The following is a 50,435-nucleotide window of genomic DNA, read 5'->3' as shown; positions in this document are numbered from 1 at the left end:
AATAGATGCTCCCTTTTAAACAGACGGCATATAACAAACGCATGAATTCACTCGCAAGCTCGCTGGGACAATTATTCGCTGGCTGCGGCTCATTCTTCGCCAAGTATAGCCAGCGAGTAATTGCCCGTTATGCGAAACGTTATGTTGTCATGATATATCGAGTAGCCTTTAAGGTTTGGAGTCTGGCACACCTTTAAATGCACAAGAATTGTTTTTAGCAAACGATATAGGAATTCAAAACCCAGAGAAAGTAAGGATTGCGTATGTGGATGAGGTTCCGTTCCCATACGAAAATTTTGCCCTGAAAATACTAGGTGAAGCACTCGGATTCATTGGTGAGGGTATCATCAACAACGCCCAAGTGTTCGGTTACTCAATTTATGTTCGTAATGGTTATGAACTGAATAGGCCAAAGCTTGCTCATGAATTGGTACATGTACTTCAAATTGAACGAACTAGTCTCGACCACGTAATCACTCAGCACTTTTCGGATTTAGCAGAATATGGATACGACAAAGCACCTTTAGAGGTCGAAGCGTTTAAAGCGAATAATGAATATGCTAGTGACTGGTAACCATGGGCGGTAGTAGAAAAACATAACAATCACACTAAACCGCTAGCAGGCTAACTGGGACAGTAACACCTAGACTCAGTCGCTTCGCTCCAATTTTAGCCTACCTGTTGTTGCTCGCTAATTGTGTGTAGTGAGCAACAAATTCAAAGCTGAAGAGGTCATTCATCTTGCAACCACCTAAGCAGAATCTTATGGCTGGTGTGTAAAGATTGAACAGATAGGAGTTACGCTATTACCTGACGAATAGTGCGAACCACTAAACTTTTTCTTTCAGGGTCAAGATTAGGTTTCTGTTTTAGCTATGTAACATAACCAAAAGAGCAATTCAGGTGCATTACTGGCAATGTTTGCTGGTGGCATGTGTATTTTAATTAGACTTAAATTAGGCAAAAACAAACAAGTACTGCCAAAAAATTAATAATCTTTTAAACTCTGTCTTTATAGGTTTTAAAGCCGGCCATAGTAGAGCGTTATTTATGCTTCAATAAACTAAGGGGGGTTGATATTTTGCATCATCATTTACAAATTTGCGCAAATTACACAGTCTTAAATGCTTGGGTGATTTGTAAGTCGCATAATGGACGAGGATAACAACATTTGGACTTGGTTTTAGTTTTTATAATAAATGGCTTACTCGTTGCGGCAGCAGTCGTAGTTCATTATTGGTGCCTCTTTAAAATATTCAAATCACTACCACTGTTTGATATTGCTCATAGCTTGAAGATTGTATTGGGTGTGTTCGGAGCCCTGATTGCTCATATTATTGAAATATGGATTTTTGCATTAGCATATTATCTTATGGTGCACGGAGTTAGCTGGGGTAGCCTTGAAGGGAGTTTCAATGGCAGCCTAATGGACTGTGCCTATTTTTCATTTACGGTGTATACAACAGTGGGGTTTGGTGACATCGAGCCCTTAGGTTATGTTAGATACCTTACAGGAATAGAGTCTTTGACTGGCTTAGTCCTTATTACCTGGACCGCTTCGTTCCTTTACCTAGAAATGCAGAAAAATTGGGAAAAATTTTAGCGCAAAGTGATGAGCTGCGCTTTGAGAGGTATGGCGATGATGACCAGAGTGTTGAAGTCATCACCTTTTTTAAATTGAGCGTTTACTTAATTAGCTTTCCAAAACATCAAGCTATGATTGATAGCATGACTACTGGGATCAAAACACGATAAGAGTAAGTATCACTAGAATAAGTGCCAACACCACAAAGTTAAAAATCTTCACGGCTAGTGAGTTTACCTAGCCGTAAAGTTCAATTAGTTAATGGTGATTTACTCTGCAGCTTTTAAGCTCTCAAACCTTAAGCCTTTGGCTGTGTGCTCTGTGAATCCTTCCCAATAACTATGTTCTGCTTTTGGTTGTGCTTGCTTGTCCATGGCCCAAATTCCGTCGTTAGAGTTAGGTACAAGTTCAAGGTAAGCTTGCATATTGTCATCATCTTTCAGGTATTTTGCTAACCATGCGCTAACAAAGTGCTGTGCTATGTTATTCATGCGTACATTGTCCCAAACGGCATCTATGTAATGTTCGCTTACATTAAAGCCTAGTCTCTCATCAAAGCGGTAAGACTCTTCAGGGGCAGGCATGACTGCACCAGCATTATGGTTAGCATGGTCAAAGGTGAGTAACGAACGATCTGTATTGCTCATACCTTGCCATATGGCTCTTACGCCATTTTCGTAACCTGATACGCTATCTTGTGACCCGGCCACTAATAACATAGGCACAGTGGCTGTTTTCAATGTGTCATTACTGAACATGTAATAGTTCATGCCCCAAGGTGCAAAAGCTATGATGGTTTTCAATCTTGGGTCAGCTTTTGGCTTAAGACCTGCTTGATGACGTTTAAGGGTACCAAATGGCGGGCTTTGTGGGCTATTGACCGCTATTTCTGTGACCCCAGCTCCAGCATTAACTACGGCCCCATACCCACCCATTGAATAGCCAATTAAAGCGGTGTTGTTGGCATCGACTAAGCCATATAAAAATGAGCCTTTATCTTGTGACATTTCATCAACTTGTGACAATACAAATAGTTGATCAACGGGGCGGTTTACTAGGGTTGAAGCAAAAGCGGCTTGAGTACGGTAAGTTGAATCAGTATGGTCGATAGATACCACTACATAGCCTTTAGATGCGATATTTTCAGCTAAGTGACTCAGTAAGTAACGATTTCCTGGGTAGCCATGAGAGATTAACACTAAAGGGTAGGCGCTTGGGGTTGATGCTGGTTTAGCATCTCGTATAGCTTTACCCGATAATTCAACCTGAGTTTTACCATCGCGAATGAAGGCATTTAAGATGTTGTCTCCCTTACTGCCTTTTTGGGCGGGGTACCAAACTTCTATAGTTAAGGGGCGGTCGTACTTAGGTAACTCTGCCGGTTGAGCTTGCGTGGTATCAATACTTAACATGTCAACTTGCCCAGGGTTCACGACTTTTAGCGTACGTACCCCGATATCAAATTCTCCATAAGCTGCTAATTTTGGAGCATCAGGACGTTGAGTATCAATGGGGTTTGCGGCAGATACTAAGCTTATATTACTACAATATAAAACTGCAGATAGCCCTACTAATAATGCCTTGAAGTTTATACTGCGCGTGATTAACTTAAATTTCATAATTTTCCTACTAAAAATTGGCTTTCATCTAATTACAGCATCTTTACTTGAATTTATATTAGACACTTTATAGATAACTAAAAACACTCAAAAACGACAGTGAGTTAAACTCTTAAGACAAAAAAGCATAAACCCCAAAAGTTTCAGTTTTCAGAGTATGAACAACTTTCTTTTCTATGGCTTTTTGAGTAGGCTTTTTCACTTTGTTTTAGACTCAAGCAGGCGCTTTATTTTGCAAACTCTTTGTGCACTTCGTTCTGGTCATTTAGCTGGTATTTCGGAGCTAGCTTTATCTGAATATTTAACCGATTTTCCCATGGAGATATTATCCTTAGCAGATAGTTTAGAGGTGTTAGATTTATCAAATAATCGATTAACCAGTTTGCCTGATGAAATAAAGCAACTAACAAAACTCAGAATACTATTTGCTTCTAATAATCCATTTGAAACCTTGCCGGAAAGTCTAGGTAAGTGCCCTAATCTAGAGATAGTGGGTTTTAAAGCTAATAAGATAAAGCATGTACCTGAAGCGTCGCTTCCTCAAAAGTTGCGTTGGTTAATTTTGACTGATAACAAAATTACCAGATTGCCTCAGTCTTTGGGTGAGCGGTGTCTGCTACAAAAATTAATGTTAGCTGGCAATCAATTAGCTGAATTGCCAAACAACCTTTCACAGCTTACCAATCTTGAGTTGGTGCGTATATCTGCCAATAAGCTTACGCAGTGCCCAGAGCAATTATTAGGTTTGCCAAAACTCGCTTGGATAGCTTTTTCTGGCAACCCTTTTAGTCAAGTACAGCATCACACACACTCTGTACCTCAGGTAGCTTTCTCAAGTATTGATGTAAAAAATGTACTGGGCCAAGGTGCATCTGGGGTGATTTCAAAAGCAACGTGGCGAGAGCCTCAATTGGAGCTTATTCAAGATATCGCCGTTAAAGTCTTTAAAGGTGAGTTAACTAGCGATGGCTACCCCGAAGACGAAATGCAAGCGTGTTTAAAAGCAGGGGCTCACCCCAATTTAGTTCAGCCAGTTGCACAGGTCACAGAAGACGATTTTAAAGCTTTAGTGATGGCGCTTATTCCTAAGCACTTCCGCAATTTAGGGTTACCACCTAGCTTTGAGTCTTGCACCCGAGATACCTTCGTAGAAGGCGAGAGTTTATCTATTGCTCACATCAGTAAAATAGTGGAACAAATGGAGTCGGTATTCGCGCACCTGCATAGTAAACAAGTTTGTCATGGTGATTTATACGCCCACAATACCTTGGTTGATGATGACGGAAATATGATCTTTGGTGATTTTGGTGCCGCGTCTATGTATCACATGTTAAACGAAAAACAGCAGGCTCAAATCATACAAATAGAACGCAGGGCATTAGGGTGTTTTATTGAAGACCTATTAAGTGTATGTGCTGATGAAGATATAGAAACCAAAGAATATCAAGTCTTAGTCAAGCAATAACAGGTTTGCATTTTAAAAGAATAATTGAAAACTAGACCATATTTTATAATTATAGACAATTGTTTTAAATATATGTCAATTTAATAAAACATAGCTAAAAATAACAATAATAAGGACAGAATGTTATGACATTTAGAAAAGACATTAATGGTCTTAGAGCTATTGCGGTAATCGCGGTTGTGTTGTTCCACTTTAATCCAAGTTGGGTGCAAGGTGGTTTTGCTGGAGTGGATGTATTTTTCGTTATTTCAGGTTTTTTAATGACTGGAATAATATTTAAAGGGCTAGAAAATAATAGCTTTTCCATTTTAAATTTTTATATCGCTAGGGCTAATAGAATTGTCCCTGCGTTAACATTTGTTTGCGCTGTATTACTTATATTGGGATGGTTTTACATCCCTCCTACAGATTATGAGCTTTTAGGTAAACACGTTGCTAGCAGTCTTGGCTTTATATCCAATGTAGTTTATTGGAGAGAAGCTGGATATTTCGATGCGGCATCACATGAAAAATGGTTGTTACATACCTGGTCTCTATCCGTTGAATGGCAATTCTACATAATCTACCCCTTGATATTAGTTCTTTTGAGTAAATTAATGCCATTAAGACTTATGAAAGTGTTACTGGCTATTGGTACAGTGTTGGCGTTTATTTTTGCAGTTATTGCTACGTATAGGTGGAGTAACTCAGCTTATTATTTATTACCGACTAGGATGTGGGAAATGATGGTTGGCTGTATCGCATTTATCTATCCACTGAACCTAAGCCGATTACAAAAAAGACTATTGGAGTGGTTAGGACTTGCTTTAATTTTAAGCTCTTATTTTTTTGTGTCGGAATTAAACCATTGGCCTGGCTATTTAGCTGCACTGCCCGTTGTTGGAGCCTTTTTTATTATTCAAGCGCAACGAAATGATAGCTTTTTGACGAGTAACTTCATTTTTCAAAAAATAGGTGCATGGTCATACTCTATTTACCTTTGGCATTGGCCTATTGTTGTCTTTTTATATTACCTAACACTTGGAGGCTGGTTCATTTATGGGGGGGTAGTATTGTCTATCTTGCTAGGTTTTCTCAGCCATAAATATATAGAAAATATAAAGTTTAAGAGAGATTTTAGTACTTTGTTGAGCTACGTAAAATGTAAACCTGTTTATATGGCCTTGGTAATAGGTTCAATGGGTGCTGTCGTTTTCTATAATCATGGTTTTCAAAGTCACTACCCTTTAAAAGTATTACAAATAAACAATGAATTAATCTCAAAAAATCCACATGGGTGTCTAGCAGACCAAGTGACTAGGAATCCTTTTGCCCCATGTTTTGTTGGAAACAAGGATAATATAAAGGCAATTGTTGTTGGTGATAGTCACGCCGATGCTCTTATCGGCGCTATAACCGCCTCTATGGATTTGAATAAAGAAGGATTGTTAGCATTAACTAAAGGTGGATGTATATTTATCTTAGGGGCTCATCAGAGGGGAGAGGGGGATGATTGTCTAAACGAAAATATTAAAAGAATGGAGCTGTTAAATCAAAACTATAATGATGTTCCGGTTTTTTTAGCGAGTAGAACATCATGGTATGTATATCAAAAACTAGGAGCAAACTTAAAACAGTATCAAGGGCCTAGAATATATTTTACTAAACCGCACTCTCAACCAAGTGCTGAGTTTTATGATGAATTTAAAGTCTACGTTACTAAGACTGTAAAAGAGCTAATGTTGAACCACCCCGTTTATTTAATTCAACCAACCCCTGAAATTGGGAAGCACATTCCTAAAGAATTAAGTAAAAACATTCTATTTAATATAGAAGGTAGTGACTTATCATTTGATCTCGATAAATATCATCAGAGAAATGACAATCTAAGAAAATTATTCAATGAAGTAGCTCAAGAAAATAACATAACGGTTTTAGATCCTATTCCTTATTTATGTGACCATTCTCGTTGTATAGCAGAGCTTGACGGGTTGCCAATTTATTATGATGATCACCATATAAGTGAATATGGAAATAAGTTGATAGCGCCTTTGTTTGAGTTTCTTGATTGAACGAAAAACAGCAGGCTCAAATCATACAAATAGAACGCAGGGCATTAGGGTGTTTTATTGAAGACCTATTAAGTGTATGTGCTGATGAAGATAAAAGTAGCCAGCAATATACTGAGCTGGCGAATAGAATGGTGAAGTAACTGGGTAGCTTATTGTGTCTCTAAAAAGTTCTGCTCTTTAATCGCAGCTGCCATTATGTCAATGCCCCGCTGCGATAAGTGTGCGGTATCCCAAACTAGGGGGGTTAAGCCGTCGTTTAGCCGACATAAGTCTTCTTTACAGAATGCTGCGTGCTTGTCGAATACTTTAACGCCTTTTATTTCGCTTAATAACTCGTTGGTTGTACGCGCCTTTTGGTCATTTCCTGCTAGTTTATACACATCTTTAACAACAGATGCTTCAGAAGCAAGGTCTACCACAGTGTTATCTAATGCGAAGCCTGCGTTAACTAAATACAGAGGAACATCACCATAAACTTTATTGTCAATGTCATTGAGAAGTGACTCTATACCGGCATCATCCCCATAAGCAGAGGCAAAGATTATTCCTTTTAAGGCGTGGTTTTTAAGAACAAATTGTTCAATGATTTCATCTAGCATCTCAAAGCATTGTTTGTTTGCTCCAGTTTTACGGCTGTAGGTCGCTGGAACACAGGCACTTTGTAATAACATTGCGAAGTTTGTTTCAGGATAAGCCAACTTTACTGCGTGCAGGAAGTCTCTACCGTGACTATCTCCCAAAATTAGAAAACCACTGTCTTGTAATTTAAATTGAAGGCAGTCTATGGCGCTCTCGACAGTTTGCTTGTTGCCATCTAAGGAGCATAAAAAAGAGGTTTGATAGCTTTCACCGTTATTAGTAAATGCAGGAGTTAAACGAAATTTATAGTGGAGTTCGGCGGTATCTCTATTAACCGTTAATTGTTTAATGTTTTCCACATATTCTAATTTCTGAGCCGAGTCATCTTCAATTTTTGAAAATAATCCTAATGCAGTGATAATCACAACCATATAAAGGGGTTTACATGTTAGGCACTGGCGTACATTTGTGAATTGTCGTCTAAATTTATAACTTTCGATTAAGTGGTAACTTAAGAACCCAAGAAATATTGATAGTGCTATCCCAAAGTAAACTGCGGCTCCGTTCAGGGCGAAATAAGACAGTGCCACAACAATAGGCCAGTGCCACAGGTATATGGAATATGACCATTTTCCTATTTTTTGAAACAACAGGTTACCGGTTAATAAACTATTACTTCTGTTGGCTTGAATAATGACAGCAGTGCCAAGCACAGACATATATATTAAATAGTCAGGCCAATAAGCTAATCCAAATAAGGGGATAAAGGCAGCGATGATTAAGATCAAACCAAGGTACTCTAAAGCTTGTTTGGATTTCTGGCTAATACGCAAGGGGTAGAAGTATACAAGCCCGCCGATTAGCATCTCCCAAGCTCTAGTGGGTAATAAGTAGTAGCTGGCGTTTGGCCATTTATAATTGGCCATAATCGAACCTAATACACTCAGTACAGTCGCCATTAAAAATAAAATTTTAAGGCGCGGCAAGGTAGTAATTTTACTGGTAATGAGTAGAAAAGCCGGAAATAAAATATAAAACTGCCATTCAACTGACAGCGACCAGGTATGTAATAGCCACTTACTTTGTGACAAGGCTTCAAAATACCCAGACTCTTGCCAATAAAGTATATTTGATACAAATGTTAGGCTGCCGGCGACATGTTTACCTAAGGCTAGGTACTCAGTAGGCGTTAGAAAAATAGCACCTAAAATCAACAGACTTAAACACAAAGCCGCTAAAGCAGGAATGATGCGATTTGCTCTGGCAACGTAAAAATGCAAAATAGAAAAGTTGTTTTGCTTGATCCCTTTAACGATTATCCCAGTCATTAAAAAACCAGAAATAACAAAAAATACATCCACTCCTGCGTAACCACCCGGTACCAGTGAAGGGATAAAATGGAAAATTACTACGGCTAAAACGGCGATAGCTCGTAAACCATTTATATCTTTTCTAAAATGCAATGCTACTGCTCCATTTATTGGCATGTGAAATTAAAATTTGCAGGGTGTGTTTCCTTTACGAACTCTAGGTTGTGGTTAAACTTGATTTCTTCTGTTTGAGTATTTTAGACGGTAACAATGGCGACTATCACTAAATTATTTAAGCCGACTTTTGACTGCTTCAATAATTCGGTTTTCAGTTGCTTTGGCTTCTAAGGTTGAGCGTTTGCTATAGTGCTCGCCAATTTTAAACACTGTTAAACTTAAGGCCGCGCCAACTTCGAAGGCGATGATAAATCTGGGGATGCCACCTTCTACAATAATTTTAGAATCGCCCAATGTTGACATTACCACTATCGAATAATACAAGCTGTTTAGGTAGGTTGAAACAAGATCTTGCGCATACCCAAAAAATCCACTGAGAGTGTTTAATTCATAACTTGCTTCAACCTTTATTTCACGTAAACCTGAAATCATCTGCTCTTTCGAATCGATAATTCCAATAAAAAAATAACTTCCCGCGCATAAGATAGCTAAGGTTATAAAAAGATACCGTAACTCTTTAATTGAAGTGTCGCTGTGACTTACCCGTTTAATGACATCAAGCAACAACTTACCTAAGTAAGCAAACAGAAGAAATACCAGTAAAATTAGTAAAAGGATTGCTAAAGCGCTATCTCTGGAATAAGGCAGTGCTAAGCCAACAAAGAAAACGCAAAGGGTGAAGAACAGGTTTTTAGAATAAATTTTGGTTAAATCGTCCATAAATCTCTAGCAATTAAGTATCTTGTAAAGGCCAGTGTAGGCATAAGGTAAGCCATCTTTCCTAATACGTTATTTTTAGCACACTCTTTAACCGCTTGTATAGCCTAAAGAATTTAGAAAAATGAATGTTATTTACATAGCGTCTTAAAATACAAATCTAACAACCCTTGGCTATCAACATCAGTACATACTTGTTGTTTAGGCTTATTATGCCAGTCATCAACTGGAAACACTTTTTCAGCGGTTTTGCAAAGTGTCATACCTATGGCTGGGCCTTCGCATATTACTCGTATTGGCCCTTGTTTTACCTTAAATAACTCAGGGGCTAACAAGTAAGCTACTGCGGAAGAGTCGTGTACATAAAACCCATCTAACCCCGCGCTTTCTTTGTGAAAGTCACTGTAAAAGCGGCTGATTTGATAGATAAATTCACCGTAAGTAGCTGACTCATCTCTAAGCTTTTCTATGTAAGCATTACTCATAATACTTTGTTGAGTAACATCTAACCCCACCACTGTTACCGGCCATTTTGCGGTAAACACAATGTCAGCAGCATGTGGGTCGCCTATAATGTTGGCCTCTGCATAAGGGCTAACATTACCTGTATGGCCGTTATGGCCAAAAGCGCCGCCCATAACCACCACTTCTTTTACTAAGGTCGCAATGTCTGGGGCTTTTTGCAGAGCCAAGGCGAGATTGGTTAAGCGCCCTACTGCGATTAAGGTAATTTCGTGAGGGTATTTGCGTACGGTTTCAATGATGAAGTCATGGGCTGAGCGAGCATCGGCAGCAATGGGGAGGGGATCGGGTAGTTCGATATCTCCTAGGCCATTTTGCCCATGTACAAATGTAGTGGGTTCTCCAGCGGCTATGTTTAAAGGGGTGTTAGCGCCTGTACATACGGTTGCTGACATATTAAAGCGCTGCTTTAGGTACAAGGCATTGCGTGTCGCGTTTTCTATGGTGGCGTTGCCAAATACCGTGGTGATCCCTAGTAGCTCAATTTTACTGCTCGCCTCTGCAAACAGAATTGCCATGGCATCGTCTATGCCCGGGTCAGTATCAAAAATAACTTTTGTATTCATACGCTTGTCTCTTGGTTTGCTTCAATGGCTTGCGCCTTTTTCTCAAGTAATAAACAGGTCGAAATCAAAATCGCCACAAGCACAAAGCCTATGACTGTCATTAACATCGCGCTGCTGACGCCAAAGTTCGATACTACTAGTGCAGATAAGGCCGGCGCTAACGTACTGCCTACCGTCGCCGAGCATAGTAAAAAGGTGACTAAAATAGGCGGCGCATTTTTTATTTGTTGTGAGCCCACCGAGATCCCCAACTTGAAAATACACGAGGTCATAAAGCCTAAGCCTAGTGTTATGGTTAAAAACCAGTGGGGATCATCTGTTGTATAAAGCAATGTAGATAACACTATGGCGACGACAATCACGCCTAGTAATAAGGGGCGTGTGGGTACCTTCATCACCAGTAGCGTAACCGTAAGTAGCCCAAATATAGAAGGCCCCCAATAGTTACCCACCGCCGCTGCGGCTTGGTTGGCATCAAGATTAAGGGCTTGCTGTAAGTAATTAGGTGCCCAAGTTAAAAAGGTGGTTTGAGTGGTTAAATAGCAGCATAGAGCGGCGGCTACAATAAATACTCTTGGTGTCCAAATACTTAGATTTGGCTCGGCTTTGGGTACTTGTTCTTGGTTGATATGTGAAGGGTGACTATCAGGAAATGTCAAAGTGAAGCAAGCCAATAAAATAAGCAGGGCAATGGCACCTACTGCTGCATAGCTGAGTGTCCACAACTGATTAGTTGATAATAGCACAACGGCCAATGAAGGGAATATAAACCCCGCCAAACTAAAAGAGCAATCTGTTGCTAAAAACGCTGAAGCACGCTTTTGCTCGTTGTATAAATTGGCAATGAGTACAGCACCACCTGCAAGGCCAACACCGCAACCTATACCCAGTGTAAATAAGTAAACAGAAACCAACCACTGTAACCGGATATCTAAGGCCACCATCACAATCAGTAGCGTGATAAAAATTAGGTAATTGACTTGAAATATGAGTCTGGTAGAAAAACGCCCATACACCAACATAGCAATAAAAGTACCGGCAAATGCTCCGCCAGTTAACAACGAAAACATAGACGCAGCATGGGTAATGCTGATGTTGAGGTAATCAGCAACAGGAGATATTAATACGCCTATTTGCGTCAATAGACCTGCCATCACCATGTAAGTCATAAAGGCGACTATGGTTAAAAGTGCTTTGTTCATCCCCGTTTATCCCAATGTTATTATTTTTATTTAGCTGGTTAGTGCGCGTTTTGTCGCGCCATTTGAACTATCTAACCATGCTTGGCGACGCTTAAACAAAGCAGGAGCGGCTTGGTTAACTTGCTCTATGAGGTGCTGTATATCATGTTCTAGTAAGCGACCGTTTTCTACCAATATTTTACCTGCCACCATAGTCATATCCACATCTTGGCCTTGTACTGCATGGACTAAGTTGTAATGAATATTCATCAAAGGGCCAGAGTCGATAAGGGGTGTCATTCGTGGGGTGTCGCAGCGAACTGCTATCATATCTGCAGACTTACCTACCTCAAGTGAGCCGGTGATATTGTCTAAACCTAGGGCTTTTGCACCATCAATAGTGGCCATACGGCAACTATCCCACGCATCAAGGGCTGCGGCATCTAAGCTTGAAAATTTGGCCAGTAATGATGATGTTTTCATTTCTTCAAACATGTCTAGGTTGTTGTTTTCTTTTTCGCCGTCTGTGCCTAAGCCAACAGCCACTCCTGCTTTTAACATTTTCACAATTGGCGCAGCGCCTGACGCTAGTTTCATGTTGCTAATGGGGTTATGGGCGACACCTATTTTGCGTTCTGCCATTAATGCTATTTCGTTATCATCTGCCCAAACACAATGTGCTAAAAGGGTTTTGGGTGCGTTCAATAAACCAAATTTATCAAGGGCTTGAATAGGTCTTATTTGATAGCGTTCAAGGGTTTGTTCTACGTCAAACTTACTTTCGTTACTGTGAGTATGAAAGCCCACTTGATAGTCTTGGCACATATCGGCGATACGTTTTAAGGCTGGTGGAACAGCGTAAAACAAATGTTCAAGGCCTACCCAAACTTGAATACGGCCATTTGCTTCTTGATGCCAGTTATTAATGAGTGCTTCGTTGCTGTCTAGGGTTTCGAAATAATCGTGATCTGGGTGCTCGGCAACATAAGGCACTAAGCAAGCTCGAATACCTAACTGCTTAGCTGCATCTGCACTGCCTTCCATGTAACGCCACATATCAACTATACATGTTGTGCCAGAAAGCAGTGCCTCTGCATAGCATAACCATGACGATAAACTCGCTTCTTTGGGGGTCAATACCTTATGCATAGGATCAATATATTGTTGCAGCCAATCCCACACCGGCAAGCCTTCAGCCGTGCCCCGTAGCATTCCCGAGTGGCAGTGAGTATTGATTAATCCTGGCATCAAAATACGCTTAGAATACGCCTTAACTGTCACGTTTGGGTGCTGGGCAATTAATTCGCTGGCGACACCTATTTGCTTGATAATGCCTTGTTCTACCAACACTGCACCATCTTTAATTATGGTGTTGTTACTGTCCATAGTGACTAGGTAGTCTGCTTGATAAAGTGTGGCTGTCATATTGAATTAACCCTTGTTGTGTTGTTCAGCGTGGGGCTGGTTAAAAATGGCGTTTAGCAAAATGGCAGTGCATACACTTAATATGATGCCGCTATCGGTAAAAATGGCACTCCAGTGGGGTAAATGTTGAAAATAACTTGGGGCGATCATAGGAATTAAGCCTATGCCCAAACTGGCAGACACCACCAATAAATTAGAGCGGGACTCTGTAAACTCTACCTGACTCAAAATGCGTACTCCCATCAAGGCAACGGTACCAAACATCACCATAGCCGCTGCGCCTAAGGCGTACTGGGGAATAGAGGCAATAATAAACGCCATTTTAGGTAGGCAGCCAAGGGTAATTAAGATAAATGCACCAGCAGCAGCAACGTAGCGACTTTTGACGCCACTTATGGTGACTAACCCTATGTTTTGCGAAAAAGAAGTGTAAGGAAATGCATTAAACAAGCCACCTAATAAGGTACCAAGCCCATCGGATCGTAAGCCTCTAATTAATTGTTTTTGGTCTACTTCTTTATCAACTAACTTACCCAAGGCTAAAAACATACCAGTGGATTCAACCATAGTAACCATCATCACTAATGACATAGAACAAATAGCTAAAAAATCAAAGGTAGGCATGCCCAAACTTAAAGGCTTGATAACAGCAACCCAAGGCTCATTGCTTATGCCTTCAAGAGAGATATCCCCTAATAACCAAGCGGCCGCAAAGCCAGCAAGCATGGCAACCAGCACTGACACATTACTTAAAAAGCCTTTGGCAAATCGGTTAATGAGTAAAATTAAGCCAAGTTGCATTAAGCTAATTAGTAAATAAACAGGTTTACCAAAGTCTGGGTTAGCTGAACCATCAGCAAGAGTTGGGCTGCCACCTGCAGACCATTCAATGCCTACTTTCATTAAGCTAATACCAATAACCAACAAAACAGAACCAGTTACTACAGGAGGGAAGAACCTCATTAAACGGCCCATAACAGGCGCAAAGAGTATGCCTAATATGCCTGAAACAATAATGGCGCCGTAAATGCCTGGCAGGCCTAGTTCGGGGTTCACACCTATGGCAATCATCGGGGCGATAGACGTAAAGGTTACCCCCATCATTATGGGTAATTTAATGCCAAAGTAACGATTGCCAAAACACTGCACTAAGGTGGCAAGCCCTGCCGCGAATAGATCAGCGTTGATGATGAGTGACAAGGTTTCTTTAGGCAGATTAAGCGCTGCCCCTAAAATTAAAGGCACTATGATGCAAGCTGAATACATCACCAATACATGTTGTAACCCTAATAATAAGGTTGGGGCGATGGGCAGGGTTTGATCCACTGGGTGGATGTTGCTCTGTGTGTGGTTTGCCTGTGACTTAATAAATGCCATCTCTTACAACCTCAAAACAAAATGTTAGCAATACATTCAATTTACTCTGTTGGGCAGAGTGTGCAAAATAGAAAGTATTAATATTTTTAATACTTCTGTGGTGATTATGCGTTTATCTATTGAGCAATTAACAGCATTTTGTGCAGTAGCCAACGAAAAATCCTTTTCGGCAGCCGCTCGAAAATTAGGTAAGTCGCAGTCGGCTTTAAGCATTTCGGTGGCAAATTTAGAGATTGATTTTGGGGTAAGCTTGTTTGACCGAAGTAGTCGTTACCCCGTTTTGACTAAGCATGGTGAGTCATTGCTGCGAGACGCTGAAGCCATATTGCATCAATGCTCGTCAATGGAAAACCGTGCAAACAGCTTAGCCGCAGAGCTTGAAAGCCAAGTCACTATTGCCATTGATGAAACCATTCCGTTTCAATTGTTAAATCACAATTTAACCGGATTTGCTGACAGTTTTGCCCCAGTAGATTTAAATATATTGCACCCTTCATCACAATACATTCAGCAGATGATAGAGCAAGGAGAAGCGTCTTTAGGCATTATGTGTGCAGGCACTCACTATCCTAAAGATATACACTTTAAAAGATTAGGTAATATTATTTTTGCTAATGTGGTTCACAAAGACCACCCTTTAGCCAAGTTGCCACAGGTTAATTTTGAGCAACTTAATCAACACCGGCAATTGGTTTACTCGCCTTTGTTAGAAAAACTGCCCACCAGTGAATACTTAAGTGCCACCAATCAGTGGAAAATGTCGAGTTATCTAACCCTAATGAATACCCTGTGTACGGGCATGGGATGGGCCACTGTGCCCAAGCAATTGATGCTAGATTTACAGTTACAAGACCAATTATGTGAATTGCAGCTTACCTCATACCCCCACACAGAATGGGAGGTGGGCGTAGATTTAATTTGGTCATCTAGCGAGCGTTTAGGAAAAGCGGGTAGCTGGCTAAGAGATGCATTTGGGGTGACGCCGATAAAGCAAGTGTCACTTTAACGCTCATCTGCATTTGCAATTTGCCATCACCAAGTACATGGTAATAACTTATGTGCATGGCCTGTTTTTAAACCAATAAAGGATGTAAATGATTGCAGTAAATCGTCAAAATAAATGGGCGCAAATCATATCGAGGCATTACTGTTACTCATCACCACACAAGCATACACATCGATGGAGACACAGAAAGTTTACTCTGCCTCCAGATATTTCGTTTTGGTGAACTCTCTTCTCATATTTAAAAAGGCGAGAAACTGCTAGGTCGATTTCGTGGCCTGCTTGCAATAATGGTTAAAACATTTAGCCGTTTAGCGAAATCCTGCACTTAATCAGCTAGATAAAAAAAGTCAGTAGTAGATAATTTAATTTGCTGTCCAGTATTTCCATTTGAACATTTCATATCATTAGCCATATTATAGCGCCCGGGCAATTTTCGAGAAGACCAAACAATCTCATTTGACTGAATATCTAAAGCGATTACTTTGTATTGTCGTGAGTTATTGTCTATATCTCCACTCTCAACATCAATTTCACTCGTGTGAACATAGGCAACTGTTGAACCATTATCGAGGGTGTTCATGCAGCTTTGCATCCCAGAATAGCCTATTGCAATATCTGCTGGTAAAGCTGTTTGCTCTATAGAAAAAGTTTTGTCTGTTAAGTTAAATGTGGCTTTATCAAATAAACTAGACGTTGGATTAGATTGCATTAAAACTAAGTATTGCTCATCTTCAATTTTGATAGGCTCAAAAATACTGTTATCTTCGCCATCGAAACCACTGGGTAATTCATATGTTCCATCAAAAACAAAACTATCATCTTCGGCTTTCACTAGCACAAGTTTATCTTCTAATAAAAACGCAAGATGATAAGTCTCATTAAATGTAAAAAAACGCCAATAAGAAATATCATTAAAACTCCAGCTATAGCTATCATCTACGGGGAATTCTACTTCGGCAACTATATCTAAATCAGGAAGCGACCAAAATACCAACGTTTGATATTCGCTAGTAACCAGCACTTGCTGCCCGTTGTTTTCAAAGATCCCTACTATGTCGCTTAGTCTTGAACGAGAGGGACTTGATTGAACCTCATTGCCCTGAATATCAAATCCATAAATGACAGAGCTATTTGGATAATGCTGCGTATCTATGTCCCACCCTAGAAGCACATCATCTATTAATGTCGAAGTCCCATAACTTACATAACTATCTCTCAGAACAGCGCCTATTCGTCCCACTTGACTGGACACGCTTAGTTCATCATCAATTGAAACAACTCCACGTGCTGCACCAACAGTAAATGAATCATCGCTAGACGCTAGTATTCTATCAAACACGCCTAAGTCTGAATCGGAAGCAAAATCATAGGGTAAGTCATAGATATCCTCCCCAAATGGAATAATAGATATATAGTCTTTAGCAAGATCATCCCCTCCATCAACCGTATATGCCTTTGAACATTCGAGTAGAATTGTAGTGTCTTCAATATTTTCAAATGATTGAGATAAACGACAAGAAGAATAGGTGTAGTTGTCATTGGGCGGAGAATATAGATTCGGATCGGTTATATTCATTTCAGCATCAACAAGGTAAATACCTTGCTCATTTTTACTATAACGAGTGATTGAGGTGCCTGAATTAGACGTGATGTAAAGCTCAGAAAAATCAGGGAGTGAGGAAAGCGACATAGTTGTATCCGGATCTTGGTGCTCATGTACACTCTGTTTTAATTGAAGCTGACCATTTTCAAAATCGTAAACTTCAACACCAGTCGAAACCAAGACTAATAACAACTCAACTTTGTTGTCGCCATCTATGTCATACCAAAAAGCTTGGTCAAAATAGCTAAGGTTGACACTCTCTATATCAGCAATGAACTCAAAAGTATTTTTGTTGAAAATGTCACTACCAATCAACAGCTCACTAACACCATCACCATCCACATCGCTAAGCGATATTGACGTGTAAGCACTACTGAATGCTAAATTAAATGAATGGAGACGCTCTCCAGAAGTGGCATTTCTAACATATTTGTCAGTAACTAACTCGCGTACTCCATCATCATCCAAATCAACCAAAATTGCGGTCCATTCTCTTGAAGTAAAGGCCTCATCTATAAATAAAAGTGATGCGGTATCACTCGATGGATCATAACTATAAAATTCCCCATTAACTGATTTTGCAATTAACACATTGTCGGTTTCGTCATAAGTAGCAAACTCCCAACTTTCAACCGTTCCTAGGTAAGTAAATAATAATTGAGGTATAGAGCCGCTGAAGTCCCAAGCCTCAATTACTCCGGGATAAAGCAATAATAAGTCTTTTACATTATCTGCATTCACATCCTGCCAAGACTGGCTGCTTGAATACCCTGTTAAAAATATACTTGGCTTAGTCTTGGTATCGGTAACTAATGACTGATGCCTAGCAACAACAACATGATCCGAGTTAGTCACTGTCACTCCAAAATTGACAGCGGTATCTGTGCCGAAATCTGGAATGTTTCCATCCCATATCAATCCGATTTCAGGCTCATAAGTCATAGAAGCAGGACCATGATTCTGCTCAATTTCAAAAGGCCCGTCGTCTGCAGGGTTATCTATAACAAGGTCAAATTCAACTGGCGTGCCTATTGCCATATTGTCAGTGCTTCCAACAATAGTGACATTGGCAGGATCCTTCCGCACATAAAAACTAAACGTCAGCTCATCTGATTCGAGTTGTCCATCTGAAACCACCACAGATAACTGATAGGTACCAGCGGTATTCGAAACGAGGGTTGCAATATCCCTAATTGATCCATTCAACTGAAAGTCAGCACCATCAGGGGAGTCTAATACTGACCAATTAAACGAGATCAAATCATAATCGTCATCGAAGCTTGCTGAAGCATCTAACGCTATATTCGTATTCTTATCGAGTAAATCCCCAAGCTCGGCTAAACGAATGTTTGGGGCTTGATTACTAGAGCTTTCAAATTCTTTTTGAATAAAAAAACTATATGGTATTTCAGCTGAAACCGCATAAAGACTTTCTGCCTGTTCTAGAGCCAAACTAATAGTTGATGCAGATGTTACAGAAATGAGTAAGTCTGCATCACCACTCGCCTTTATTGCTAAAGTATTGTCTTCTGGCTCAGAGAATATGTCAGGACTTGTAATAGTTGTTAAATCTAGATAACCGAAGGTAGAAATATAAAGCCTTCCATCCACTGCATAAGTAATATCAGATTCACTTGCAGAAAAGCGGGATGTAAATTCGTGAAGATAATAAGATTCATCAGTATTGGTTTCAGTAATCAGTAGATTTAATGAAGATTCGAAGCTGCTACTAAAATCTAAGACTACATCACCTTTTAGAACGTGTTCTGTGCCATGAAGGCTACTACTTACAGATAGGCTTTCGAACTCTAAAGTACCTAAAGACAACTCATCAAACTCATCAAGCTCGTCGATAGTTAATTTACCATCGCCATTAATTATATAGGGACCCGTTAAGCAATCGGTGTAACTCACGTCGGCCGTGTTATTGGATATAGCGACTAACTCTAATGAACCTGATTCGCAATCATCATAAATATAGTCGTCATAATTTGAAACTAAAGCATCAAATCTTAATTTTTTTAACTCGTCACCGAATACCAGAACACTAACAACATCAGTAATTAAAGTTACATGATAGGCGACAGAATGGGAGTTTTGCGCTGTGACAGAAGCCTTTGTAGAAATGCCCTTATATTCAGAAAATAACTTCTCAGATATTGGTTGCAATGAATCACTTGGGTTACTAGTTGAAGAGCTACTTCCTCCACCACAAGCCGTGATTAAAAATAACACTAGTAGCAAAAATAAATTGGCATACATTATAAATTAGCTTCTTGAACTCTGATCCCATAAAGCTTGATACTAACTCATCAATAATGCCAAATCACTTTGATTTTCAATTCCCTGCTCATTAATCCTGCTGCCAAAAGATTAGGCATAAAAAAAGACTAGCTTTGATCAAATTATGAGGAAGGTTCATAACCAAAAAACTATCTAGACACGCAAAAATTTGGATGTTAAAACTATCTAGACACGCAAAAATTTTGATGTTTTTGATAGTTGAACTAGGCTTTTAGGGTTAATTATTTGAAAGGATTCAATGATGGCCCAGTCCCGCAAATCTCAAGTCAGTTTGTCAGATACCCCTTATTATCATTGTGTGAGTCGTTGTGTACGTCGTTCATTTTTGTGTGGCGTGGATAATTACTCAGGCCAAAGCTATGAGCATAGAAGAGGGTGGGTTGAAGATAGGTTATTGTTTTTAGCTTCTGTGTTTGCCATAGATGTGTGTGCTTATGCGGTGATGAGTAACCATGTGCATGTGGTGTTACACGTTGATGTAAATAAGGCGCTTTGTTGGAGTGATAAAGACGTGGTGACCCTGTGGCATAGTCTTTATAGCATAACTAACTAGACATATATGGACGCTCCACTATCGTCAAGGCAATATTTACCTTCACCTTCAATTAGAAGATGTTTAATTCTTTATTTTTATTAGCACATCCAGTCTAACGATAAATAATTAAGGGTCGTACTGACATATATCCGGCCTATTATGAGAGTGAGATTATTGGTGTACTCTCTGGCCCTAATGAGATCCGCACTTAACTGTCTCAAACACCCACTCGGTTTTAAAAACCTTGTCTAGTACAGACTGTTGCTAAGTGCGGGAAACCCGCTTTTACATCATTTTTCGTCGACTTTGATTGTGTATTTTATCTATATGATTTTGCCATATTAGGCTTGATATTTAGCTAGCTACCGGCTGATAGTTTTCATTTCGCTGTAATAATATCCAAGCTAATCGGGCTAGGCGATTGGCCAGTGCTACCGCCGCTTTGTTCTTGCCACGTCGTTCAACTAATTGTTTTACCCATACGGACAATTTGTCGTCTCGGGTTTTTATGCGATGCATTACACTGCGAGCACCATGTATGAGTTGTTTGCGTAAATATTGATTACCGCGTTTGGTTATACCGCCATAAAAAGACTTTTCTCCACTGGCATACTGCTTAGGAGTGACACCTAACCATACCGACAATGCACGAGGGTTTTCAAACTGACTACCATTGCCAATTGCAGCATATAATGCGGTGGCATTGAGCACGCCTACACCGGGCAGTGTCATTAACCGTTGGCATAGGGTGTTTTGTTGCACATATTGCTTTAACTCGATTTCAATTGACTGGCAGCGCTTGCTGAGTTGGTCGTATTCTTCCTTGGTGTCTCTTAGCTGATGTTTCATTCGTAGACTAATACGTTCATCTTTCGGGTCTATGAGAGCCGTAATATGCAGTGTAAAGCTTTTTAAACCTTGAGGGATAATCACGCCATACTCGCTAAGCAGTCCTCGTGTTTGATTAATAATACTGGTTCGTCTGGCAATCAGCTTATCGCGAATACGATGCAGTGCTTGAATGTCTTGTTGCTCAACAGATTTAAGCGGCACAAATTTAATGTTAGGACGCCAAGAGGCTTCCGCAATCGCGATGCTATCATTACGATCATTCTTATTCCCTCGAACAAAGGGTTTAACATGTTGAGCTGGGATTAAATGAACAATATGTCCCATGTCTTTAAACAACCGCGCCCAATAGTGACTTGAATAACAGGCTTCCATAACAACAATGGCTTTGCCTTGCTGAGCCATAAAAGGTGCCAGTTTCTGACGAGAGAACTGTTTATTACTTTGCATTTTATGTTGGGGTGAAAACACACCTACTTGAAACACATTCTTTGCTAAATCGATGGCAATAGTATTAAGATTGTTCACAGGACGCTCCTTAGTAATTAACTGTTGTTTGCACATTCAGTTTGGCGCATTTTGACGCCGTTGCTACTTTGGAGCGTCCATCTCATCACCCAAGATAAATTTAGGTGTGATGATATTTTTTGCAGTATTTAAAATATCTGTATTAGCTCATTGCTAAGAGTGCGACACCATCGTATGGGCAAGCTCTAGGAAATCTTGCAGGTAATCATGCTACAGTGAAAAACGGCGATATCGTAGACAAATGCTTGGGAATATAATTAAGTTAAGGAGTGAATAATGAGTAATGTTAACCGTTTCTTGAATTGTATTATGAGCTACTCTAATTCTATTGTATTTTTGCTTTGCCAGTTTTTCGTATGTATCAATCTTAATGCGGCTTCTACTATAGAAGTACCCATTAGCATTAAAAATACTGACTATTATAAAATTGAGGTGGGCGATACGTTTTTACGCGTACCTGTAAACTCAGATGAGTTAAGCGCAATTGCGATTGAAGTCTTTCTGCCCTTGCCCAACTCCACTATGAAATTAGTTGATGGTAATAATTTAACCATAGCCACTTACGACACAACTTCTGAAGAGTATACCGATGGAAGTGAAATAGGTGACGGGCTGCCAGGTGGTGCATACCACGTCTATTTAGCTAACGTTAACTCCCAAGGTCGATTTAACTTGGTATTGGAGTTTGACAGTGCAACTGAATCAGTTTCAGCATTTATTAGTGCTGTGATATCAGCACCGATAAAGGCAAGACTAATACTATCTGAGACAGAGGCGTTTACTGGTAACCCGGTGACTATTGCTTTAACTCTGAATGGTATGGGGCAACAAACGGTCGGTTTGAAACCAGTTCTTGGAATATTTGATGAGCAATTGCATGTCACACGAGTGATTTCCTTATTGGACGATGGTGTCGGGGTAGACAGTGCTGCGAACGATGGCGTTTATTCAGCAGTTGATTTCCCTGAGTCAGCAGGGACGTTTATTTATCAAACTCAACCCCAGGTTGATGACGATAGAGTTACCATACTCCCAAAAACTGGCATGCCTCTAACAGTACACAGTAAATATGCAGATATTGTTGATACTCGTTTTACAAGTGAAGTTGTTGAAGGTTGCGTGGATAACATAACGCAAGAGGTAGATATCTATGCAACTAAAGCTGATGAATATATGGTCAGAAGTACACTTATAGATACTCAACACAATGAGTTGGTAATAGTTGGGCGTATTAGCTTAGGAGCAAATGAACTCGGGAGAGTTTTTCTGACGTTTAATAAAGATGAAATTAGGAGAAAGCTTCCTAGTGGGGCGCCATATAAAATAAAGTACACCAAATTAATACCTGAATATTTTTATAGATATTTAGATATGGACACTATTATTCCCCAAGAACAGGCGGTACTGAGTAACATTGCCGAAGTATGTTTGCCGGATAAAAGATAAAGGAGTCGTGCTCTGAGTGAACTCCACTAAAAAAATTGTATGGACATCCACTTTAATTTCAAAAAAATTACGATGGGTGTCCAGTTAGCAATTAGCGATAGCTTACCCGAATTGACTCGATGAAGGCCGACATATTTCATTTATCAACGTGCTGTTTATTTATACAGTTATAATGCGTATTTTAAAGCTTTCCGCTTTTTGCTGTTTTTATTTTCGAAAAAATATCTATTGAAAATAGATCATTTAATTTTATCTCATTGTTTTTGTTGAAGTTAATACTCTTAGTGCAAATATAATATTCTGTACTTATCCAGACTCATGATTTCTACATAGTACGCCAATCAAAAAATTCCCTTTGAAAGCCAATAAGTATATGAAAAGATAGAGTAAATTAATTGCCAGGATCATTATTCCGTTTATTCCTAAAGTGGCTTAAACGTGCGGTCTGGCTAATATACTGTTAGGTGCTTAGACAGTTGAGGTATTCATGGAATTAGAAGATTTAGCTGCAAAAATTCGGTCAATCATTGAATTTGAAACAACTCGAATGGAAGAGAGAATTAGAAATTTATACACAGTCCAAAGTCTATTCTTTGTGGCAATTGCGCTTACATGGGAAAAAAGCGATAAAATAGTTATAAATTTATCTGTATCAGCCGCTGTTAGCTTATTGGTCTTATCAATTTTAGTTACCCAAGCACAGGGGAGATTAATCAATACAGAAAATAAACTCAAAAAAGTAATTTCAGGTAATAGTGATCTAGAAACAATTTATCAAGGTGCATTGCAGCACGATTTTAATATTCTTAAATTACCTCCCTCGTTTTGGATTGCTGCATCATTAGGTTTTGTTTGGAGCGTCATTATCATTCAAAAGGTAATTTTATAAAGTGTACGCACCTAACAAACCAATTATTCCGAACTCTATTCGCTGCGCTCGTTTCGTCGGCATATTGGCTCGTTAGGTGACAAGGAAGATTTAGTAGATGGAACCAAATTACTCAGAGTACTCGACCACAGAGCTAGAAGATGCTCTAGCCAATATAGATAAGGAACGTTTTCCAGACCGGCTAGAGCGAATAAAAGTCGAATTAGTTTCGCGACAAACATCAGAGAAAAGCAGCTTAAATACAGTTAGTGATGACTTTGAGCCAAACGAACAATTTTTCAAATGTCCGACTTGTGAAAAGAAAATAGGCTTCTTCTCTAAAACTGCTAATAAATGGGGGAAGAAAAAAACATGTCCACACTGTAACTCTCCATTTGAAACATCGGTTAAGCTTAAAGTATTTGCTATTGCGCTCATACCTGCGCTTATTATTCACCTATTCATATTGCGTCCGCTTGTAGTTTCTTTTGGCTTACATGGAGCAATAAGCACTGGTATTATATGTGGCATTCTTTCGTTTCTTTCCATACGTTACAGGAGAGTCCGGAGCATTAATGTCACCTAATAAAAAATTAAGTCACTCACTTCGTTTGCTGGGACGCGCATACACGCGGGGCGGCTGCGCCATTATGCCCCTGCCCCTTATTTAAAAGTTATAAGTTAAGTTATGATTATCGTACAAAACATACAAACACATTGGACTAAAGCCTCAAGAGGGATGCCAAACTCAAAACTAAGAAACTCTGTCCCAAGGAGGCTAGCGTTACCTCATATTGAAAATGATGCAGCCATTTTTGTTCATGAGGTCAAAGCAACCGAAGATAATGGTTTTAATCTTGAAAGTGAAACTTTGGTTATTCCAAATCAAAAGAAATACTGGTCGTTTGAGTTTACAGAGTCCGATAATAGGTTACATGTATTCTTTAGCTATAGTTACAATGAACATGGAGCGCCAAATAGGGGAAGTTTTCGCCGTAATCTTATAAACCTATCTAAAGGTGAAACGGCTAGCTTTCATATAAATGGTCGTTTTACTTATTATAGTGGTCAGTGGTATCGGCAGTATTTTGTAAATATTGGGTACGGGGTTAGCGAAACTGACGTTTTCCTGTCAAAGCCGTTTAATCGTCATGTTAATAAAATGGTCAATTTATTCTAAATGCGGCGTTATCAGTCATGGTTCAACGAATGAAATATGTATTAGTTCTAATTATCGGCCTCGCTAATCTGTCATATTCTCAGCAATGGAATACTTAGGAAGGCCTGCCAATCCCCAATTCAGATAACCAAAAATCCGGTGAGAGTTTTGGTGCACACTTAATTCTCACAAACGATCACAGAGAGTTAACTAAGAAATGGAATTTATCTTTGCCACTATCTTTTAGTTTGGACACGAATAAAGTGTATGTTGCAACTTTTGTAGCCGCTTGGGCTCTTGCTGTCTTTCTTAAGTATTAATTATGCCTAAGAAGGCAATCAAATCACACAGCAGCGCGCTATGCGGCAGCAAACTAAGCCATACAGGCGCGCAAACAACACGCGCCATTTATAAAAAGCATTATGGTCTTCAGAAGTGATTGTGAAAATTATCGAGTCTAAATTAAATGCAGAACCTTACCATTCGCTGATAAAAGCTATTGCACTGGACATGTTCGCTTTTGGCCCGTAGCAATTTACCAGATTGAACTAACCCTACTTCAATTATTAAGGGGTATAGACTATAGGTTCGCCGGTTGCGGCATCAATTCTATCTAAAGACGGCCCTTCATAACTATTGTTCAGTAGTTCAACTACCGCATCGCCGTACCTAGAAAACCAAAAATCTCCTAATGCTTTTAATCTCTTAATATTGGTTTTACTTATGTCGTCCATGGCATCGTCTGGTGCGTTTGTTAGCCCTGGTTGTTTGCGCATTTCAGCGTTTACTCTTATATAGCTTCCTGGCTGGGTAATGGTGATTGCTTGGTATGCTACGACTTTTTCGTCTGATAACAAATCAATAATCTGCCCTTTAAGCATCCACTGTACGGCACCCCATTTTTGAGAATCAGGGCCATTAATTTTACGTGTGTGCGTACCGGTGCCTATGGTTAACACGCGCTTTTCAAAACTTGGCCATAAGCGGCTTGCCTCAGCATAAGCGCACATTGTAGGGTTATTAGCTACCACACCACCATCGATGAGCCAGTGTTCTTCGTTGTCGGGGGGCAGTGGTAAACCTTTAGTAGGGAAATAAGTGGGTGCAGCACTCGATGAGTCTGCCACTTGGTAAGATAGTAGTTTTTGGTACTCGGGTTTAGTTGACTTAATCACAAAGGGGCGACGTTTCTCTACACCATAGGTGACTGCAAGTACGTGTTTTCCGTCAGGTACATCACCTAATTTAGCTGCGCCTAGTTTGTCTTTTAAGGTCGAGGCTTTGCCTTTGGCTTCGTATTTTGGGGCATTAATACCATCTAGCTCGAACACGCCTTTGTTGTCGGTAAAAATCTTTTTGGCATTGGTGACGTTATATAAATTATTGATATCGTCCATAGACATATCTGTGGTGGCCAGCGCCAAAGCTATGATGCTACCGGTACTGGTGCCTGCATAAAAGTCGACACAGTCACGTACCGACTTTTGATACTTGGCCTGTAGTTGGGTTTCTACAAGACTTAAAAATTGTGTGGTGGCAGCGCCGCGAATACCGCCGCCATCGAGTGATAAAATAAGTTTAGACATGGTGAAATCCTTTTTTGGTTAAAGCGTCAATGCAATCATTGGCGCTAATAATGATAGTCAAAAAATACGAAGTTATAGTGTTAGCTTTGTATTTTTTATCTCACTCCTTGAGTTACTTTGTTGCCCTTTAAATTTGCTGTAATCGCAGGGCTATTTCTGGCTCTATAAGCGCAATGACTTCGTTTTTAAGTAAGTCACTTTGTTCAGCATAGCTCAATTGCCCTTGCTCATCTGCTTCAATTAATGCGTTATCTTTCAGGGCATTAATAAAGGTTGCGAGTACTTTTTTGTCAAAGAATTCTGGTGAGTTAATTCCATTTAAAGCAGATAAACGAGCCGCAAATTGAGCGCTTTGTTTTTCTAGTTCTTTGCGATTTATTTGTTCTTCTTTGCACAACAAGGTTAATACTAATGCATAGCGTTGCAGGGTTTCTTGAATGCTGCGGTTTAGTAAATACACAGAATAAAAAGCGTGATTTGATGGTGAAGCATGTTGAATTTTATCACCGTGATTCACTAATAACCCCATAGTCAACATTTGGTCTATTAGTGATTCTATGTATTTTTTTGCCTCTTGATGATCCATGTACATGAAAAGCTCTTGCTTGAGCAGTGGGAAAAGTTTGCCCGTAAGCTCAACAATTTGTGCTTTATCCATCTCGTCATGGGCAAAGACTATGGCGGCGATAAGCCCTGGCAATGCGAACAAATGCAAGATGTTGTTTCTGTAGTAGGTTTGGGCAACGGCTGTACTTTCTTTTAGGGATACAATTTCACCAAAGCTATCTTCGGTAATGTTTAGCTTGTTGAGTTTTAGGGTAGTTTCAAGCAGCTCTGCCCCAGTGCCTTCAGGAATAGTGACTAGCTCACTATAGGGTGAGCATTTAAGTAAACTAATAAAGTGATCGATGGCGGTTTCTAACTCGATTCTCGACATGGCATGTTTATTCGATGACAACAAACATAGTGAGCAAAGCGCCATGCCATTTACCGCGGCTGCTTGGTTAATTCTGCTCATCACTTCTGTCGCAAGGCTGTTCACTACCGGTGTTAACCACTGAGGCTTTTTGTCGATATTGGCTTGTTGGTCATCACGCCAATCTGGGGCTTGTTGATCTAAAAAGTTTGTAAGGTTGATGGGTTCGCCAAAGTTTAAAAAACCAGTTCCATAATTTTTAAGCTTTTTAATGGCTGAAAATATTTGGAAGAAAGATTCTTTTTGCTTACTTTTGCCGTGGAGCTCTTTAACGTAACTCGATACTTCCATTACGTGTTCGTAGCCAATGTAAACAGGCACAATACTCACTGGGCGGTTTATACCTTTTGCCACGGCTTGCATGGTCATGGCTAGCATGCCCGTTTTAGGGGGCAATAAACGCCCTGTTCTACTGCGGCCACCTTCAGGAAAATACTTCACTGAATTGCCTTTTTTAAAGAGTAGTTCTAGGTATTCACGAAACACTGCGGTATATAATTTGTTACCAGCAAAACTGCGGCGTAAATAGAAGGCCCCCGCCTTACGTAAAATACCGCCAATTGGTGGAAAGTTAAGATTAATCCCCGCGGCAATTCTTGGGGTGACTAATCCTTGGTGGTAAATAACATAGGTGAGTAACAGATAATCCATATGACTACGATGGCAAGGGACATAGATAATTTCATGGCCATTTTGAGCGAGATGCCTTACTTTTTCAGCGTGTTGTACTTCAATGCCGTTGTAAATTTTGTTCCATATTTTGGTTAAAATCCTTTCGCCAAGACGTATTAAGCCAGGTCTATAGTCTGCTGCAATTTCATCTACATACTTTTTGGCTTCTAACTTGGCTTTCTGCTGACTTATATTTTTTGTTTTGGCGCGGTCATGAATAGCTTTAAGTACAGATTCAGAACCTAATACGCCATTATACAATTCATGCCTTTCTAAAATATTGGGGCCTGTTAGTGTTTGCTGTCTACGATGAAAGTGAGTGCCTGCTACTCTAATTAATTTATGGGCAATGGTTTGGTCGTCGCCTTTGAGTTCTACCATGGCTCGAGATGACACTGCTTTGCTGTAACATACAAAATTATCTCTGCCTAAAAACAACACAATAAAGAATTTTCGTAACCAACTAGGTGATACTTGATTGGCAATAATATCAGACCAACTTGATAGGGTTTTGTCGGGCGCGCGGCCCCAAAGAATAGATACTGGTACTATTTGTATATCTAGGTTTGGATCTTCTCTATGTAATCTAAATAAGGTGCTGGCGTCTTCAAGAATATCAGTGCTACTGGTTTTGCGATTGAGTACTGACTTAGGCTTTTGTAAAAACAAGCAAGAAGCATGGTTTTTACCTGCTACTTCAATTGTGTCTGTTGGCTTAGGTAAGCCTAAGGTTTTTGCAGACATTTTTAATGCAAGGAGATCAGTAATTGAATGGGTGCGCAGTAAATAAACAATAGGTTTAGACTTATCTATACCTAATTCACCTTCGATATCTGTTGGTGTACTGTTGGCTTTCACTAGCCATTTAACAGGAACCGCTATCACAGCAGATAACAATTTATGCAACCACATTTTTTATCTCAACTTGTAAACTCTAGAACAGGCAAAGGATATCACAGAGCACAACCACTTTTCTTTTGCTGTTTTATATACACAGTAAAAAACTGGCTGGTGGCGCTTTATTTTAAATGAGCCGTGTCTATCGTGTTCTATTTTTACTCGTATTGTTTGATATACCTTCGTATACATTCAAATTACTACAATGTAGTTATTCTCTTTGCAATGCTTGTTTTTAAAAACTACATTGTAGGAAATATTAGGAGGATTTAATGAATAAGAAAATGTTAGGTGAATTTGAACAAGTGGTTTTGCTCGCATTATTGCGCTTAGATACTAATGCATATGGTGCGGCTATTCGTCAGCTTTTGCAGCGCGAAATAAACAGAGATGTTGCTTTAGGTGCGTTGTACTCAACACTGGAGCGAATGGAGAAAAAGGGCTTGGTGGTCTCCAAACTTGGAGAGGCCACTGCGCAACGTGGCGGAAGACCTAAGCGCTTTTTTTCGGTAACAGCTGAGGGTAAAGCTGCACTTAAACACGCTAAGCAAGCTATGGATACCATGTGGCAAGGTGTTGTACTTACAGTGGGAGGTGAACATGCTTAATACTTATTCATCTCAAAAACAGCACGCGCCCATGCCCAGGTTGGCGATTTGGTTATTGTCTCGATTAGCTAACCCGGCCTATCGTGACGAGCTAATTGGCGATATGGAAGAAGAATACACAGAGCGCCAGCTGACTAATCAAGAGGCAAGCAACTGGCTATTAAGACAAACAACAATGGCAATTTGGGATGGGCAAAAAGCGATGATTAGAACAACAGGTTTTGTAAAAACACTAAGCATTATTTTATGTGTACTGGCGTTGCCAACCATAGCCTTATTCGTTGGTTGGCTTTCTAACATGCATATGCCTTCTGAACATCTGTGGCAGCTTTTGATGGCGGGTGAAGTGCATTACATATTATTTAATTCTGAATATTGGGGAATTGCATGGAACGAGAGTGGTGTGTCTCACCTAGAGGTTGACATGTTTATGCATATTCCTTCAATACTCTGGGCGATGGTATTCGCGGTATCGGCATACTTGTTCTTGAAAAAGCTTAAGCCATCAGTTTGGGTATTTAGCGCTTTTACCTTGGCTTATATATTGGTGCCTTACTTGTTTGGATATGGGGTGATCAGCGTGTTCGAACTACCACCTCAAAAAGTAGGGCCGATTTTAGCATTTATGATGCTGGCACCGTTTTTCACTTTACCCGCATATGTAGGTTTTTTATTTAAGGGGTTTGCGAATTGCAGTACTTAAATAATTGGGCAGTTCAACGTAGTTAATTCTTATGCTGGAGACAGACAAGGGCTTTCTAATCGAAGCTGGCGTCAATAACTTTATGCTCGTTAGCGACGCCGTGGTTTCTTGATTAGGGGTTAATCCAGTACATAGTGCTTGAGGTTGAAAGCAGTAGTTGAGCCCCATGTTCTTCTGAGTAAGAGTACCTCATGCCTCTGTGGGTGGGGGTTCCGATAATCGGTGTTCCTTTCCACAACAAGTTAAAGTTTGCATCCAATTCTGTTAGCACATATTGGCAATCGTAGTAGCAATAAGAACTGTGTGAGTCTTGGCTCATTAGCACAAAAATAGACTGCTCAGAACTGCTGGATGTATTTACCAAAAAGTCCTTTAACTCGTTGCTATAGTCCCTACGATTACCTTCTTGTAAGCTATCGGTGCCTACTGCAAAACTAATAAGACTGTTGTCGTCCAGACATATCAACTCCTGTGTGTCTTCTTGATCCAGGTTTGCAAATTCAACTCTGCCACATTCTTGTTCAATATAGGCGACTTCTGAAAAGGTTGAGCCATTTAGTTGAAGCAAATGCAGGTTATTGTTCGTAGAAACTGCGACTAAATACTCGTTGCTAATTTGAGTAATCGCAAAATCAGTTATCCCATAGTCGAAGCTGTAGTTGGCAATGAGCAACTGATTTTGTACGTCTACAGACTGTAATGTGTTGCCATTGACGTATACGGCATCTTCATATTGATCATTGTTGATGTCATAGGCTTGAATCACACCTATGTCGTCATAGTAGTCACCATCTATCCCCCAATGTAGTGATAGGTCTGAGAGCTGATATACACCAAAAGAACCATTATATGTTTCAGACGTTGGAATGAACACATCATCCATTCCGTCCTTGTTAAAGTCGGCAATGTCACCGTGGTAGCTGTTGTCCCAGTTGGAGGAAATTTCATCTGTTATGGTGACACTGCCTTCTGGGGACAGAGTGGCAATGACACTGCCATCATAGCTACTGCCAGAAGAAGGCACAAAAAACACACCTTCAACGGTGTCGTTATCGTTGCTCCAGCCAAGAGTAGAGAAACTATCTAGTTGCGGGCTGACACTGCTCTCTTTTACTATCATTTCGTCGCTATCATAGTCAGCTACAACAAATGAGTTTTCACCGCTATGGCTTTGTCCTGTCCCCCAATGCAGCTCTAACTGACCATCATTGTCAGAGTCTCCCATCATTACAGACTTAGAACCATGGTCTTGCATGTCTACTTGCCATGCTTCTTCTAGCGCGCTATCAACTAGGTTATAACCGGTGATATTTCCCCATTGGCAATCACCGACTAAAATTTCATCAACGCCATCGTTATTTGAATCAGCAGTATTGAGGGAGCATGTGTTGAAATTATCCATGCTAGTGAGTTGAGCTTTGGTCACTGCAGAATAAACCTTAATGTCCCCCCAGTTATCCGCACCAATAATTTCATCAATATTATCACCATCAAGATCGCCTGCCGCGACCAAAGACGATCCAAATGTAGTACCACTAAACCACTGATTACTCCAGTCACTGCCGTCATATACCAGCCCGTTATTGGTGATTAATTCGAGAGACGAGTCGGCGTCCACATTGGCAAATATTATTTCGCTGGCATCATCCACTGAACTATTGATTTCAGTTATTTCACCGGTCGCTGTATCAAACACTTTTAGCGAGTAATCAGAAGAAGAGTACTCACTTGTCGAAGACAGGTAGGCTATTTCAATATTTCCATCTTGGTCACTGTCTGCTGCGGCAATACTCTTTATGTAGTTAGTTTCGGTAAGTAGCTCAGAGGCAATGCCATCGAGCCCATCAATTACACTTATGCCTTGTTCGGTAGCAACCAAAATTTCTTGTTGAGCGTCATCATCAATATTTAACCCAATAATTTGCATTATGCTACCTAGTGTTGGCATGGCGAATGGATACATCCATGATTGCTCGTAACTACCATTATTTTCTTCAAGCAAAAATACGCGCTGGTTTGAATCGGTAGATGCCACTTCATTTAAGCCATCGTTATCGAAATCTCCGACCCACATTGAGTAATTGGACGTAGGGACTTCAATACCTGATCTGGCTAGCGGCATTCTGGCATTTGACGTGACGTTAATATCTACAGAAAGTTGCTCTTGGGTATCGTCTTGACTGGCAAAGGTAAAGATAAACATCTGTTCAGGTAACAAAAACTCATGATTGGCGGTATCCCAAGTCACTAAACCATCAGCGTCGATACTTGCGCCAGCAGGCGCTGATGTCATGATAGGAATTTGCTCTTCGTCATCGCCTAGGTCAGCGTCTTCAATAGTTACATTGAATTCGACCAGCTCACCAGCCGTTGTATTTGTAGGAACATTTTCAGTCAATAACTGAGCAGGTGAGTCTAATATGACAACCGATATACTAGAGCTAGCAACCTGATTTATGCCGTCAGATACCAGCATAGTTACACTAATTTCGTCGCCATAAACGGCCAGCTCCGCGGGCAATGATGTACCTGTCACCCCTTCGACTAGCTGACCATTGATAAACCATTGATAAGTAACTATGAGGTCATCATAGTCAGTGTCGGGATCACTATAGCTGCCTTGGTATATTTCAATTGTATCAAGTGTGGTGTAACCAAAATCAACAAAAGAAGGACTGTAACCTATATCTGGCGGCAGAGATAACTGGTCAAGCTCATCTAGGGTTAACTCGCTCCAATTAATGTCATAGTAATCGTAGTCATAACCTAAGTAAGCACCTTGGTCGAAATTACCGTCTCCATCATTATCCACTTGATACAAGACATATCCGCTCTCATTTTCTTCAATATTGACTGTATTTAACGCGCTAAGGGTTGTCGTCTCAAAATAATCATAACCTTCAGTAAAGTCGTAGCTCCAAGTATGGGAGACGTCTACAACGCCATGTTCAGATAAATAAAGTTCTCCAATATGCTCTGCCTCGTAATAATCATTGTCACCTACGAAGCTATACTGATTTGAATTAATAATTTGTGAGTCATCTGATAAGTCAGTTATCAATAGTTGATGTGAAAAAACGGACGTTCTCTCACCTGTTGATTCGGAATTGTCGACAGATATTAATTTGAAAAATCCGGTAACTTCGTAAAGATTCCCATTATAGGAAACTTGAATGTCATCAAAGTAATTGGTCAGATCGCTACTATACTCAGAGATCTCGAATATTTTTGTCGTGGCTTCGCCATCAATTACTACATTTCGCCAAGTAGAATATTCACAGTTATCGTAACTTACTGTATAGGTCGACTCCGCTTCTGTAACTACTCCAGCTGAAATAGTGACCGTTCCACCCGAGAGGCAGGAATGTGTATCGCTAAGATTCGAGGTGTAATCTAACTCGGCTATGAAGAAAGGATTTATTTCGTAAAAGTTCAAATCCAACTCACCAAATAATACATCAAACACTTTCTGACTGATGGCTGGTGTAAGCTCAGGTTCAGAGGTCAACCCAGAATAGCTTGAAAGTATTTTTTCTCTGAGTGCTGTTTCAAGTTCTGTTGCTGTATATAACTCAGGGGAGTCAATAATTTGTTGCGTAGTTGGCCCTGATGATTGTGGCGGAATGTTGCTAGAGCTGCCACCGCCTCCACAGGCAGTTAAGGCTAGGGCAAAAAAAAGAGAAACAGATTGGCGTAACGTCGCTGCCATTATAATCCTTCCTTGTATATTTGATTTTGTTATATAAATACAACGGCAGAATAACAAAAGTTATTTGCTTAGCATAGAAAAACCGACGTTTTAGGGGGATGCCAAGGTGGGGCTGTTATCTAGTCTCTAATATCTGGGGTCATAGTAAACTTTAGGTCATTTGGCGGCTGATATTTTAATTACACACATACAAGCAAGCGGATACGGCTTTGTGAAAGCCGTTTTAAATATTGTTTGGTAGAAGCTGACGAATACCTAAAAGTAAATTTTAAGTTGAAAGATCCATTAGGTTTGTAGAGGTATGTAATAGATTTTATATTACATTGTAGAAGTTTTTATCCTAGATATTTAAAATTATCAAAGCGTAACGTTACCCCGCCAGCCAATAACTAATCATCCACTTTAGTTCACTTTAACCATCACCTGCCCCCCGATTAACCCCCCTTAAATATCGACAATCAAATAACTCCCCACTGTTTGCTTAATAATCTCTACTAATTCTTCATCCATATACTGATATTCATCAAGTATATCGAGTACGTGAGTCGGTTTATGGTCTAACAGTCTTGTAAATTGCGCCTTGAGTCTGCTTTTGTGTTTTTCTTCCATTACAAAAATTATATCAGCCCATTGAATGTCTTTGACACTTACCGTTCTTTTCGCTCTTGGGCTAGTACCTGCGGACCTTACGTTTAACTCTGGGTGATTCTTCCAAACCTTTTCAGCGGTTGGGCTGCGCCATTGGTTTCTGCTACAAATGAAGAGTATGTTTCTCATTTGATTCTCCTTAATCGACTGCTCTTGTTTTAAGGTTTGCCTCTACACTTTGCAGAGGCAATTAAAGTTTATATTAATTGCTTAATACAAACTTTTCGCCTTTAAATGTCTGCACCGGATTACCACGTTCAAGTTCCCAGTGCTGTTGCCACCGAGCTTTTTCTTGCTGAGTCATTTGCTCAAGCTTTGTTGCTTCCAATTTCTGGAGCAACAGCGCTCTAGCTAGCCGTTTATTTGCATGTTGGCTTCGCTCGCTTTCAGCTCGTACTGAAACTCCTGTTTCTGTGTGCGTAGCTCGGACTGCCGAGTCTGTTGTATTTACATGTTGACCACCAGCACCTGATGATCTGCATGTTTGAAATGTCACTCCCTTATCCAATTGAGTTTCATTTACTTCATACATTTGGCCACTGAAGAACCAGTTTTTACGTTTATGTTTTGGTCTAAATTGACTTTGACATACCCATAACATAGCGCCTTGCCATGACTCGGCTAATTGTTTAGCTGACTCTGGTTGCCCTGATTCCAAATGTAATAGTGCCGACTTAAAGCAGCCCACTTCTTTTGTAACAACAGTTTCAACTATGTGGAGCTTAATTCCTTTTTCTCGACACTGTTTCTCAATTATTTTCAGCACTAAACCAACGGCTTTACAGCATTCGATAGGTCCTTGGCCTGCGGATAGTTGCAATAAAATCATGATGAACAATCTCCATTTGTTTTAAAGGTTAGAACTGGTCGTAGTTTTGCGACCACCTCAATTAACCCTGCATCTACCATATCGCTGATCACCGTTTCACATTTTTTATATGCTTGTGGTGCTTCGTCATAAAGTAGTTCTTTATTACCACACACTACGCGACTACCTAGGGCGGTTCGATATAGGTCTTCACGTTTATATTTGTGACCTAAGCGACCATGACACTCACCACGTTTCCATTTTCGGCCTGCGCCATGGGCCAATGAATATAAGCTTATGTTGAGGTTTTCAGCTGTTGAGTCGTTGCCAATAATGGGCCTCACTAAATAGCTGTAATCACCCCGTGAGCCAGGTATCACCACATAGCCTTTGTCGCTGGGGGTTGCCCCTTTTCTATGTAACCAGCCTTTATGACCGGCAATGGTTTTAGCCGATACTAAGTTGTGATTTATATCTAAAGTGCAATTACCATAGCTTCTAATAGCTTCTAAAAATCGTTTGGCAATGAGCTCACGATTTAATTCAGCCCAGCGTACGGCTTCATCGTGCTTGGTTAGGTAAACTTTTAAGTCATAGTTACTGTTGTTTTCAGCATCAGTAAATAGCCCGTCATGGTTGTGCTTAGTTATATGCTCAACCAAAATAGATTGCCCTAACCCTCTAGAACCTGAATGCACGAGAAGCTGAAGGTGCTTTTTATTAAGTCCCAATGTTTCCAGTGCTTTTGGGTCATAGACTTGGTCAATGGCCTGAAACTCTGCAAAATGATTACCGCCTCCGATAGTGCCTAAAGCGTGGTCATAACTATCGTTATAAATACATTTTTCAGACTTTCGCTGTGCAATCATAGAAGACCAACTTTCGTCTAGTGGATGTTCTATATGCTCAAATTTTTTGGCCAATTTATCTAAATTAACCTTGGATACTTTTGCTGAAGTTTGCCAAAGCGACATACCGCAACCAATATCATTACCTACGAGGGCAGGATAAATTTTGTTTGTTGTAAAAAATGCCGCACCTATGGGATAGCCTCTCCCTGGGTGCAAGTCAGGCATACCAGCTACGCTGTGCATACCATTAAGTTCTGATGTTTTAATCAGTTGTTCTATCGCTAGCCCTTCGATCCACGTATCAGCAGATGCAATAAGGCTAACGTTTTCAGTAATTTTTTGGACGGATTTGCCCATAATACCAATTCCTTTCTCTTTCTTAGAAAATGAGGATGTAAAACGTAATGCGTATTGGCAGGTCTATTTACACAATGAAGTGACCGGGGCGTAGCTTTTACAAAGCTACAGAATATTTGATAGCTTTGGCTAGTTAGCCGACAAGACCTGCAAAGGATAATAAAGTTAATTTCATGTTTTCTACTCCTTTACAGTTAGTGGTTGAATCTACCTAAAATATTTTAGGTGATGAATAATTAAGCGGGCGCATAGTAATCAGCTTTTATCGGTAAAGCAAATAATTAGTTGAAGGCTGTACCTTAATGTGTGACTTTCTTATGGATTAATTGTAAAAGGAAAAGTGTTTTGATTAGGTTACTTACTAAAGTGTTATTTGTTTTTCTTTTATTTAACAGACACATTGATATGAAAATGGTGAGTAAGTAGCAATGCCTTTTACACCTATTCATATGGGGCCAGGAATACTCATTAAGTCACTGTTACGGGGTAGCTTTAGCTTGATGGTATTTGGTTGGACTCAGATCGTTATGGATATTCAGCCCCTGATCGTTTTACTTTCTGGTGAAGGTCACTTACATGGTTTTAGTCATACATATATTGGCGCTACTATCATTGCCATTCTTGCTGGAATATCAGGTAAATATTTATCTGAGTTTGGTTTGATGGTTCTCAGGATTTCGAAATATGAAAATCCAATTTCTATTGCTTGGAGGGTTGTGTTTCTAAGTGCCTTTATCGGCAGTTTTAGCCATGTTTTACTCGATAGTATTATGCATTTAGATGTTGAACCTTTCTATCCATTTACGTTAGAAAATGCATTTTTAGGTGTTATTTCTGTGCCTGTATTACATAAGGTCTGTTTGTATTCTGGGTTAATTGGTGCGGCAATTTTTTACAGTGTTAGCTGGAGATTAAAAAGGTCATGAGAAAGGCTGTAAAATGTTTGGTGATGAGCATGAGTTTATTTTCTTGTGTAGTTGCTGCAGAAAAAAGCACCTGTTTTGGCACGACCGCAAAAGGGCGGCTGGAAAATGGTGTTGAGATGGTTAGTTCTGGTGATAACTATGTTACCTATAGCAGAGTAGCGCGTTTTGCTGGAAGGACATATGTTCACTCAGAAGTTAGAAGTATTCTGGTCGAGTCATACAAGTCGCTAAGTAGTGTTTTGCCTAGTAAAGTATTTAAGTATGCAGAAACTGGGTTTGCGGAGGGTGGGCCATTTAAGCCGCACAAAACTCATCGTAATGGGTTGTCGGTTGATTTTATGACGCCTGTTGTCAACGAGTTGGGAGAGTCAGTTCACCTACCTACACATGTCTTCAACAAGTTTGGCTACGACATTGAATTTGATACTAACGGAAAATACAAGCGCTACACCATAGATTACATTGCTTTAGCTGCACATATTGTTGCTCTGCATAAAGCAGCACTTGCTCAAGGTGTAGACTTGTGGCGAGTGATATTTGATCCTAAGCTGCAACCTGAACTATTCAAAACATCCTATGGACCATACCTTAAGAGGTATATCCAATTTTCTAAGACGCCCTCTTGGGTCAGACATGATGAACACTATCATGTTGACTTTGATATTCCATGTAAGGCATTGCACTAAAAAATGTTGTCTTCGGGTAGACAATTATTTCGAAGGGAAAGTTAATTGGTTTTCGGTGAGAGAGATTAAAAGAAGGGGAGAGGTTATCTGGCATTGGGTCATTTTCCGTAAGTAATCACATTCCCTGAATCTCGTAAATGATCAACGCCAGCTCTTCTTTAATAATAAGAATCAAAAACGTCACTGCCGTTTCCGCACCGAGCATATATATCATAGGGGAGATTATATAAGCTTGCGTCCATGTCACCAGTATCTTCATATGGTCTTAAATTGTAATACTTCTCAGTGCCGTCTTCGTGAGTCACTCGAGCTCGGCAATATTCATCGCCTGTGTTATCTAGCGAAAAGTATGCATAGCCGTTCCACACCCCTCTTATAAACTTGACGTCACCCGCATAAGAGCTATCACTTTGATTTGGATAGTATACCTCCTCTCCATTTTGCTCTGCCATTGCATCCCTAACGGCCCTTAAGTGGCCCAAAGAGCAAGCCTGTAGTGTAGAAACTAGTACCACTATTAATAAAATTTGAATAATTCGCATCGCCAGTTCCGATTGGTAATTGATTGAACGAAAAAAATTAATTGAGAAGAACATTATTAAAAAGTGTTTATATTTTCGGTATTAAATCTTTAACTTTGGTATGTTTTCAGAACGCTTTTAGCTATTTGATGAAACTATCAATATAAAACAAATTTGAGGTTTGTTAATAACTGTATATACTAACACTAACTGTATAGATAAACAGGCTGGTTATGCGTCCATTAACGAAACGACAAGAAGAAGTTTTACAACTCATAAAAGATACTATGGTGGATACGGGCATGCCCCCTACCCGAGCCGAAATAGCTAGAAAATTAGGCTTTAAATCTGCCAATGCTGCTGAAGAACATTTAAAAGCTCTGGCCCGCAAAGGGGTAATTGAAATTTTACCCGGTACTTCTCGTGGTATAAAACTCAACACACCTATTGAAGATCAACTTGAAGATCTTGGTTTGCCTTTGATTGGGCAAGTTGCTGCTGGTGAGCCTATTTTGGCCCAAGAGCATGTAGAGGGGCATTACCAGGTTGATCCAAGTTTGTTTAAACCTAGTGCTGACTTTTTGTTAAGAGTAAATGGCATGAGTATGAAAGACATAGGTATTTTGGATGGTGACTTGCTTGCTGTGCATCGCACCACTGATGTCCATAATGGTCAGGTTGTAGTGGCTCGTGTAGATGAAGATGTCACAGTAAAACGCCTTGAGAAAAAAGGCAGAGAAGTATTATTACATGCAGAAAACGATGACTTTGCACCCATCAAAGTCGATTTGGCGAATCAACCATTTAATATAGAAGGCATTGCTGTAGGCGTTATTCGTAACGCTGATTGGATGTAAATAAACTATTTTGGCGCAATTGTCCTGATTGCGCTTTTCTTTATCTTTTGTTTTCCTCGCTATAATTCTTTGATTCAAATGAGCAATACAATTTTTTAACATTAAAATGGTTAAAAAATAACCGTTAGATTGTATTTTATACAAAAAAGCTAGACTAATCCCCATAAAGTAAGTCATTCTTAACACTCTCGTATCAAAATGTAACAATAAATTAACGTATATTTAACCATTGTTTCGCGTGTTCTCTCGCTTCTGATGTTTTTTACAATGAATAAATAGAAATACGTTTCCTGTTTGTGAGGTGTCAAAGTGAAGAGAATTTTACCCAAGGCTGGAGTATTGCTGTCCTTATTAATGACCACTCCAGTATTTGCAGAAGCCACGGATAAAATTGATCAATACCAGTTAAATATGACTAAAGGCGTGACCGATATCAGCGCCGAAGTTTATGACATGCATATGTTGATGTTCATTATATGTATCGTTATTGGTGCGGGCGTATTTATCGCCATGTTTATATCTATGTATTTCCATCGCAAATCTAGAGGGGCTAAGCCCGCTAATTTTCATGAAAGTGTGAAGGTGGAAATAGCCTGGACGGTTATTCCTTTTATCATTCTCATTGCTATGGCAGTGCCAGCCATGAAGTTATTGATCGATATGGAAGATGCTAGTGAGCCCGGTGTTACGGTTTTGGTAACAGGTTCCCAGTGGAAATGGCATTACAAGTATATGGATAATGAAGTGGAATATTATTCAAAAATGGCAACTCAAGCCGAACAGATATCAGGAAAATTTGAAAAAGGTGAAAACTATCTTCTTGAAGTTGATAGGCCTTTAGTTATCCCCACAGGTGAAAAGGTCCGGTTTTTAATTACTTCTGATGATGTTATCCACGCTTGGTGGGTACCAGATTTTGCCGTTAAACAAGATGCCAACCCTGGGTTTATTAATGATGCATGGGCGTTAGTTAACGACCCCGGAATTTATCGTGGCCAATGTGCTGAGTTATGCGGAAAAGACCACGGTTTTATGCCTATTGTTGTGATTGCCAAAGAGCCAACTGATTATAAGAACTGGATTACAGAGCAAGAAAATATTCAATTGAAAGCAAAAAAAGAAGAGCAAAGATTACTGGCAATGAATATGACCATGGCTGAAGCGATGGAGCAAGGTGAAAAAATTTACAACGCCAACTGTGCCGCCTGCCACATGCCAAATGGTGAAGGGCTGCAAGGGGTGTTCCCAGCCTTAAAAGGCAGTCAAATTGCTATTGCTGACCAGCCTAAACATATCAGTATTGTACTCAATGGTGTATCTGGGACCGCCATGCAAGCTTACGCCAAGCAGTTAACTATGTCTGAATTGGCTGCTGTTATCACATACGAGCGTAATGCTTGGGGCAATAACACTGGCGACTTGGTTCAAGCTAAAGACATTAACGCCGCATTAAACGGACAATAGGAGAGGTGACCATGACTGCAACAACAAATGACACTCATCGTGATGGCCCTCATGACGCAGAGCACCATGAACATCATATTCCAACAGGTATAAAGCGTTGGTTATATACCACTAACCATAAAGACATTGGCACCTTATATCTGTGGTTTGCTTTTATTATGTTTTTAACTGGTGGTGCCATGGCTATGATGATCCGCGCTGAATTATTTCAACCCGGTTTGCAAATTGTTGAACCGAACTTTTTTAATCAGATGACAACTGTACATGGCCTTATCATGGTTTTTGGTGCGGTTATGCCCGCTTTTACAGGTTTAGCTAACTGGTTGATCCCTATGATGATAGGAGCGCCAGATATGGCTTTGCCTAGAATGAATAACTGGAGTTTTTGGATCTTACCTTTTGCCTTTGCAATTTTGTTGTCTTCGTTATTTATGGAAGGTGGCGGACCTGCATTCGGTTGGACGTTTTATGCACCGCTTTCTACGACGTACAGCAATGATGGTACTGCTTTATTTGTGTTTGCAGTGCATATCATGGGCGCATCTTCGATAATGGGGGCTATCAATGTGATAGTCACAATTTGGAATATGCGGGCGCCAGGTATGACTTGGATGAAAATGCCCCTGTTTGTTTGGACTTGGTTAATCACTGCATTTTTACTTATTGCGGTAATGCCAGTGCTAGCTGGCGCTGTCACTATGGTGCTCACTGATAAATTCTTTGGTACCAGCTTTTTTGATGCCGCTGGTGGTGGTGACCCTGTAATGTTCCAGCATATTTTCTGGTTCTTTGGCCACCCAGAGGTATACATAATGATATTGCCAGCCTTTGGTATTATCTCGCAAATCATTCCCACCTTTGCCCGTAAACGACTATTTGGCTATGCCTCTATGGTCTATGCCACCGCCTCTATTGCTTTGTTGTCATTCATCGTTTGGGCCCATCATATGTTTACTACGGGTATGCCAGTGGCCGCCGAGCTATTCTTTATGTTTGCCACTATGCTGATATCTGTACCTACAGGGGTGAAAGTATTCAATTGGGTTGCAACAATGTGGCGAGGTTCAATGACCTTTGAAGTACCTATGTTATTTGCTTTGGCGTTTATTGTGTTATTCACAATTGGTGGATTGTCTGGGCTGATGCTCGCTATCACCCCTGTGGATTTTCAATACCATGATACTTATTTTGTGGTCGCACATTTTCATTACGTGTTAGTAACAGGGGCTATTTTCTCGATTATGGCTGCAGTTTATTATTGGTTGCCTAAGTGGACCGGGAAAATGTTTGATATTGGCCTAGCTAAATGGCATTTCTGGTGTTCACTTATTTCAGTCAATGTGTTGTTTTTCCCTATGCATTTCGTGGGATTAGCGGGTATGCCCAGACGAATTCCTGACTATGCCTTACAGTTTGCAGATTTCAATAAATGGATAAGCATAGGTGGCTTTGCATTTGGTTTATCTCAACTGATTTTCTTAGCGTTATTGATAAAAGCGTGTAGAAAAAAAGGGGAGCCTGTATCGAATCAGGTCTGGGAAGGAGCTGAAGGCTTAGAGTGGGAAATTCCCTCACCTGCACCTTATCACAGCTTTGAAACTCCACCAGAAGTAAAGTAAATACAGTAGGTAAGCTCCCATGAACAAGCAGCAAGCACAAAACAAAAACAGCAAAATGGTTGTGAAACTATTGGCTATAGTTGTGGGTATGTTTGGTTTTGGGTTTGCGTTAGTTCCTCTTTATGATGTTTTGTGTGATGCATTGGGGATCAATGGCAAAACTTCAGAAACTGCTGCTGTGTATGAATCAGTTAAAGTCGATAAAACACGATTGATTACGGTGGACTTTATTACCCGTATCAATACAGGCATGCCTTGGGAATTTAAAGCTGAAACCAGACAAGTGAAAGTTCACCCTGGTGAGATGAGCCAAGTAAACTTTTATGTTCGAAACCCTGCTAAGTCTTTAATTGTAGGGCAGGCTGTACCTTCTGTATCTCCTGGACCTGCAGCACTTTACATGAATAAAACAGAGTGTTTTTGTTTTGAACAACAAACCTTGCAGGCGGGAGAAGAAGTGCTTATGCCAATGAAGTTTTATGTTGATCCACAACTACCGAAAAATATTACTTATTTTACCGTTCAATACACCCTATACAACGTCACGGCTTCCGCAGAAGTTGTGGCGATGAATTAAGGGGTTGGGAGAGCAAAAATGTCAGAAAAATATGAAAAGTATTATGTACCTGCAGAAAGTCCATGGCCCTTTATGGGAGCTGTTGCGTTATTTTTAATTGCTGTTGGCGCAGGAAACTTTGTAATTGAGACTACCCGAGATAAAGAAGGGTATGGTGGTTATATTTTAGCGGCTGGGTTAATCACTTTAGTGGTGATGTTATTTGGTTGGTTTAGAAATCAAATACATGAATCTATGAGCGGAATGTATAGCTCGCAGTTAGGGCGTTCTTACCGGCAAGGGATGGCGTGGTTTATTTTTTCTGAAGTAATGTTTTTTGCTGCTTTTTTTGGGGCTTTATTTTATGCAAGGGTCATAGCGGTACCATGGTTAGGAGGCGCATCCAATAATGATATGACTGGCGAAGTCTTGTGGCCAACATTCAATGCTATTTGGCCACTGATTGAAACTCCTGGAGGCACAAAAACTGAAGCTATGGGTTGGTACGGTTTACCGCTCATCAATACCATTATATTGATGGTTTCTTCGGTGACTTGTCACATGGCCCATGTTGCCTTAGAAGAAAACAAACGAAAATACCTGAAAATTTGGCTAAGCCTTACTGTGATTTTAGGCTGTATATTCTTAGCTCTGCAGGTTGAAGAGTATATCCATGCTTACACTGAAATGGGTCTAACTTTAGATGCTGGGATTTATGGTAACACCTTCTTTATGTTGACAGGGTTTCATGGTTTCCATGTAACTCTTGGCACAGTGATTTTATTTATTATGTTACTTAGAGTCTTTAAAGGGCATTTTACCCCAGACAATCACTTTGCTTTTCAGGCGGGCAGTTGGTACTGGCATTTTGTAGATGTGGTTTGGGTGATGCTGTTTTTCTTCGTATATATTTTATAGAGGGAGATTTTCACCTTAGCCCTCAGCATCTTGGCTTTAGTAAGGTGATGGGTTTGGTGTAATCAGGCCTGTTGCCATCGCTACTAATATTAAAAGGATAATAAGCGCAGAGATCATCACTCTACGGCCAATGAACTTGCTCATAGAAGGTTGGCTTGGGTCATTTTTTAACATGATCATCATAGCTTTAAAAAGGTTGAACAACATAAACAACAGTAAGGCGCCAATGAGAATTTTGATGATCATTTTGCTACTCCAAAATATTGATAACTTATGGCTGTAAAGCACACCAAGTTACATTTTTCATTGATAGCTAGCTTAGTAACATTTACTGCGGTTGTCATTATGTTTGCTTTGGGAGTATGGCAATTACAAAGAGCTCAAGAAAAAACAGAACGGCTGTTATCAGTAAAAGAAGCCGAAAGTACAGGTCAAACGACCCTGCAAAACCTGCTAAAAAAACACAGCGACAATATGTTAGATATGCCGGTCTCAATGAGAGGTAAAGCAGACAATTTGAGATATTTTTTAGTTGATAACAAAATTTATCAAGGTCGAGTGGGGTATCACGTGTTAGTTCCAGTCAACACTCAGCAGGGATGGTTGCTCGTTAATTTTGGTTGGGTAGCGGCCATGAGTAGCCGTAATACTTTGCCCACTGTAAAGCTGCATTCAGATTTAACAGAATATTTTGGCATGGTATCCATCCCAATTAAAAACGTAATGGTACAAGAAACCGCAAAGCTAGATGGTGATTGGCCAAAGCTATTACAACAAGTAGACCTAGAAATTATGCAACAACACTTGCAACAGAGTCTTTTACCTTTTGTGGTGCTATTAAACCAAGACTCAGAGTCTGGTTTTGAGCGTCATTGGCAACGGGTCGTTATGCCACCAGAAAAACACCTTGCCTATGCAGCGCAGTGGTTTTTATTAGCGATTGCTGCAGTTGTAATATTTGTAGTGGCACATCGTAAAAAACAACCAAGGAATACCTATGAATCCCGTTAAAAAATCAACCAATAAAAGTACGATTTTTATCTTTGTATTGGCTTTTATATTGCCTGTTATTTTGGCGAAAGTGGCATTAGACAATGACTGGTTTAATCAAGCTGCAACAAATAAAGGTGAGTTAATGCAACCTGCCCTTGATATGACAAGTTTACAAGGTGGGTTGAAAGAGCCTAAATGGAAATTACTCTATGTGTTGCCAGAGCAATGCACTGAAGCTTGCGAAAATGCTTTGTATAGCGTTACTCAGGTTCATAGTGCTTTAGGGAAAGAAAGTGATCGAGCTGAAGTTGTGGTTCTCGCTCATGCTCAAAGTGATAGTGAGCAACTTGCTCTAATAAAAGAGCAGCCTCATTATCGATTGCTCAATACTAACTTAGACACTTTACACCAAGTGTTTGATGGTGCAAGTACTCAAGGTGTTTTTATAGTTGATACGTTGAACAATATTATCTTACGTTACCCTTTATATATAAACACTGAAGATGCCATTTTACATAGTCGCGATATATTGTCTGATATGCGCAAAGTGCTTAAGTTATCTCGCATTGGGTAAAGGAGAGGTGATGAAAAAGCTAGTAGTTGTAAGTATTTTTTTAGCTTTAGTTGTTATTGTCTTAGGGGCCTATGCTCGCCTTACTGATGCTGGCTTAGGTTGTCCTGATTGGCCAGGGTGTTATGGACATTTGAGTTTTAGCAAAACCACAGAAAACATAGAGATAGCTCAACAAGCCTTTCCTGACAGGCCATTTGAAAAACACAAAGCATGGAATGAAATGATTCACCGCTACTTTGCTAGTGGCCTTGGTTTTATGATTTTGGTTATTTTTGTGACAAGCTTATTTAAAAAAGCTGGAAACACCCCAGTTAAACTCCCTTTTTTTCTACTATGTTTAGTGTGCTTTCAAGGTGCTCTGGGTATGTGGACTGTGACTTTAAACTTGTTGCCGGTTGTTGTCATGGGGCATTTATTAGGAGGGTTTACCTTACTTTCCGCTTTATTCTTACTATATTTAAAACTTAGTTCTTATCGAATACCTGGTGGTGACCATCGTGTTAAAGAGTTTCGAAAGTTTACTATTTTGGGGATTGTGATCGTAACCGTTCAAATTGCCTTAGGGGGCTGGACGTCAGCCAACTATGCAGCGCTAGCGTGTACTGAACTTCCAATATGTGAACAAGGTTGGCTACAACGGTTAGATTTTTCAGGAGCTTTTAGCATTCCTGATGTAGAAAATTATGAGTATGGTGCTCATGATTATAATGAACGAATGACTATGCATATATTGCATAGAGTCGGCGCCCTAATTACCTTTATATACCTGTGCTGGTTAGGCATGCGTTTGTTTGCGTTGGCCAGCTCTAAATTAATTAAAAGGTTATCAGCAATAATGGTATTAGTGTTAGGGGCACAAGTTATTTTAGGTGTGAGCAATGTGGTATTTAGTTTACCTGTGGTGATAGCGGTAATGCATAATGCAATGGCAGCATGTTTATTACTGTCATTAGTGGCCATCGCATACACCTTATATCGTAAAATATAGGAGAAGGTTATGAGTAAAGTTATGACTGTGGCACAGCGAAATATCACATTTAATTTTTATGGTACATGTAAAGATTATTACGAGATGACTAAGCCTAAGGTTGTTTTACTACTGTTGTTAACTGCTTTGGTAGGTATGTGTTTAGCATCTGAAAGCTGGATTGAATGGCAGGTATTTACTGCAGGGTTATTAGGTATTGGCTTTTTGTCTTCTGCAGCAGCTGTGGTTAACCATGTAGTAGACCGTAAAATAGATAGTCAAATGGCTCGTACGTTCAACAGGCCAGTAGTTAAGGGAAAGGTCACTCCCCAAAAAGCTTTAATCTTTGCAGCCTTACTAACAATAGTAGGTTATGTCATTTTAGAACTGTGGGTGAACCGTTTAACTGCCGTGTTAACTTTAGCTGGATTACTTGGTTATGCGGTTGTTTACACTATGTATTTAAAAAGGGCGACGCCACAAAATATTGTTATCGGGGGCTTAGCTGGAGCTATTCCACCTTTGCTCGGGTGGACTGCAGTCACTGGGGAAGTGCATGCCAATGCTTTGTTGTTAGTTTTAATTGTATTTACGTGGACCCCCCCGCATTTTTGGGCTTTAGCTATCCATCGCGAAAAAGATTATGCCCGAGCTCAGGTTCCTATGTTACCTGTTACCCATGGAATTGAGTTTACGAAAACCTCTATATTGCTATATACGGTTTTATTGAGTGTAGTGTGTTTGTTGCCCTACCTAATAGGTATGACAGGTATAATTTACTTGATTGGTTCGATAGTGTTAAATGCGGGGTTTTTGTATTACGCTTGGAAGCTGAAGTTTGACGCTAATGATCAAACTGCTATGGATACCTTTAGATTTTCTATCATTCACTTAATGGTATTGTTTGTAGTGTTATTAGTGGACCATTATGTACAATTTTAAAAATAGAGTAAGTTATAAAAATGAGTAAAGTTCAAGCTGGAGTGGTTGCCTTAGTTGCTTTGATAGTGGGGTTGGTTGCTTCTGTTTATATAGCACCACCACAAGTAGGGCCCCAAACCCAACATGTTAGTTTGTATCCTCAAGCTCGAGCATTACCTGACTTTGAATTAGTGGCAAATGATGGTCAAAAAGTGACACCACTCACATTAAAGAATCACTGGAGTTTAGTGTTTGTGGGTTATACTTATTGCCCTGATATCTGCCCCACTACTCTGGCAGAATTAAAAGGTATTTATCCTCAGTTGCAAAAAATTCCTACCGATAATCCCATTCAAGTCATGTTTATTTCAGTAGATCCTAAACGTGACACCACTGAAAGGTTAAATGAATATATTAACTTTTTTAATCCTGATTTTATTGCGGCTAGCGCTGAGCATGTACAACTGTTTCCGTTAGTCAGAGCAATGGGGATGATGTATTCAATGTCAGAAAGTACCGACAACCCTAATTACTTAGTAGACCATAGCTCTTCTGTTGTGGTGGTGAACCCAGAAGCGCAAGTCATTGGACGATTTAAACCAGACTTTGAAGTGGGAAAATTACCTATTAGTGAAGGCCAAAAAATTCTAGAAGATATGCCCGCTATTATTGCTAGAGCCCAGTCCTGATTATGGGGTGTAGGGGTAGCCTAAGAAAGCATAATAAGTGAACATTAGACGAGCAAGGCAATCTGATGCGCTAGCGTTAGCGCCCCTTATTCTCGCTTCTGGTCCTGAAACTCTTGCTGCTATCTTAGATATTAATACCGACCTAACCGCTTTAAAATTTCTATCTAAAAGTTTAACTGAGCCTGAGGGGCAATATGGTTACCTTAATCATTGGGTTGCTGTGGTTAATCAAGAGCCCTTAGCCTGTGTAACTGCTTGGCATAATCAGCTTAGTGCCGCGTTTCACCAAGCTACCCTTAGTAGTTTACTGGCGTTTTATGGGACCCCCCATGTTCATAATATTCTTCGCAATAGTTTAATTACCCAAGATTGTATTCCCAAGCCAATTGCAAATGAGTGGTGTGTTGGTCACTTATCTGTGACACCTAAACATCAAGGCCAAGGTTATGGAAAAGCGTTATTAGATTTTGTTGCGCAGCAAGCTGTAAATGCCAAAAAACCTTTTTTAAGTCTAGATGTGGCGGTTAATAACACCCAAGCTTTAGCGTTCTATGAGCGCCAGGGCTTTGCAAAAAGCACTGAGTCTGGTGTTACACAGCGTATGCTTGATTTAGGTATTGGTGAACATTGGCATTTGCTAAAGGAATTAAAGGTTTCTTAGTCTATCCATTTTCCATCTGTTGTAGCCATAAAAAACGGCTGAGAAAACCAGTAGTATCTTGAGTTGTATTTTTTACTAGGGGCAGTGCAATTTATTCTATGCCTACCTGCTGTGCTTATAGGGTTAAGGGTTAAACGTATTTGTTTATCTATTACCTTTTTAGACACGACTTCATTGTTTTGAAAGCAATTAATCTGCTGTGAGTTTAGGTCCGCATCGTCTACATTAAATATTAGGTTTTGTGGCGCAGAGATAATAACTGGATCATCGGGACTGACGTTAGAAACCGGCATAGCTAAGCTATTTAATTTGACCTTTAGGGTATTTATATTGCTGTAAATGCCCGCAGCTGGGAATCGTGGTAAGGCTGAAAAGTCACTATAAGAGGCAATCGCGCCACTATGTTGAGCAAAGCTTACGTACCCTAATTCTGTTAACCGATTTTTAAGTTTGTTGTTGAACTCGCCATAAGGATAGGCAAAGTATTTCAGGCTATAGCCTAGTTTTTCAGTTAATTGTTGCTCAGCTTGCTGCACGTCTAGGGTTGATCGTTTAAGCCAACTGTCTTCAGATTCGTTGGCGGCACGTGTCAGCATATGGCTATGGTGATTACTATGGTTAGCAAAACTAACACCTTGTGTTGTCATCTCTTTTACCTGCTCCCAATCTAACTGATAATGGGCCTTACCGATTAGTGGTGGGTTCACAAATATGGTGTAAGGAAACTTAAATTCTTGCATGATTGGGTGGGCATTTTCGTAAATATTCTGGTATCCATCATCAAATGTAATGGCCACTGCTTTATCGGGTAATGGTTGCTTGTTTTGTAGGCTCTCTACAACCTTCTGTAGTGGCAACACTGTGTGGTGTTTGTGTAAATAACTCATGTGCTCTCGGAAAGTCTCTGGTGAGACAGAGGTCACGGGTGGTGTGGAGGTACTTACATGGTGATACACCAAAATGACAGCGTTATCATTAGCCCATAACTGTATGCTAAACAAAGTGAATGTTATGCTGATTAAGAATGATCTTATGTCCATAAATGGGCTCGCAATAAAATGGTGTAAAAATTAAAGCACGTACTCTATCAAACTTCTGGCAGTTCAGCTTACATAAGCAGATTTTGCTTATAGCGTTTCCGATGATCCTTAGTAATATCACCACACCATTAATGGGTCTCGTAGATACTGCTGTTTTAGGTCATATGCCGGGGAGCTATTTTTTAGCTGGGGCGTCGGTTGCCACTTTGTTGATTACCCAAATTTATTGGGTATGTGGTTTTTTGCGAATGACCAGTACAGGTTTGAGTGCACAAGCTAAAGGTACGGCCAAAGCATCTCAAATTAACCAATCTTTGTTTCAAAGTATCTTGATTGGGCTGCTATTAGGGCTAGGA

The 50,435-nt window shown here is 40.0% G+C and carries 45 protein-coding genes and 1 pseudogene; 28 read left to right on the top strand and 18 right to left on the bottom strand.

All coding sequences use genetic code 11. From position 1 onward, the window contains the following. Positions 1–175: 175 nt before the first annotated feature. From ABJE44_RS02195 to ABJE44_RS02185, 3 genes are all read left to right on the top strand, one after another. On the top strand, positions 176–574 hold the full coding sequence (locus ABJE44_RS02195) for a hypothetical protein (protein WP_348110797.1): 399 nt from the start codon (positions 176–178) through the stop codon (positions 572–574). Between the two features lie 603 nt (positions 575–1,177). Further along, positions 1,178–1,603, top strand: coding sequence for a potassium channel family protein (locus ABJE44_RS02190; protein ID WP_348111080.1), 426 nt, complete (start codon positions 1,178–1,180; stop codon positions 1,601–1,603). Further along, complete coding sequence (locus tag ABJE44_RS02185) at positions 1,588–1,755, top strand: hypothetical protein (RefSeq protein ID WP_348110798.1); 168 nt, start codon at positions 1,588–1,590, stop codon at positions 1,753–1,755. The genes ABJE44_RS02190 and ABJE44_RS02185 overlap by 16 nt, the downstream gene beginning before the upstream one ends. Before the next feature lie 99 nt (positions 1,756–1,854). Here ABJE44_RS02185 and ABJE44_RS02180 read toward each other — a convergent pair whose 3' ends face one another. After that, positions 1,855–3,204, bottom strand: coding sequence for a dienelactone hydrolase (locus tag ABJE44_RS02180; RefSeq protein WP_348110799.1), 1,350 nt, complete (start codon positions 3,202–3,204; stop codon positions 1,855–1,857). A 232-nt stretch (positions 3,205–3,436) separates the two neighbouring features. Between ABJE44_RS02180 and ABJE44_RS02175 the strand changes: the two genes are divergently transcribed. The 3 genes from ABJE44_RS02175 to ABJE44_RS02165 all read left to right on the top strand — a co-directional run bounded on the left by ABJE44_RS02175 (position 3,437) and on the right by ABJE44_RS02165 (position 6,860). Continuing rightward, the gene (locus ABJE44_RS02175; RefSeq protein WP_348110800.1) at positions 3,437–4,669 is read left to right on the top strand and encodes a leucine-rich repeat-containing protein kinase family protein; all 1,233 of its coding nucleotides are present in this window, start codon (positions 3,437–3,439) and stop codon (positions 4,667–4,669) included. 125 nt (positions 4,670–4,794) lie between these two features. Beyond that, positions 4,795–6,720, top strand: coding sequence for an acyltransferase family protein (locus tag ABJE44_RS02170; RefSeq protein WP_348110801.1), 1,926 nt, complete (start codon positions 4,795–4,797; stop codon positions 6,718–6,720). After that, entirely contained in the window at positions 6,717–6,860 is a 144-nt protein-coding gene (locus tag ABJE44_RS02165) for a hypothetical protein (protein ID WP_348110802.1), read from the top strand. Before ABJE44_RS02170 ends, ABJE44_RS02165 begins: the two co-directional genes overlap by 4 nt. A 9-nt stretch (positions 6,861–6,869) precedes the next feature. Here ABJE44_RS02165 and ABJE44_RS02160 read toward each other — a convergent pair whose 3' ends face one another. The 6 genes from ABJE44_RS02160 to ABJE44_RS02135 all read right to left on the bottom strand — a co-directional run bounded on the left by ABJE44_RS02160 (position 6,870) and on the right by ABJE44_RS02135 (position 14,574). Beyond that, entirely contained in the window at positions 6,870–8,762 is a 1,893-nt protein-coding gene (locus tag ABJE44_RS02160) for an acyltransferase family protein (RefSeq protein ID WP_348110803.1), read from the bottom strand. A 135-nt stretch (positions 8,763–8,897) separates the two neighbouring features. After that, positions 8,898–9,506 carry a hypothetical protein gene (locus ABJE44_RS02155; RefSeq protein ID WP_348110804.1) on the bottom strand — a complete coding sequence of 203 codons (609 nt, stop codon included), beginning with the start codon at positions 9,504–9,506 and terminating at the stop codon, positions 8,898–8,900. A 128-nt stretch (positions 9,507–9,634) separates the two neighbouring features. Next, positions 9,635–10,591 carry a nucleoside hydrolase gene (locus ABJE44_RS02150; RefSeq protein ID WP_348110805.1) on the bottom strand — a complete coding sequence of 319 codons (957 nt, stop codon included), beginning with the start codon at positions 10,589–10,591 and terminating at the stop codon, positions 9,635–9,637. Further along, positions 10,588–11,793 (bottom strand): MFS transporter TsgA, encoded by a 1,206-nt coding sequence (gene tsgA / locus ABJE44_RS02145; protein ID WP_348110806.1) that lies wholly within the window; start codon positions 11,791–11,793, stop codon positions 10,588–10,590. The genes ABJE44_RS02150 and tsgA overlap by 4 nt, the downstream gene beginning before the upstream one ends. 30 nt (positions 11,794–11,823) lie before the next feature. Next, on the bottom strand, positions 11,824–13,197 hold the full coding sequence (locus tag ABJE44_RS02140) for an amidohydrolase (protein WP_348110807.1): 1,374 nt from the start codon (positions 13,195–13,197) through the stop codon (positions 11,824–11,826). Positions 13,198–13,203: 6 nt separating this feature from the next. Then, positions 13,204–14,574, bottom strand: coding sequence for a nucleobase:cation symporter-2 family protein (locus ABJE44_RS02135; RefSeq protein ID WP_348110808.1), 1,371 nt, complete (start codon positions 14,572–14,574; stop codon positions 13,204–13,206). A 106-nt stretch (positions 14,575–14,680) separates the two neighbouring features. Here ABJE44_RS02135 and ABJE44_RS02130 point away from each other — a divergent pair, with 106 nt between their 5' ends. Beyond that, positions 14,681–15,580, top strand: a complete 900-nt coding sequence (locus ABJE44_RS02130) for a LysR family transcriptional regulator (RefSeq protein ID WP_133471841.1) — start codon at positions 14,681–14,683, stop codon at positions 15,578–15,580. Positions 15,581–15,905: 325 nt separating this feature from the next. Here ABJE44_RS02130 and ABJE44_RS02125 read toward each other — a convergent pair whose 3' ends face one another. Continuing rightward, positions 15,906–19,445, bottom strand: a complete 3,540-nt coding sequence (locus tag ABJE44_RS02125) for a hypothetical protein (RefSeq protein ID WP_348110809.1) — start codon at positions 19,443–19,445, stop codon at positions 15,906–15,908. A gap of 283 nt (positions 19,446–19,728) precedes the next feature. On the opposite strand from ABJE44_RS02125, the pseudogene ABJE44_RS02120 reads away from it, so the two are divergent. Then, positions 19,729–20,025: pseudogene (locus ABJE44_RS02120) on the top strand (transposase); the annotation flags it as partial. Positions 20,026–20,376: 351 nt separating this feature from the next. On the opposite strand, the gene ABJE44_RS02115 reads toward ABJE44_RS02120, so the two are convergent. Beyond that, positions 20,377–21,399 carry an IS110 family transposase gene (locus tag ABJE44_RS02115; RefSeq protein WP_348110810.1) on the bottom strand — a complete coding sequence of 341 codons (1,023 nt, stop codon included), beginning with the start codon at positions 21,397–21,399 and terminating at the stop codon, positions 20,377–20,379. 276 nt (positions 21,400–21,675) lie between these two features. Between ABJE44_RS02115 and ABJE44_RS02110 the strand changes: the two genes are divergently transcribed. The 4 genes from ABJE44_RS02110 (at position 21,676) to ABJE44_RS02095 (ending at position 24,893) form a co-directional block, all read left to right on the top strand. Further along, complete coding sequence (locus ABJE44_RS02110; RefSeq protein ID WP_348110811.1) at positions 21,676–22,845, top strand: choice-of-anchor X domain-containing protein; 1,170 nt, start codon at positions 21,676–21,678, stop codon at positions 22,843–22,845. A gap of 487 nt (positions 22,846–23,332) precedes the next feature. Further along, positions 23,333–23,734, top strand: a complete 402-nt coding sequence (locus tag ABJE44_RS02105) for a hypothetical protein (RefSeq protein WP_348110812.1) — start codon at positions 23,333–23,335, stop codon at positions 23,732–23,734. A gap of 97 nt (positions 23,735–23,831) precedes the next feature. Next, positions 23,832–24,299: a hypothetical protein gene (locus ABJE44_RS02100; RefSeq protein WP_348110813.1), complete on the top strand. Its 468-nt coding sequence runs from the start codon at positions 23,832–23,834 to the stop codon at positions 24,297–24,299. Positions 24,300–24,401: 102 nt separating this feature from the next. After that, positions 24,402–24,893, top strand: coding sequence for a hypothetical protein (locus tag ABJE44_RS02095; protein WP_348110814.1), 492 nt, complete (start codon positions 24,402–24,404; stop codon positions 24,891–24,893). Between the two features lie 545 nt (positions 24,894–25,438). Here the strand turns inward: ABJE44_RS02095 and ABJE44_RS02090 are convergent. Further along, positions 25,439–26,458 (bottom strand): patatin-like phospholipase family protein, encoded by a 1,020-nt coding sequence (locus tag ABJE44_RS02090; protein ID WP_348110815.1) that lies wholly within the window; start codon positions 26,456–26,458, stop codon positions 25,439–25,441. 127 nt (positions 26,459–26,585) lie between these two features. Beyond that, positions 26,586–29,018, bottom strand: coding sequence for a glycerol-3-phosphate 1-O-acyltransferase PlsB (gene plsB / locus ABJE44_RS02085; RefSeq protein WP_348110816.1), 2,433 nt, complete (start codon positions 29,016–29,018; stop codon positions 26,586–26,588). Positions 29,019–29,275: 257 nt separating this feature from the next. Here plsB and ABJE44_RS02080 point away from each other — a divergent pair, with 257 nt between their 5' ends. Both ABJE44_RS02080 and ABJE44_RS02075 read left to right on the top strand, forming a co-directional pair. Beyond that, on the top strand, positions 29,276–29,611 hold the full coding sequence (locus ABJE44_RS02080; RefSeq protein WP_348110817.1) for a PadR family transcriptional regulator: 336 nt from the start codon (positions 29,276–29,278) through the stop codon (positions 29,609–29,611). After that, on the top strand, positions 29,604–30,314 hold the full coding sequence (locus ABJE44_RS02075) for a hypothetical protein (RefSeq protein WP_348110818.1): 711 nt from the start codon (positions 29,604–29,606) through the stop codon (positions 30,312–30,314). Before ABJE44_RS02080 ends, ABJE44_RS02075 begins: the two co-directional genes overlap by 8 nt. Positions 30,315–30,426: 112 nt before the next feature. Here the strand turns inward: ABJE44_RS02075 and ABJE44_RS02070 are convergent, their stop codons facing one another. From ABJE44_RS02070 to ABJE44_RS02055, 4 genes are all read right to left on the bottom strand, one after another. Next, positions 30,427–34,023, bottom strand: a complete 3,597-nt coding sequence (locus ABJE44_RS02070) for a VCBS repeat-containing protein (RefSeq protein WP_348110819.1) — start codon at positions 34,021–34,023, stop codon at positions 30,427–30,429. A 444-nt stretch (positions 34,024–34,467) separates the two neighbouring features. Next, entirely contained in the window at positions 34,468–34,800 is a 333-nt protein-coding gene (locus ABJE44_RS02065) for a phosphotyrosine protein phosphatase (RefSeq protein WP_348110820.1), read from the bottom strand. Between the two features lie 73 nt (positions 34,801–34,873). Further along, complete coding sequence (prfH, locus tag ABJE44_RS02060; protein ID WP_348110821.1) at positions 34,874–35,500, bottom strand: peptide chain release factor H; 627 nt, start codon at positions 35,498–35,500, stop codon at positions 34,874–34,876. Further along, positions 35,497–36,687, bottom strand: a complete 1,191-nt coding sequence (locus tag ABJE44_RS02055) for an RNA ligase RtcB family protein (RefSeq protein WP_348110822.1) — start codon at positions 36,685–36,687, stop codon at positions 35,497–35,499. Before ABJE44_RS02055 ends, prfH begins: the two co-directional genes overlap by 4 nt. Positions 36,688–37,115: 428 nt before the next feature. On the opposite strand from ABJE44_RS02055, the gene ABJE44_RS02050 reads away from it, so the two are divergent. Further along, positions 37,116–37,613, top strand: coding sequence for a metal-dependent hydrolase (locus ABJE44_RS02050; protein WP_348110823.1), 498 nt, complete (start codon positions 37,116–37,118; stop codon positions 37,611–37,613). A 29-nt stretch (positions 37,614–37,642) separates the two neighbouring features. Beyond that, positions 37,643–38,299 (top strand): penicillin-insensitive murein endopeptidase, encoded by a 657-nt coding sequence (locus ABJE44_RS02045; RefSeq protein WP_348110824.1) that lies wholly within the window; start codon positions 37,643–37,645, stop codon positions 38,297–38,299. Positions 38,300–38,457: 158 nt separating this feature from the next. On the opposite strand, the gene ABJE44_RS02040 is transcribed toward ABJE44_RS02045, so the two are convergent. Then, on the bottom strand, positions 38,458–38,841 hold the full coding sequence (locus ABJE44_RS02040) for a hypothetical protein (protein ID WP_348110825.1): 384 nt from the start codon (positions 38,839–38,841) through the stop codon (positions 38,458–38,460). 212 nt (positions 38,842–39,053) lie between these two features. On the opposite strand from ABJE44_RS02040, the gene lexA reads away from it, so the two are divergent. The 5 genes from lexA (at position 39,054) to ABJE44_RS02015 (ending at position 44,234) form a co-directional block, all read left to right on the top strand. Further along, positions 39,054–39,677 (top strand): transcriptional repressor LexA, encoded by a 624-nt coding sequence (lexA, locus tag ABJE44_RS02035; RefSeq protein WP_348110826.1) that lies wholly within the window; start codon positions 39,054–39,056, stop codon positions 39,675–39,677. Positions 39,678–40,031: 354 nt separating this feature from the next. Then, the gene (gene coxB / locus ABJE44_RS02030) at positions 40,032–41,141 is read left to right on the top strand and encodes a cytochrome c oxidase subunit II (protein ID WP_348111081.1); all 1,110 of its coding nucleotides are present in this window, start codon (positions 40,032–40,034) and stop codon (positions 41,139–41,141) included. An 11-nt stretch (positions 41,142–41,152) separates the two neighbouring features. Next, positions 41,153–42,760: a cytochrome c oxidase subunit I gene (ctaD, locus tag ABJE44_RS02025; protein ID WP_348110827.1), complete on the top strand. Its 1,608-nt coding sequence runs from the start codon at positions 41,153–41,155 to the stop codon at positions 42,758–42,760. Positions 42,761–42,779: 19 nt separating this feature from the next. Further along, positions 42,780–43,337: a cytochrome c oxidase assembly protein gene (locus tag ABJE44_RS02020; RefSeq protein ID WP_348110828.1), complete on the top strand. Its 558-nt coding sequence runs from the start codon at positions 42,780–42,782 to the stop codon at positions 43,335–43,337. A gap of 18 nt (positions 43,338–43,355) precedes the next feature. Continuing rightward, entirely contained in the window at positions 43,356–44,234 is an 879-nt protein-coding gene (locus tag ABJE44_RS02015) for a cytochrome c oxidase subunit 3 (RefSeq protein ID WP_348110829.1), read from the top strand. Positions 44,235–44,270: 36 nt separating this feature from the next. Here ABJE44_RS02015 and ABJE44_RS02010 read toward each other — a convergent pair whose 3' ends face one another. Continuing rightward, entirely contained in the window at positions 44,271–44,480 is a 210-nt protein-coding gene (locus tag ABJE44_RS02010; protein ID WP_348110830.1) for a DUF2909 family protein, read from the bottom strand. A 27-nt stretch (positions 44,481–44,507) separates the two neighbouring features. On the opposite strand from ABJE44_RS02010, the gene ABJE44_RS02005 reads away from it, so the two are divergent. The 6 genes from ABJE44_RS02005 to ABJE44_RS01980 are packed head-to-tail and all read left to right on the top strand — an operon-like array spanning position 44,508 to position 49,039. Beyond that, positions 44,508–45,245 carry an SURF1 family protein gene (locus tag ABJE44_RS02005; protein ID WP_348110831.1) on the top strand — a complete coding sequence of 246 codons (738 nt, stop codon included), beginning with the start codon at positions 44,508–44,510 and terminating at the stop codon, positions 45,243–45,245. Beyond that, positions 45,232–45,801, top strand: coding sequence for a hypothetical protein (locus ABJE44_RS02000; protein WP_348110832.1), 570 nt, complete (start codon positions 45,232–45,234; stop codon positions 45,799–45,801). The genes ABJE44_RS02005 and ABJE44_RS02000 overlap by 14 nt, the downstream gene beginning before the upstream one ends. Positions 45,802–45,811: 10 nt before the next feature. Continuing rightward, entirely contained in the window at positions 45,812–46,789 is a 978-nt protein-coding gene (locus ABJE44_RS01995; protein ID WP_348110833.1) for a COX15/CtaA family protein, read from the top strand. 9 nt (positions 46,790–46,798) lie between these two features. After that, positions 46,799–47,710, top strand: coding sequence for a heme o synthase (cyoE, locus tag ABJE44_RS01990; protein ID WP_348110834.1), 912 nt, complete (start codon positions 46,799–46,801; stop codon positions 47,708–47,710). A gap of 20 nt (positions 47,711–47,730) precedes the next feature. Beyond that, positions 47,731–48,378, top strand: coding sequence for an SCO family protein (locus ABJE44_RS01985; RefSeq protein WP_348110835.1), 648 nt, complete (start codon positions 47,731–47,733; stop codon positions 48,376–48,378). A gap of 37 nt (positions 48,379–48,415) precedes the next feature. Continuing rightward, complete coding sequence (locus ABJE44_RS01980; RefSeq protein WP_348110836.1) at positions 48,416–49,039, top strand: GNAT family N-acetyltransferase; 624 nt, start codon at positions 48,416–48,418, stop codon at positions 49,037–49,039. On the opposite strand, the gene ABJE44_RS01975 is transcribed toward ABJE44_RS01980, so the two are convergent. Next, positions 49,036–50,079: a polysaccharide deacetylase family protein gene (locus tag ABJE44_RS01975; protein WP_348110837.1), complete on the bottom strand. Its 1,044-nt coding sequence runs from the start codon at positions 50,077–50,079 to the stop codon at positions 49,036–49,038. The two genes, ABJE44_RS01980 and ABJE44_RS01975, sit on opposite strands and share 4 nt — an antisense overlap. A 101-nt stretch (positions 50,080–50,180) precedes the next feature. On the opposite strand from ABJE44_RS01975, the gene ABJE44_RS01970 reads away from it, so the two are divergent. Then, positions 50,181–50,435: MATE family efflux transporter (locus tag ABJE44_RS01970; protein ID WP_348120623.1), on the top strand; the 255-nt coding region annotated here is incomplete at its 3' end.

Origin of the sequence: Paraglaciecola sp. (assembly GCF_039942875.1) — a bacterium.
Lineage (GTDB): Bacteria > Pseudomonadota > Gammaproteobacteria > Enterobacterales > Alteromonadaceae > Paraglaciecola.
Note: the sequence above shows the minus strand (reverse complement) of the source record. Positions and strands in the feature narration are given on the sequence as shown.

Coding starts and splice junctions, on each gene's coding strand:
- ABJE44_RS01995 (WP_348110833.1), top strand. CDS start 45,812: ATGAAAAAGCTAGTAGTTGTAAGTATTTTTTTAGCTTTAGTTGTTATT.
- ABJE44_RS02040 (WP_348110825.1), bottom strand. CDS start 38,841: ATGCGAATTATTCAAATTTTATTAATAGTGGTACTAGTTTCTACACTA.
- ABJE44_RS02155 (WP_348110804.1), bottom strand. CDS start 9,506: ATGGACGATTTAACCAAAATTTATTCTAAAAACCTGTTCTTCACCCTT.
- ABJE44_RS02125 (WP_348110809.1), bottom strand. CDS start 19,445: ATGTATGCCAATTTATTTTTGCTACTAGTGTTATTTTTAATCACGGCT.
- ABJE44_RS02105 (WP_348110812.1), top strand. CDS start 23,333: ATGGAATTAGAAGATTTAGCTGCAAAAATTCGGTCAATCATTGAATTT.
- ABJE44_RS01985 (WP_348110835.1), top strand. CDS start 47,731: ATGAGTAAAGTTCAAGCTGGAGTGGTTGCCTTAGTTGCTTTGATAGTG.
- ABJE44_RS02045 (WP_348110824.1), top strand. CDS start 37,643: ATGAGTTTATTTTCTTGTGTAGTTGCTGCAGAAAAAAGCACCTGTTTT.
- ABJE44_RS02010 (WP_348110830.1), bottom strand. CDS start 44,480: ATGATCATCAAAATTCTCATTGGCGCCTTACTGTTGTTTATGTTGTTC.
- plsB (WP_348110816.1), bottom strand. CDS start 29,018: ATGTGGTTGCATAAATTGTTATCTGCTGTGATAGCGGTTCCTGTTAAA.
- ABJE44_RS02090 (WP_348110815.1), bottom strand. CDS start 26,458: ATGTCTAAACTTATTTTATCACTCGATGGCGGCGGTATTCGCGGCGCT.
- ABJE44_RS02080 (WP_348110817.1), top strand. CDS start 29,276: ATGAATAAGAAAATGTTAGGTGAATTTGAACAAGTGGTTTTGCTCGCA.
- ctaD (WP_348110827.1), top strand. CDS start 41,153: ATGACTGCAACAACAAATGACACTCATCGTGATGGCCCTCATGACGCA.
- ABJE44_RS02130 (WP_133471841.1), top strand. CDS start 14,681: ATGCGTTTATCTATTGAGCAATTAACAGCATTTTGTGCAGTAGCCAAC.
- cyoE (WP_348110834.1), top strand. CDS start 46,799: ATGAGTAAAGTTATGACTGTGGCACAGCGAAATATCACATTTAATTTT.
- ABJE44_RS02135 (WP_348110808.1), bottom strand. CDS start 14,574: ATGGCATTTATTAAGTCACAGGCAAACCACACACAGAGCAACATCCAC.
- ABJE44_RS02070 (WP_348110819.1), bottom strand. CDS start 34,023: ATGGCAGCGACGTTACGCCAATCTGTTTCTCTTTTTTTTGCCCTAGCC.
- prfH (WP_348110821.1), bottom strand. CDS start 35,500: ATGATTTTATTGCAACTATCCGCAGGCCAAGGACCTATCGAATGCTGT.
- lexA (WP_348110826.1), top strand. CDS start 39,054: ATGCGTCCATTAACGAAACGACAAGAAGAAGTTTTACAACTCATAAAA.
- ABJE44_RS02180 (WP_348110799.1), bottom strand. CDS start 3,204: ATGAAATTTAAGTTAATCACGCGCAGTATAAACTTCAAGGCATTATTA.
- ABJE44_RS01975 (WP_348110837.1), bottom strand. CDS start 50,079: ATGGACATAAGATCATTCTTAATCAGCATAACATTCACTTTGTTTAGC.
- ABJE44_RS02170 (WP_348110801.1), top strand. CDS start 4,795: ATGACATTTAGAAAAGACATTAATGGTCTTAGAGCTATTGCGGTAATC.
- ABJE44_RS02110 (WP_348110811.1), top strand. CDS start 21,676: ATGAGTAATGTTAACCGTTTCTTGAATTGTATTATGAGCTACTCTAAT.
- ABJE44_RS02100 (WP_348110813.1), top strand. CDS start 23,832: ATGGAACCAAATTACTCAGAGTACTCGACCACAGAGCTAGAAGATGCT.
- ABJE44_RS02075 (WP_348110818.1), top strand. CDS start 29,604: ATGCTTAATACTTATTCATCTCAAAAACAGCACGCGCCCATGCCCAGG.
- ABJE44_RS02095 (WP_348110814.1), top strand. CDS start 24,402: ATGATTATCGTACAAAACATACAAACACATTGGACTAAAGCCTCAAGA.
- coxB (WP_348111081.1), top strand. CDS start 40,032: ATGACCACTCCAGTATTTGCAGAAGCCACGGATAAAATTGATCAATAC.
- ABJE44_RS02150 (WP_348110805.1), bottom strand. CDS start 10,591: ATGAATACAAAAGTTATTTTTGATACTGACCCGGGCATAGACGATGCC.
- ABJE44_RS02020 (WP_348110828.1), top strand. CDS start 42,780: ATGAACAAGCAGCAAGCACAAAACAAAAACAGCAAAATGGTTGTGAAA.
- ABJE44_RS02050 (WP_348110823.1), top strand. CDS start 37,116: ATGCCTTTTACACCTATTCATATGGGGCCAGGAATACTCATTAAGTCA.
- ABJE44_RS02015 (WP_348110829.1), top strand. CDS start 43,356: ATGTCAGAAAAATATGAAAAGTATTATGTACCTGCAGAAAGTCCATGG.
- ABJE44_RS02000 (WP_348110832.1), top strand. CDS start 45,232: ATGAATCCCGTTAAAAAATCAACCAATAAAAGTACGATTTTTATCTTT.
- ABJE44_RS02065 (WP_348110820.1), bottom strand. CDS start 34,800: ATGAGAAACATACTCTTCATTTGTAGCAGAAACCAATGGCGCAGCCCA.
- ABJE44_RS02055 (WP_348110822.1), bottom strand. CDS start 36,687: ATGGGCAAATCCGTCCAAAAAATTACTGAAAACGTTAGCCTTATTGCA.
- ABJE44_RS02005 (WP_348110831.1), top strand. CDS start 44,508: ATGGCTGTAAAGCACACCAAGTTACATTTTTCATTGATAGCTAGCTTA.
- tsgA (WP_348110806.1), bottom strand. CDS start 11,793: ATGAACAAAGCACTTTTAACCATAGTCGCCTTTATGACTTACATGGTG.
- ABJE44_RS02140 (WP_348110807.1), bottom strand. CDS start 13,197: ATGACAGCCACACTTTATCAAGCAGACTACCTAGTCACTATGGACAGT.